This is a genomic window from Capnocytophaga sp. oral taxon 332 str. F0381 (assembly GCF_000318275.2).
In the GTDB taxonomy this organism is placed as follows: Bacteria; Bacteroidota; Bacteroidia; order Flavobacteriales; family Flavobacteriaceae; genus Capnocytophaga; species Capnocytophaga bilenii.
Window position 1 is genome coordinate 21,893 of sequence record NZ_KB291341.1, and the last position, 57,671, is coordinate 79,563.

General features: G+C 39.6%; 45 protein-coding genes, 1 tRNA gene, 1 pseudogene and 1 riboswitch (1 of these 48 cut by a window edge). Of the genes and pseudogenes, 31 read left to right on the plus strand and 16 right to left on the minus strand.

The genetic code is table 11. The features are described 5' to 3' along the window. Positions 1-190: 190 nt before the first annotated feature. Both hemA and HMPREF9075_RS10305 read right to left on the minus strand, forming a co-directional pair. The gene (gene hemA / locus HMPREF9075_RS10300) at positions 191-1,438 is read right to left on the minus strand and encodes a glutamyl-tRNA reductase (RefSeq protein WP_034557571.1); all 1,248 of its coding nucleotides are present in this window, start codon (positions 1,436-1,438) and stop codon (positions 191-193) included. Between the two features lie 158 nt (positions 1,439-1,596). Next, positions 1,597-2,511 carry a dimethylarginine dimethylaminohydrolase family protein gene (locus HMPREF9075_RS10305; RefSeq protein WP_009416535.1) on the minus strand — a complete coding sequence of 305 codons (915 nt, stop codon included), beginning with the start codon at positions 2,509-2,511 and terminating at the stop codon, positions 1,597-1,599. Between the two features lie 542 nt (positions 2,512-3,053). Between HMPREF9075_RS10305 and HMPREF9075_RS10315 the strand changes: the two genes are divergently transcribed. From HMPREF9075_RS10315 to HMPREF9075_RS10360, 10 genes and pseudogenes are all read left to right on the plus strand, one after another. Next, complete coding sequence (locus tag HMPREF9075_RS10315; RefSeq protein WP_009416537.1) at positions 3,054-4,613, plus strand: regulatory iron-sulfur-containing complex subunit RicT; 1,560 nt, start codon at positions 3,054-3,056, stop codon at positions 4,611-4,613. Beyond that, the gene (locus HMPREF9075_RS10320; RefSeq protein ID WP_009416538.1) at positions 4,610-5,089 is read left to right on the plus strand and encodes a gliding motility lipoprotein GldH; all 480 of its coding nucleotides are present in this window, start codon (positions 4,610-4,612) and stop codon (positions 5,087-5,089) included. Before HMPREF9075_RS10315 ends, HMPREF9075_RS10320 begins: the two co-directional genes overlap by 4 nt. Before the next feature lie 15 nt (positions 5,090-5,104). Continuing rightward, the gene (locus HMPREF9075_RS10325; RefSeq protein WP_009416539.1) at positions 5,105-7,414 is read left to right on the plus strand and encodes a penicillin-binding protein 1A; all 2,310 of its coding nucleotides are present in this window, start codon (positions 5,105-5,107) and stop codon (positions 7,412-7,414) included. Between the two features lie 143 nt (positions 7,415-7,557). Beyond that, positions 7,558-8,910, plus strand: a complete 1,353-nt coding sequence (locus HMPREF9075_RS10330) for a cytochrome ubiquinol oxidase subunit I (RefSeq protein ID WP_009416540.1) — start codon at positions 7,558-7,560, stop codon at positions 8,908-8,910. A gap of 12 nt (positions 8,911-8,922) precedes the next feature. Next, positions 8,923-9,960 (plus strand): cytochrome d ubiquinol oxidase subunit II, encoded by a 1,038-nt coding sequence (gene cydB / locus HMPREF9075_RS10335; protein WP_009416541.1) that lies wholly within the window; start codon positions 8,923-8,925, stop codon positions 9,958-9,960. A 94-nt stretch (positions 9,961-10,054) separates the two neighbouring features. Next, positions 10,055-10,360 (plus strand): annotated as a pseudogene (gene rplU, locus HMPREF9075_RS10340) (50S ribosomal protein L21); the annotation flags it as partial. Positions 10,361-10,394: 34 nt separating this feature from the next. Further along, a complete protein-coding gene (gene rpmA / locus HMPREF9075_RS10345; RefSeq protein WP_009416543.1) occupies positions 10,395-10,655 on the plus strand; it encodes a 50S ribosomal protein L27 in 261 nt (86 codons plus the stop codon). Between the two features lie 224 nt (positions 10,656-10,879). Beyond that, positions 10,880-11,422, plus strand: a complete 543-nt coding sequence (locus tag HMPREF9075_RS10350) for a DUF1599 domain-containing protein (RefSeq protein WP_034557574.1) — start codon at positions 10,880-10,882, stop codon at positions 11,420-11,422. 40 nt (positions 11,423-11,462) lie between these two features. Beyond that, a complete protein-coding gene (locus tag HMPREF9075_RS10355; protein ID WP_009416545.1) occupies positions 11,463-12,458 on the plus strand; it encodes an NAD(P)H-dependent glycerol-3-phosphate dehydrogenase in 996 nt (331 codons plus the stop codon). An 11-nt stretch (positions 12,459-12,469) separates the two neighbouring features. Next, positions 12,470-13,054, plus strand: a complete 585-nt coding sequence (locus HMPREF9075_RS10360) for a riboflavin synthase (RefSeq protein ID WP_009416546.1) — start codon at positions 12,470-12,472, stop codon at positions 13,052-13,054. Here the strand turns inward: HMPREF9075_RS10360 and HMPREF9075_RS10365 are convergent. From HMPREF9075_RS10365 to HMPREF9075_RS13300, 4 genes are all read right to left on the minus strand, one after another. After that, the gene (locus HMPREF9075_RS10365; protein WP_009416547.1) at positions 13,017-13,778 is read right to left on the minus strand and encodes a 1-acyl-sn-glycerol-3-phosphate acyltransferase; all 762 of its coding nucleotides are present in this window, start codon (positions 13,776-13,778) and stop codon (positions 13,017-13,019) included. The two genes, HMPREF9075_RS10360 and HMPREF9075_RS10365, sit on opposite strands and share 38 nt — an antisense overlap. Positions 13,779-13,782: 4 nt before the next feature. Next, a complete protein-coding gene (locus tag HMPREF9075_RS10370; RefSeq protein ID WP_009416548.1) occupies positions 13,783-14,226 on the minus strand; it encodes a hypothetical protein in 444 nt (147 codons plus the stop codon). A 119-nt stretch (positions 14,227-14,345) separates the two neighbouring features. Next, positions 14,346-16,559, minus strand: coding sequence for an NADP-dependent isocitrate dehydrogenase (locus tag HMPREF9075_RS10375; RefSeq protein ID WP_009416549.1), 2,214 nt, complete (start codon positions 16,557-16,559; stop codon positions 14,346-14,348). Positions 16,560-16,672: 113 nt separating this feature from the next. Continuing rightward, complete coding sequence (locus HMPREF9075_RS13300) at positions 16,673-16,837, minus strand: hypothetical protein (protein WP_009416550.1); 165 nt, start codon at positions 16,835-16,837, stop codon at positions 16,673-16,675. 66 nt (positions 16,838-16,903) lie between these two features. Further along, a riboswitch (TPP riboswitch) is annotated at positions 16,904-16,994 on the plus strand. Between the two features lie 96 nt (positions 16,995-17,090). Here HMPREF9075_RS13300 and HMPREF9075_RS10380 point away from each other — a divergent pair. Further along, on the plus strand, positions 17,091-19,268 hold the full coding sequence (locus HMPREF9075_RS10380) for a TonB-dependent receptor (protein WP_009416551.1): 2,178 nt from the start codon (positions 17,091-17,093) through the stop codon (positions 19,266-19,268). A gap of 149 nt (positions 19,269-19,417) precedes the next feature. Here HMPREF9075_RS10380 and HMPREF9075_RS10385 read toward each other — a convergent pair whose 3' ends face one another. Beyond that, positions 19,418-19,924, minus strand: a complete 507-nt coding sequence (locus tag HMPREF9075_RS10385) for a hypothetical protein (protein WP_009416552.1) — start codon at positions 19,922-19,924, stop codon at positions 19,418-19,420. Positions 19,925-20,229: 305 nt separating this feature from the next. Between HMPREF9075_RS10385 and HMPREF9075_RS10390 the strand changes: the two genes are divergently transcribed. The 8 genes from HMPREF9075_RS10390 (at position 20,230) to HMPREF9075_RS10425 (ending at position 35,140) form a co-directional block, all read left to right on the plus strand. After that, positions 20,230-22,860 (plus strand): DNA gyrase/topoisomerase IV subunit A, encoded by a 2,631-nt coding sequence (locus HMPREF9075_RS10390; protein WP_009416553.1) that lies wholly within the window; start codon positions 20,230-20,232, stop codon positions 22,858-22,860. Positions 22,861-22,887: 27 nt separating this feature from the next. Continuing rightward, positions 22,888-24,213, plus strand: a complete 1,326-nt coding sequence (locus tag HMPREF9075_RS10395) for an ATP-binding protein (RefSeq protein WP_009416554.1) — start codon at positions 22,888-22,890, stop codon at positions 24,211-24,213. Between the two features lie 152 nt (positions 24,214-24,365). Then, the gene (locus HMPREF9075_RS10400; protein WP_009416555.1) at positions 24,366-25,997 is read left to right on the plus strand and encodes a DUF6377 domain-containing protein; all 1,632 of its coding nucleotides are present in this window, start codon (positions 24,366-24,368) and stop codon (positions 25,995-25,997) included. Positions 25,998-26,151: 154 nt separating this feature from the next. Further along, a complete protein-coding gene (locus HMPREF9075_RS10405) occupies positions 26,152-29,133 on the plus strand; it encodes a TonB-dependent receptor (RefSeq protein WP_009416557.1) in 2,982 nt (993 codons plus the stop codon). Positions 29,134-29,144: 11 nt separating this feature from the next. Then, complete coding sequence (locus HMPREF9075_RS10410; protein WP_009416558.1) at positions 29,145-30,635, plus strand: RagB/SusD family nutrient uptake outer membrane protein; 1,491 nt, start codon at positions 29,145-29,147, stop codon at positions 30,633-30,635. 10 nt (positions 30,636-30,645) lie between these two features. Beyond that, complete coding sequence (locus HMPREF9075_RS10415; protein WP_009416559.1) at positions 30,646-32,118, plus strand: glycoside hydrolase family 30 beta sandwich domain-containing protein; 1,473 nt, start codon at positions 30,646-30,648, stop codon at positions 32,116-32,118. A 37-nt stretch (positions 32,119-32,155) separates the two neighbouring features. Further along, on the plus strand, positions 32,156-32,884 hold the full coding sequence (locus tag HMPREF9075_RS10420) for a GDSL-type esterase/lipase family protein (protein ID WP_009416560.1): 729 nt from the start codon (positions 32,156-32,158) through the stop codon (positions 32,882-32,884). Positions 32,885-32,944: 60 nt separating this feature from the next. Next, the gene (locus tag HMPREF9075_RS10425; RefSeq protein ID WP_009416561.1) at positions 32,945-35,140 is read left to right on the plus strand and encodes a glycoside hydrolase family 3 C-terminal domain-containing protein; all 2,196 of its coding nucleotides are present in this window, start codon (positions 32,945-32,947) and stop codon (positions 35,138-35,140) included. A 99-nt stretch (positions 35,141-35,239) separates the two neighbouring features. Here HMPREF9075_RS10425 and rpoN read toward each other — a convergent pair whose 3' ends face one another. The 7 genes from rpoN to HMPREF9075_RS10455 form a co-directional block, all read right to left on the minus strand. Next, positions 35,240-36,706, minus strand: coding sequence for an RNA polymerase factor sigma-54 (rpoN, locus tag HMPREF9075_RS10430; protein WP_009416562.1), 1,467 nt, complete (start codon positions 36,704-36,706; stop codon positions 35,240-35,242). Positions 36,707-36,738: 32 nt separating this feature from the next. Then, positions 36,739-37,878 carry a glycosyltransferase family 4 protein gene (locus HMPREF9075_RS10435; RefSeq protein ID WP_009416563.1) on the minus strand — a complete coding sequence of 380 codons (1,140 nt, stop codon included), beginning with the start codon at positions 37,876-37,878 and terminating at the stop codon, positions 36,739-36,741. Positions 37,879-37,954: 76 nt separating this feature from the next. Continuing rightward, a complete protein-coding gene (locus tag HMPREF9075_RS10440; RefSeq protein ID WP_009416564.1) occupies positions 37,955-38,926 on the minus strand; it encodes a cation diffusion facilitator family transporter in 972 nt (323 codons plus the stop codon). Between the two features lie 3 nt (positions 38,927-38,929). Beyond that, positions 38,930-40,339, minus strand: a complete 1,410-nt coding sequence (locus HMPREF9075_RS10445; RefSeq protein WP_009416565.1) for an alkaline phosphatase — start codon at positions 40,337-40,339, stop codon at positions 38,930-38,932. Between the two features lie 7 nt (positions 40,340-40,346). Continuing rightward, a complete protein-coding gene (locus HMPREF9075_RS13600) occupies positions 40,347-40,484 on the minus strand; it encodes a hypothetical protein (protein WP_009416566.1) in 138 nt (45 codons plus the stop codon). Between the two features lie 75 nt (positions 40,485-40,559). After that, on the minus strand, positions 40,560-41,612 hold the full coding sequence (gene thiL, locus HMPREF9075_RS10450) for a thiamine-phosphate kinase (RefSeq protein WP_009416567.1): 1,053 nt from the start codon (positions 41,610-41,612) through the stop codon (positions 40,560-40,562). Next, entirely contained in the window at positions 41,609-42,073 is a 465-nt protein-coding gene (locus HMPREF9075_RS10455; protein ID WP_009416568.1) for a DinB family protein, read from the minus strand. Before HMPREF9075_RS10455 ends, thiL begins: the two co-directional genes overlap by 4 nt. A gap of 665 nt (positions 42,074-42,738) precedes the next feature. On the opposite strand from HMPREF9075_RS10455, the gene HMPREF9075_RS10460 reads away from it, so the two are divergent. From HMPREF9075_RS10460 to HMPREF9075_RS10475, 4 genes are all read left to right on the plus strand, one after another. Beyond that, positions 42,739-43,347: a hypothetical protein gene (locus HMPREF9075_RS10460; protein ID WP_009416570.1), complete on the plus strand. Its 609-nt coding sequence runs from the start codon at positions 42,739-42,741 to the stop codon at positions 43,345-43,347. Positions 43,348-43,358: 11 nt separating this feature from the next. Beyond that, complete coding sequence (locus tag HMPREF9075_RS10465; protein WP_009416571.1) at positions 43,359-43,952, plus strand: hypothetical protein; 594 nt, start codon at positions 43,359-43,361, stop codon at positions 43,950-43,952. Between the two features lie 66 nt (positions 43,953-44,018). After that, the gene (locus tag HMPREF9075_RS10470) at positions 44,019-45,608 is read left to right on the plus strand and encodes a DUF3137 domain-containing protein (RefSeq protein ID WP_009416572.1); all 1,590 of its coding nucleotides are present in this window, start codon (positions 44,019-44,021) and stop codon (positions 45,606-45,608) included. Positions 45,609-45,619: 11 nt separating this feature from the next. Continuing rightward, the gene (locus HMPREF9075_RS10475; protein WP_009416573.1) at positions 45,620-46,177 is read left to right on the plus strand and encodes a LemA family protein; all 558 of its coding nucleotides are present in this window, start codon (positions 45,620-45,622) and stop codon (positions 46,175-46,177) included. A gap of 39 nt (positions 46,178-46,216) precedes the next feature. On the opposite strand, the gene trpA is transcribed toward HMPREF9075_RS10475, so the two are convergent. Beyond that, a complete protein-coding gene (gene trpA / locus HMPREF9075_RS10480) occupies positions 46,217-46,978 on the minus strand; it encodes a tryptophan synthase subunit alpha (protein ID WP_009416574.1) in 762 nt (253 codons plus the stop codon). Then, complete coding sequence (trpB, locus tag HMPREF9075_RS10485) at positions 46,971-48,173, minus strand: tryptophan synthase subunit beta (RefSeq protein WP_009416575.1); 1,203 nt, start codon at positions 48,171-48,173, stop codon at positions 46,971-46,973. The genes trpA and trpB overlap by 8 nt, the downstream gene beginning before the upstream one ends. A gap of 260 nt (positions 48,174-48,433) precedes the next feature. On the opposite strand from trpB, the gene HMPREF9075_RS10490 reads away from it, so the two are divergent. The 8 genes from HMPREF9075_RS10490 to HMPREF9075_RS10525 form a co-directional block, all read left to right on the plus strand. Beyond that, positions 48,434-51,475 carry a SusC/RagA family TonB-linked outer membrane protein gene (locus tag HMPREF9075_RS10490; protein WP_034557556.1) on the plus strand — a complete coding sequence of 1,014 codons (3,042 nt, stop codon included), beginning with the start codon at positions 48,434-48,436 and terminating at the stop codon, positions 51,473-51,475. A 12-nt stretch (positions 51,476-51,487) separates the two neighbouring features. Continuing rightward, a complete protein-coding gene (locus HMPREF9075_RS10495; protein WP_009416577.1) occupies positions 51,488-52,993 on the plus strand; it encodes a RagB/SusD family nutrient uptake outer membrane protein in 1,506 nt (501 codons plus the stop codon). A 67-nt stretch (positions 52,994-53,060) separates the two neighbouring features. Beyond that, the gene (locus tag HMPREF9075_RS10500; protein ID WP_009416578.1) at positions 53,061-54,275 is read left to right on the plus strand and encodes a DUF6051 family protein; all 1,215 of its coding nucleotides are present in this window, start codon (positions 53,061-53,063) and stop codon (positions 54,273-54,275) included. Between the two features lie 24 nt (positions 54,276-54,299). Next, positions 54,300-54,506: a DUF1016 N-terminal domain-containing protein gene (locus tag HMPREF9075_RS10505; RefSeq protein WP_009416579.1), complete on the plus strand. Its 207-nt coding sequence runs from the start codon at positions 54,300-54,302 to the stop codon at positions 54,504-54,506. Between the two features lie 72 nt (positions 54,507-54,578). Further along, positions 54,579-55,340: a TatD family hydrolase gene (locus HMPREF9075_RS10510; protein WP_009416580.1), complete on the plus strand. Its 762-nt coding sequence runs from the start codon at positions 54,579-54,581 to the stop codon at positions 55,338-55,340. 84 nt (positions 55,341-55,424) lie between these two features. Beyond that, on the plus strand, positions 55,425-56,552 hold the full coding sequence (locus HMPREF9075_RS10515; protein ID WP_009416581.1) for a 1-acyl-sn-glycerol-3-phosphate acyltransferase: 1,128 nt from the start codon (positions 55,425-55,427) through the stop codon (positions 56,550-56,552). Beyond that, positions 56,542-57,573: an asparaginase gene (locus HMPREF9075_RS10520; protein WP_009416582.1), complete on the plus strand. Its 1,032-nt coding sequence runs from the start codon at positions 56,542-56,544 to the stop codon at positions 57,571-57,573. Before HMPREF9075_RS10515 ends, HMPREF9075_RS10520 begins: the two co-directional genes overlap by 11 nt. 60 nt (positions 57,574-57,633) lie before the next feature. Further along, positions 57,634-57,671 (plus strand) — tRNA-Ser (locus HMPREF9075_RS10525) (it continues 49 nt past the right edge of the window).

The following is a 57,671-nucleotide window of genomic DNA, read 5'->3' on the forward strand; positions in this document are numbered from 1 at the left end:
TTACTAATTTTCGGGAACTTTTACTTTATTATAGGAAAAAGTTTAAACAGCTTCATAATCAAGTAGTATGGTTTCACTTGGCAAAGATACATCATTTTTTGTAAATCACAAAGTTTTACTACAAAGGCTGTCCAAAAAAGTCTAAACAAAAACTTTCCTGAACAGCCTTTTATATAACAATTCCAGCTTTTTAGCTCGCTACTTCCAGCTGAAAAACCTCTTGTAACCAACTGATACTCTCGTCTAGCGAATTGGTATCTTTTAGGTGATTTACAAACTGTGTCGTTATCTTTTGTATAATGCGGTTGGCTATTTGTTCCGCTTGCTCTTCGTTGAAGTTAGCCAACTTTTTTCGTTGAAAATCTAATTCATTATCTTTTAAGTGTTCCAACTTCGTTTTAAGTGCTTTGATAGTAGGAGCAAACTTCCTATTGTCTAGCCATTGTAAAAACTCCTCTTTTACTTCTTTAATAATTTGCAATGCCTGTGGGATAGCCTCTTTGCGGCGCTCTAAGGCTTCGTCTTTTCGTTTTGAAAGCTCGTCCATATGAACAACCGTAACGTTAGGCAGTGCTTTCACTGCTTCAGATACGTTTTTAGGGATAGATAAATCAAGAATAAGCAAAGGATTACTGCCTATGTGTTCTGGGTGTATAGTAGGAGTTGCTGCCCCTGTAGCTACAATAAGCACATCAGTATGAGCAAGCTCGGCAGTAAGCGTTTCAAAATCTTTTACAATTACGTTGAATTTTCCTGCTACCTCTTCCGCCTTTTGCTTAGTGCGGTTGATGAGGGTTATATGGTCGTTTTGGGTATGCTTAATCAGGTTTTCGCAGGTATTGCGCCCTATTTCGCCTATCCCAAAAAGTAGAATATTTTTGTTAGAAACATCAGCAATATGTTGCATAATATACTGCACTGCCGTAAAAGACACTGAGGCAGCCCCTGATGATAGCACCGTTTCGTTTTTAATGCGCTTGCTGGCATTGATAACGCTGTTCATCAGTCGCTCAAGGAAAGCATTAGCCAACCCCTTTTCACGAGAGAGAGCAAAGGCTTGTTTTATCTGCCCTATAATTTCAAAATCACCCAATATCTGGCTGTTGAGCCCTGTGCCTACCTCAAAAAGATGTTGCAATGCCTCTTTGCTTTTATACACATAACCCACTTTCTGGAACTCGTCAATAGTACCGTTAGAATAACTACACAACAATTGTATCAGCTGAAAAGGATTCTCAGCATAGCCATACAGCTCAGTGCGGTTGCAAGTAGAGATAAGCAATAACTCTTCAAACTGCAGCTCTTTAGCCCTTTGTAGCAATAATTCTTTATTTTCGGCAGATATACTGAAAATACCGCGTATGGTAGCATCAGCTTTCAGGTAGCTGAGCCCTATGCAATAAAAATTCTTGTTTTTGGTATTTGTATGGGGAGTCATAACGTTTTTTTGATTGTTATTCAATTCAAGCTGCAAAGTTAAAAAGTTCATTGCAAATAACAGATATTTACAACAAACTTTTATGGCAAAAATAAAAATATATACCTAATCTAAATAGAATAATCCTTCACAAAGCTTTTGCCCCACTACCTTTGCTATCAGTCCCTTATCAAAGGAAGGGTAGAGCAACGCAGCAAGCCTTCTTGTTTGGCAATCTCCGCATAAGGCACTTTTTCCACCGTAAAACCTTGTGCTTGTAACCACTCATTTAGGCGCGTAAAGTGCGCCTCCGATACTACTACTTCTGGCGAGATAGAAAATACATTACTGCACATTTGGTACATTTCATCACGTGTGATATGAAACAAGTTTTCAGTTCCAAAAAGAGCTGCCAAATACTCGTAATCAGCAGGATTGCGGAACCCCTCTTTATAAATAATACCCTTATTGGTGCCTACAGGCTGAAAGCAACAATCTAAGTGCAAGGCATTATCACGAGCTTCGCTGCTCGATTTTACAAGGTCAAATTCCTTTACTATCTTGTTAGGAAACAGTTGTTTAATAAAAGCTACCCCTGCCATATTAGTACGGGCAGTAATTTGTTGTGAGTAATCCTCACCTTTGTACGTACCTATAAAAATATAGTCGTTATAAGGCATTACATCACCGCCCTCAATATGCACTTCCTTAGGTGGAGTGATTACTTTTTCAGGCGAAATTTGATTGATAATGTACTCTATCGCTTGCAGTTCTTCCTGTCGGTTAGGCAATATATTTGCCCTGATGAATGTATCTTCAATCACAAAGCCAATGTCGCGACTAAATATTTGGTTACAATCATTGATAATTTCTGGGCGATATACCGTTACGTTATGTTTTTTGAGTACCGCATCAAAAGCCTCCATTTCGCTTACCATATCAGCTTCTACAGGGTAAGTACCCGCTTTGATATGCTCTGCCGACTTAGGGTCGTAAGCATCCTTCAACTTGGGAGTTGCGCCATTGCTTTGAGCAGTACCTAAAATGACTGCCCGTAACTTGTTGGTTTCATTGGTGATATGTAATTTTATCATAAAATGTTTAGTTATTATCTGTTAGTTATTTCAAGGCAAATTTATGAAAAAAAATGAAATAAACAAATGCGCCACACACTTTGTCAAACTTTCAGAGTTTGACAAAGTTTTTTTTGCCTCACTCCCAATGCCACACACTTTAGCAAACTTTCAAAGTTTGACAAAGTTAATTGCTCTGATAATCAATCATTTTTATTTATATTGTAGGGGCGATTGGCAAATCGCCCTCACAAACAAAACTTTTCGGACAACCTCTTTTTTTGCTTCACTCCCAATAGTCCCATCAATTCAAAATTCAGAATTACTCCCCCCTCTCGTCGCCGAAGCTTCACCGAAGGAAAGTCGGCGAGCTGGCGCAGCCGAGTATGTGACGAAGGTTGAGCGAAGGATAAAAGCTTGTACGGCTCGCACCGAGCTGGCGCAACCGAGTATGTAACAAATATATTGCTCATTCAAAAAAATATACTATCTTTGCACATTCATACAGCGCACTTATAGCGCTATTCCTTAATTTTATAATTAATTAATTTATCCATTTTACAATGAGTTGCAATAATTGCACCTATAATAATAACCCCAATAATCCTTATTCAGATTGTACCAATAATGGTATTCATAGCTTTGGGAGTGTAAAACTCTCAGTATTCGATTGGCTTTCCAATACCCAACTACCTGGCGGTCAGGAGTATTTTGATTGTGTAGAGGTTCGTTTTAAAAATAGCCGAAAAGAATATTTTCGCAATACCAATAAATTACCACTACAAATAGGTGATGTTGTAGCTACAGCAGCACCTTCAGGGCACGATGTTGGGGTAGTAAGCCTTACAGGAGAATTGGTAAGGCTGCAAATGAAAAAACGCCGCATCGCTTGGGAAAATGCCGACCTGCCCATTGTCTATCGTAAAGCCAACCAGCACGATATAGATGTGTGGCAAGAGTCCCGTGCCAAAGAAGTAGAAGTACAAAAACGTTCTCGTGAGTTGGCTATCGCTTTAGGATTAGAAATGAAAATCTCCGATGTTGAGTTCCAAGGAGATGGCTCTAAAGCTACCTTCTATTATACCGCCGAAGGTCGTGTAGATTTCAGGCAACTGATAAAAGATATGGCAAAAGCTTTTTCAGTACGTATCGAAATGCGACAAATAGGATTCAGGCAAGAAGCTGCCCGTTTAGGAGGCGTAGGCTCTTGCGGAAGAGAACTCTGTTGCGCTACGTGGCTTACCGATTTTAGAAGTGTCTCTACTTCAGCTGCCCGATACCAACAACTCTCGCTGAACCCTCAAAAGTTAGCAGGACAATGCGGCAAACTAAAATGCTGCCTGAACTTTGAGCTCGACACCTACTTAGATGCCTTGCAAGACTTCCCTAAAACAGACACTAAAATACATACCGAACGCGGTACTGCTTCTTGCCAAAAGGTAGATATCTTTAAACGCCTGATGTGGTTTACCTACGACGAAAACCCAATGACTTGGTATAAACTATCAGTAGATAGCGTGAAAGAAATTATTGCCCTCAACAAGAACAATGAACGTATAGAAGAACTAGAAGAATACGCCATAGTAAGCGATTTGCCTTCACATCGTAGTAGTGCCAATAGCGATATGGAACTTTTGCCTGTTGAAGAAGACAGCATTACCCGTTTTGATACCCCTAAACGCCGCAAAAACAAACGAAAAAAATCAAATAAAGAGGCACAACCTAAAGAAATGCAGGCTAAAGAGGTGAAAAATGCAAATGCAGAGCCTAAAGATGAGCAAAAAGCCGAGAATAAAAGCGAAAGCAACAATAAAAACAACAAAAAACAACCTAAAAATGTAAATAAAGCTGCCGAACTGAAACGTACAGGCGAAGAGGTATTAAAAGCAAATAAAGAATTGAAGTTGCCTATAGAGCAGCCCACACAGCCCCCTATAAATACCAATCAGCCTCCTAAGAAAAATCCAGCTCCAGAGGCAAATACCAATAGTAAAAAATTACAACAAAAACAAAAAATAGCCAACACGAAGCGACAACAAAATCCAAATGTGCGCCGCAACCTCGACCCTTTTGCTAACAAGGTAAATAAAACTAAATCATCTAATAACGATAAACAAGAATGAGAACGCTAATAAGTTTGTTATCTATAATATTGCTAACAGCTTGCAACAGTAAAGTAGAATACAGCCAATATGTATCATTGCCCAATGGCTGGGATGCTCACAAGCCCATAGTGTTTCAGTTTGATGAAAATGATACTCTCACTGCTCGCAATTTGTTTATAATGTTGCGCAATGATGAGCGTTATCCTTTTAGCAACTTGTTTTTAATTACCAAATTAGAACTGCCTAATAGCGATAATATGGTGGTTGATACCTTAGAATATGAAATGGCTACCCCCGAAGGCAAATGGCTGGGCGAAGGCTTTTCGGCAGTGAAAGAAAGCAAGTTGTGGTACAAAGAAAATTACCAATTCCCCGCAAAAGGCAAGTATGTACTGAAAATAGAACAAGCAATGCGAAAAATAGGCGATAATGAAGGCGTTATAACCTTACAAGGCATTACCGAAGTGGGCGTCAGAATTGAAAAAGTAAAATAGCAACACAAATATACAATGAATAAAACGGCAAATAAAAAAACAAAAAAACAGACCTTCAGCCCCATTGTAAAATGGTTCTGGGGGCTGTTTGCAGCAGGAGTAGTAAGCATTATATTGCTATTCTTGTCAGCTTCGTGGGGACTGTTAGGCGATATGCCCGATTTTCAACACTTAGAAAACCCCGAAACAAATTTGGCTACCGAAATTGTTACTGCCGATGGCAAATCGTTAGGAAAGTTTTATTTAGATGAAAACCGTACCCCTATCAAGTTTAAAGATTTACCAAAACACTTAGTAGATGCTCTTATCGCTACCGAAGACGAACGTTTTTACGAACATTCAGGTATCGATTTGCGCGGTACAATTCGCGCAATGGCTTATTTGGGTAAAAAAGGAGGTGCTTCTACCATCTCACAACAGCTCGCCAAGCAACTTTTTCATAAAGAAAAAACACGTGGCATAGAGCGTTACACCCAAAAAATAAAAGAATGGGTTATCGCTACAAGGCTTGAAAAACAGTACACCAAAGAGGAAATTTTGGCAATGTACTTCAATATTTACGACTTCAACAACAACGCCGATGGGATTCGCTCGGCAGCCAAAATATACTTTGACAAAGACCCTAAACAACTCAAAATAGAAGAAGGGGCAATGCTCGTAGGTATGTTTAAAAACTCGGCACTTTACAACCCTATTCGCAACCCTCAAGGCGAAATCAATAGGCGTAATGTGGTGCTTGCACAAATGCTAAAAAACAACTACATTACCCAAGAGCAAAAAGACTCACTGCAACAACTGCCACTAAAGATTAAATTTACCCCCGAAAGTTACAACGATGGGATTGCTACTTATTTCCGTGAGTATCTGCGCTCGTATATGAAAAACTGGATAGCCCAAAACCCTAAAGCAGATGGTACAAAGCATAATTTGTACTTAGACGGCTTGAAAGTATATACTACCATAGATTCAAAAATGCAAACTTATGCCGAAACAGCCGTAAAAATGCATATGCGAGAGCTGCAACGCGCTTTTGATGCCGAAAATAACCGCAAAAAGAATAGTACCTATCCTTTTGTGAAAGTAACCAAAGAGGAGTATAAAAACCTGATAGAAAAAGCGATGAAAAACTCCAACCGCTGGACGCATATGAAGTATTTAGGCTATTCTGAAGCCGAAATACGAGCATCTTTTGATAAAAAAATAGAAATGCGTGTGTTTAGCTGGCGCGGAGAGCGCGATACTATAATGTCTCCTCGCGATTCTATATTGTACTACAAGTCGTTTTTGCGTACAGGAATGATGTCTATGGAGCCTCAAACAGGGCATATAAAAGCTTGGGTGGGAGGTATCAACTACAAGCACTTCCAGTATGACCAAGTAATACAAGGCGCACGCCAAACAGGTTCTACCTTCAAGCCTTTTGTGTATGCTACAGCCATAGACCAGCTGCATTACTCGCCTTGTATGGAATTGCCCGATATACAAACTTGTATAGAAGCAGGCAAATACGACAATATCCAGCCTTGGTGCCCCCGAAACTCTACGGGTACATTTACTGGCAAACTGATGACACTAAAGGCAGCTTTGGCAAACTCTGTCAACTCTATTACAGTAAATTTGATGGATAAGGTAGGACCTATACCTGTCATCAATTTAGTGAAAAAATTAGGTATCACTAGTGAGCTTCCCGAACTGCCCTCCATTGCCTTAGGAACCGCCGATGCTACCGTCTTTGAAATGGTTGCCGCTTATGGTACGTTTGCTAATGAAGGAGTGTATGTAAAACCCGTATTGGTAACCCGTATAGAAGACAAAAACGGTACCGTACTATTTGAAAACACTCCCGAAACCCACGATGTAGTAAATGCCGAAGTAGCTCGCGCTGTAGTAAATTTAATGGAAGGGGTAACCCGTTATGGTTCAGGCGCACGATTGCGCTCAAAAGGAGCTGATACCTACAACGCTGTATATAAAAATGTAATGACAGGCTATCCGTACCAATTTACAAACCCTATAGCAGGCAAAACAGGTACTACCCAAAACAACAGCGATGGTTGGTTTATAGCAATGGTGCCCAATTTGGTTACAGGAGTATGGGTAGGCGGTGAAGATCGCACTATTCACTTCCGCACAACAGCCTATGGACAAGGAGCTACAATGGCGTTGCCCACTTGGGGATATTATATGAAAAAATGTTATGCCGATAAAGATTTAGCAGTTTCTAAATCTCCATTCCCAGCACCCCAAAACATACAAATACAGATAGACTGTAGCAAAGAAAAAGCTGATAACCAAATAGAAGACGAAGAAAAATTTGATTTTTAGCAGTTGGTTGTAATGTAGGACTAATTACAACTATAATTTAGAATCTTTATAAAATTAACGATTTTTTAACTTTTGCTTTTTTATTTTAGCATTATGTTGTATCTTTGTCGTGTAAAAAAATAATAACTAAATCACTCATTCGTATGGAAACAGAAATTTTAGCAAGAATTCAGTTCGCACTGACGATTGCGTTCCATTACATTTATCCACCGCTAAGCATCGGTTTAGGACTATTAATGTCTGTTTTTAAAGGTATTTACCTTTTTACGGGCAAAAAAGAGTACGATACGCTTGCCCGCTTCTGGACGCGTATATTCTCACTTACCTTTGGTATAGGCGTGGCTACGGGTATTGTAATGGAATTTGAATTTGGTACCAACTGGGCTACTTATTCGCGCTATGTAGGCGATATTTTTGGTAGTGCATTGGCTGCTGAAGGAGTATTTGCTTTTGCGCTAGAAAGTACCTGCCTAGGTATTGTACTTTTTGGCTGGAACAAGGTAAAACCTGTGTGGCACTTTTTGGCTACTGTAGGTGTTTTCTTGGGCTCTATGTGTTCGGCTATCTGGATTGTCATTGCCAATAGCTGGCAACAAACCCCTGCAGGCTACGTGGTAGCTGGTGAAGGTATGCAAGCTAAAGCTGTAATTACCGACTTTTGGGCGATGGTCTTCAACCCCTCAAGTATAGATCGTATATGGCACGTATGGCAAGGAGCTTTCCTTGCAGGTATCTTCTTAGTACTTAGTGTGCACGCTTGGTATCTGCTAAAAGGACGACACGTGGCTATCTCTAAAAAAGCATTCAGCACTACGCTGCTTATTGGTACTGCTTTTTGCTTGCTACAATTACTTTCAGGACACAGCTCTGCCGATGGAGTAGCTAAAAATCAACCCGAAAAATTGGCAGCTATGGAAGGACACTTCAAAACCGAAGCTGCCGACTTGTACCTCTTTGGTTGGGTAGATAAACAAAGTGAGGTGACTCACGGGCTGAAAATACCTGGTGGATTGTCGTTTATGCTTCATAACGACTTCGAAACACCTGTTACAGGTCTTGACCAATACGCTATGGATGACCGCCCAGGGCAGGTGAATGCTGTATTTCAATTCTATCATATGATGGTGGCTATAGGCGGCTTTCTCATTTTGCTCACACTTTATGCTTCTTTCTTGCTATGGCGTGGCAAATTGTACGAAAAACGTTGGCTACTGCACGTATTTGTGTGGGCGGTACTTTTACCACAAATAGGGAACCAAGTGGGCTGGTTTGCTGCCGAAATGGGTAGACAACCTTGGATAGTGTATAAACTCTTGCGCACTAGCGATGCACTCTCTAAAGCAGTTACCGCTAACCAAATACTCTTCGCTATTATTTTATTCTCCGTAATTTATACGATACTTTTTGCCCTATTTATCTACTTGCTTAATAAGAAGATTGTGCACGGAATAGATGAGCACGAGGGCGAAAATCAACCTCAATTACAAACAGCATAACAATTAGTTTATATGGAAACATTTTTAGGAATTGACTACCCTACGTGGTGGTTTATCGTGATAGGTTTTTTGATTACAGGCTATGCTATCTTAGACGGCTTCGACTTTGGAGCGGGGGCGTGGCACTTGTTTTTTGATAAAAAAGAGGAACGCCGTGTAGCGCTGAATGCTATAGGTCCTGTATGGGATGGTAACGAGGCGTGGCTGGTAATTGGTGGGGCTTCTATCTTTGCTGGCTTCCCCTTAATGTACGCTTCGCTGTTCTCAGCTATGAATACTCCTTTTATGCTTTTCTTAGCTTTTATCATTTTCCGTGCAGTGTCTATTGAGTTTCGCGGTAAAGAGGATAACCAAACGTGGCGTAACACTTGGGATATAGTGTATAGCGTGTGCAGTATCGTCTTGCCTCTGCTCTTAGGGGTGGTAATAGGCAACTTGCTACAGGGGCTCCCTTTAGATGCCGATTTTGAATATCAAGGAGGGGCACTTTTCACTTTCCTTACGCCTTATCCACTATTGGTAGGCTTGATGACGGTAATGCTATTTGTAGTACACGGAGGCTTGTTCTTGATGATAAAAACACACGGGGTTATGCAGGAGCGTATTGCTAAACGTATCAATGTGGCTTATTTACTTTTCTTGGTGCTATTTGTAGCTGTGGCAGTATATACGTTCTTAACTCCTCATTTGATAGAAAATATTACCAATAGTACAGGGCTGAAAGTTATGCCTATTTTCTTGCTATTGAGTATTGTGGCTATACCAGTATTCATTAAGCAAAAGAACTACAAATGGGGCTTTGTGGGGAGTATACTCACCATAGCTTTCTTTATGGTGCTCGTAGCTTTGCAATTGCACGATACTGCATTTTTGCGCACTACTTTAGAGGGTGGTAATAGTATTACTATATATAACGCTGCAGCAAGCCCTAAATCATTGGAAATAATGCTAACGATAGTGGCTATAGGCGCGCCGTTATTGCTGTTGTACACTTATTTTGCTTACAAAGTATTCTGGGGCAAAGTAACGATAGATGAGCACAGTTATTAAAAAAAATACTTTTTTTGTAAAAGATACTTGTTAATTAAAAAATAATTAGTACCTTTGCAGCCAATTTAAACAATTAATTTAAAACAGTAAAGCTATGTATGCAATTGTAGAGATAGCAGGGCAACAATTTAAAGTGAGTAAAGACCAAAAGTTGTTTGTACACCGTTTGCCAAACGAAGAAGGTGAAAAAGTAACGTTTGACCGCGTACTTCTTGTGGATAATAACGGAGCAATCACAGTAGGCGCCCCAGCTATAAGCGGAGCTTCAGTAGAAGCAAAAGTTTTAAAACACTTAAAAGGAGACAAGGTACTTGTTTTCAAAAAGAAAAGACGTAAAGGTTACAAAGTGAAGAACGGACACCGTCAGTATCTTACACAAGTAGTAATTGAAAACGTGGTTGTAAAATAATTGTTAAACTTAAAAATGTAAGAAAATGGCTCACAAAAAAGGTGTCGGTAGTTCAAAGAACGGTAGAGAGTCTCACTCAAAACGATTAGGAGTGAAGATATTTGGTGGTCAGGCTGCAATTGCAGGTAATATTATCGTGCGCCAACGTGGTACACAACACAATGCTGGCGAAAACGTATATATAGGTAAAGACCATACGCTACATGCTAAAGTGGATGGTATCGTAAAATTTGAAAAAAAGAAAAATAACAAATCTTACGTATCTGTAATAGCTGTAGAGGTATAAATTTAAAAAGTTAAACGACAAAAAAGGGGTAGGTTTTTGGATAAAAATCTATCCCTTTTTTTGATTTTATAAATTATGGATTTTGCTGTTTATCGTATATAATAATGTTTTTCAATGTATTATACACTCTATTTTTATTTTATGTGTAAGTGGAAATTTTAACAGAGTAATATGCTCAGGAATTAAAAAATGTTTTGTATATTTGTACCCTGATAATGGTAGAAATGGATAAAACAATAGAACAATATAACGGGGTGATAGAGCAGTGTAGGAATTTGTTTATCAATAAGATGAAAGACTACGGCTGTGCGTGGCGCATACTGCGATTGCCTTCCCTTACTGACCAGATTTTTATAAAAGCACAACGCATACGAGGACTACAAGAAAACGCTGTGCATAAAATAGATGAGGGTGAAGAACCTGAATTTATTGGGATTATTAATTATGCCCTAATGGCACTTATTCAGATAGAAAAAGGGGTAGCACCCCAACCTGATTTGGATACTGAGGAGGCTGTTTTGCTTTACAACCAAAAAGTAACTACTACTCGCAACCTGATGGAGGCAAAAAATCACGATTATGGTGAGGCGTGGCGCGATATGCGCGTGAGTTCTCTTACTGATCTTATACTACAAAAGCTGTTGCGTATCAAACAAATAGAGGATAACAATGGTAAGACTTTGGTGAGTGAGGGGATAGTGGCTAACTATCAGGATATTGTGAATTATGCGGTGTTTGCATTGATACATTTGCAGAATAAGCCGTAATAAAAATAAGAAAATCAAAATTTATAAATTAAGAATAGGTTTGGAAACAAGAATATCGGTAATAGGAGGGGGAAGCTGGGCTACTGCCTTGGTAAAAATCCTCACTGCCAACATTGATAAAGTGTGTTGGTATATGCGTAATGAGCAGGCTATAGAACATATTAGAGCTACAAAACACAATCCTAACTACTTGAGTGATGTGCATTTGAACATTGCTAAATTACACCTTACAAATAGTTTGGACGAAGCGGTGGCTTTTAGTGATTATATCATTCTTTGTATTCCATCAGCTTTCTTGAATGATGAGCTTGAGAAATTAACATTACCACTTTCTGATAAGAATATATTTTCGGCTATTAAGGGTATTGAACCTAAAAGTGGTATGATAGTAGGCGAATACTTACAGAAGGTACATTGCGTTCCTGATAACCAAATAGGGGTAGTAGCGGGACCGTGCCACGCCGAAGAGGTAGCATTAGAACGCTTGTCATACCTTACTATTGCTTGTACTGATGAAGAAAAGGCGCGCTTTGTAGCTGATGCAATGACACGCCCGTTTGTGAAAACAAAGATATCGGATGATGTGATTGGAATAGAATATGGTGCTATGCTGAAGAATATTTATGCTTTAGCGGCTGGGATTGCTCACGGTTTGGGGTATGGTGATAACTTCCAGAGTGTACTGATGAGTAATGCTATTCGCGAGATGGAGCGTTATATTAAGCATATATATAAAATAAAGCGCAATATCAACCATTCGGCTTATTTGGGCGATTTGCTGGTTACGGCTTACTCTCTTTTTAGTAGGAATCGTACTTTTGGTACTATGATAGGCAAAGGCTATACGGTGAAAAGTACGATGGCTGAAATGAATATGGTGGCAGAGGGGTATTACGCTACAAAAAGTGCGTATAACATCAACTTAAATCAGGAAAAACCGAGTAGAACGCCTATATTGAATGCGGTGTATAAGGTGCTTTATGAGAATAAGCGTGCTAAAACAGTATTTGCTGAATTGACAAATGAGCTTAATTAATATATAGAATTATGTTTACAGGGATTGTAGAAGAAATAGGTGAAGTGGTGCGTTTGGAGCGCGAGAATGCTAATTTGCATCTTTATATAAGAAGTTCGTTTGCAAATGAACTAAAAATAGACCAAAGTGTGGCACATAATGGGGTATGCCTTACGGTAGTGGCTATTGAAGGAGATACTTACAAAGTAACAGCGATTGCCGAGACGCTTGCCAAGACACATTTGGGCAGTTTGAAGGTAGGTGATGCAGTGAATTTGGAACGCGGTATGCTATTAAATACTCGCTTGGATGGGCATATAGTGCAGGGGCATATAGACCAAACGGCTACTTGTGTACGCATACAAGAAGAGGCAGGAAGTACTCGTTTTAGTTTTGAATATGATGCATCATCTGGGAATGTAGTGATAGAAAAAGGCTCTATCACGGTGAATGGTGTGAGCCTTACTGTAGTGGATGCTGCTATAGATGGTTTTGGTGTGGCGGTAATTCCTTATACTTTGGCACATACTAACTTGCATTTGCTAAAAGTAGGTAGTGTTGTGAATGTAGAATTTGATGTTATTGGTAAATATGTGGCTCGCTTGCTACAGCGGTAAGCTTCTGTAGGATAAGAGACCGCACTTCTTCACGGAGGGAATCTTTATCTTCTAATGTTTTTCCTTGCGTGGTAATAGGGGTAAGTATATCTACGCGCATACGCCCTATGCTTCCTGCAAAAAATCGGAAAGGGAAACGTTTTTTGGTATCGTGAAATACCATTGGGATAATGGGGATTTGACACTCTATTGCGATACGGAAAGCTCCATCTTTGAAGTTATCTAATACGATGCTTTCATCATCTGGGACGCCTCCTTCGGGGAAAATGCAGATACTTTGCCCATCGTTGATGCGTTGCAAGGCTTGTATATAAACTTCTTTTCGGCTTTGAGGACTTTTTCTATCTACTAAAATAGCTACTTTTTTATAGAAATAACCAAATATAGGTAATTTAGCGAGCTCTGCTTTGCCTACAAATACAAAGGGCTGCTTGCTACAGTAGAACATCAGCATAATATCGGTCATACTATAATGATTGGCTACAAGCATTGCGCTGCCTATGTGTTGTACTTTATGCCCATACTTGATACTTGGAAAGAACCCCATACCATATAGTACTGGGGTAGCCCACAGGTGCCGTGCTACCCAATAGAAAGCGTTGTACCACTGCTTGTTGGCAGTGAGTAGTAGCAGAAAGGGTAGCAACATAATAAGTAGTATGAGATTTAGGATATAAAACCAGCTCTTCCAGAATATCCAAAAGATATATTTGATGATAATCATAATTTTAGAAGTTCCACCAAAGTCGCCAAGGAATCATAGATAGTAAACAAACAAGGGCGATAGTGTAGAAGATAGCTATTTTACCAAACTTACCACGATTGGTAGTTTGTTTTTTGTGTTTTACCCAGCCTATGGTGATAAGCGTTACAGCAATGATATTCATCAAGGGGTGTTCTACTAAAAGCTGTCGCAAAAGGCTGTCTTTCATTACTATTTTAGCTCCCATTTGCCAAGCCATTAGGCGAGGTGTTACGGCATAAAGCAATAAACCTAACAATAATTGTATATGCGAAAAAATGAGTGTAAAGAGGCTTAGGCGTAAGTCTTTCACGGTGAATTCTTTTTTGGTAAAGAAGCCTGCTAAAGCATTGATGGTTGATAGAAATAGTACTATTAATACTACATAAGCACATAATGAATGTACTGAATTGATGTACTGATACAACATAGTGTTTAAATTATTTAATTAGTTTGAGGAGGCAAAGGTACAAATTAATTTTAATATAAAAAAATTGCCAAAGTCCTACATTAGACTTTGGCAAAGTGAGGGACATCTTGTCTCTTTTTTTATAAACCTAAAATATTCTTCAAGGTAGGGCTAGGCTGCATCACTTTATAAACAGTTTCCTCATTGGGGTGATAGTAGCCTTGTAAATTGACGGGGGTACCTTGCACTTGGTTTAGCTCATTTACAATCACTTGCTCGCTGTGGCGCAGTGCTTGAGCTATAGGCTTGAACTCATTGGCAAGGGTAGTATCATCGGTTTGTGCGGCTAAGGCTTCTGCCCAATATAGTGCCAAATAGAAATGACTTCCTCTGTTATCTAATGTGCCTACTGCTGATTGTGGAGATTTGTTTTCCTCTAACACTTTAGCTGTTGCCTCATCGAGGGTTTGTGATAGCACCAATGCTTTGCGGTTGTTATTGGTGTTAGCAAAGTGCTCTAACGAAGCCCCCAATGCAAGAAACTCACCCAATGAATCCCAACGCAAGTGATTTTCGTTTAACAATTGTTCTACTAACTTAGGAGCTGAACCACCTGCACCTGTCTCGAACAATCCGCCGCCATTCATAAGAGGCACTATAGATAGCACTTTGGCACTGGTACCAAGTTCGAGGATAGGGAATAGGTCGGTGAGGTAGTCGCGCAATACGTTGCCTGTAACGGAAATAGTATCTTCACCATTTTTAGCGCGTTGCAACGATAGCAAAGTAGCAGCTTCAGGACTCAGTATACGTATGTCTAAACCTTCAGTATCGTAGTTTTTCAGGTATTTATTCACCTTTTTTATGAGTTCGGCATCGTGGCTTCGGTGCTCATCGAGCCAAAAGATAGCGGGTGCTAGGGTAGCTTTGGCGCGCGTAACCGCTAATTTTACCCAATCTTGTACTGGTGCATCTTTTACTTGGCACATACGCCATATATCGCCAGCTTCTACTTGGTGTGAAAGATAGACAGTTCCGTTTTCGCCAATCACTTGCACTGTGCCCTCTTCTGCAATTTCAAAAGTTTTATCGTGTGAGCCGTATTCTTCTGCTTTTTGTGCCATTAGTCCTACATTGGGTACAGAGCCCATTGTAGAGGGATTGAAAGCTCCATTTTCGCGACAGAAATCAATTACTACTTGGTAGACACCTGCATAGCTGCTGTCGGGGAGTACGGCAAGTGTATCTTGAGTTTTGCCTTCTGCATTCCACATTTTGCCTGAATTGCGTATCATTGCGGGCATTGAAGCATCGACAATTATATCGTTGGGGAAGTGCAGGTTGGTAATTCCTTTGTCGGAATTTACCATTGCGATGCTGGCAGCTTCGCTAAAAGCTGTATCTATGTCGTTTTTGATAGTTTGTTGTACCCCAGCAGGTAAAGCCGTGATTTTGGCTAATACATCTGAAAAACCATTGCGGGTATTAACTCCTACTTGAGCAAAGTGTTGTGCGTGTTTTTCAAATACTGAAACAAAGAAGGTTTCGACAGCATAGCCAAAGAGAATAGGGTCGGAGACTTTCATCATTGTAGCTTTTAGGTGCAATGAGAGGAGCAATCCTTTATCTTTAGCTTTGGCAAATTGTTCTTTGTAGAATGCCAACAGTGCTTTTTTGCTCATTACGGTAGCATCTATAATTTCTTCGGCTTGTAGCGGGAAAAAGTCTTTGAGTACTTCGGTTTTGCCATTATTACCTGTCCAAACAATACGTACTTTATCGGGGTGGGTGAGGGTTACAGATTTTTCGTTGTGATAAAAGTCGCCTGCTTGCATAGTAGCTACGGCAGTTTTGGAGTCGCGGCTCCAAGCTCCCATACTATGGGGGTGTTTTCGGGCGTAGTTCTTGACAGCTTTAGGGGCGCGGCGGTCGGAATTTCCTTCGCGCAGTACAGGGTTTACGGCACTACCTTTCACCTTGTCGTAACGTGCCTTGATAGCTTTTTCGCTATCGTTGGTAGGGGTTTCGGGGTAGGGGGGGAGTGCATAACCTTGTGCTTGCAGTTCGGCAATAGCAGCTTTCATTTGGGGTACTGAAGCACTGATATTTGGCAATTTGATAATGTTGGCTTCGGGCAGCAAAGCAAGTGCTCCTAATTCGGCAAGGGCATCGGTAGTGCGCTGATTTTCGTTGAGAAAATCGGGGAAAGCAGCAAGGATACGCCCCGCTAAGGAGATGTCTTTCAGCTCAAAATGCACGCCTGAAGAGCTGCAAAAGCGCTTGATAATGGGTAGTAATGAATGCGTAGCCAAGAAAGGGGCTTCATCAGTAAGGGTGTAAATGATGTTTTTCATAATGAATATCTGTTAATTTGTTGATAATTAAAGAAAGAAAAGCAAACTTTGGTGCAAAGATAAGAAATTAAAACGAAAAAACAAAATAAAATTTAAAGGTTAGTCTTTAGTTTTTAGTCGTTAGTCGTTAGATTGCGCCACACAAGGATAAGCGAAGGAAAGTCGGCGAGCTGGCGCAGCCGAGTATGTGACGAATGATAAGCGAAGGATAAGCGAAGGATAAGCGAAGGATAAGCGAATGATAAAAGAAAACAATAACCATAAGAGAAATATTCCAATCGTGAATTTTATAAAAAATAATTCATAAAAAACTTGTAATTTATAATTTTTTTGTACCTTTGCCGCCGTCTCATAAGGGGTGCTGTTACAAGCTGAGATCATACCCATTGAACTTGAGCGGGCAATGCCGCTGAAGGAATGAAACTTAATCTATCGGCTTGTGTTTGCTTTTGGGTAGCAAAAACAAGCTTTTATTTTTTAATAACCATACCAAATAATTGCCTCTTTTATTTGTGAAATACTTTCAAAAAAATGAAAAATGTACTTATGTACAGTGCTATTTGCCTTACAACTACGGCTGTAGCACAAACTCAATCACCTACACTACAGGTGACAGACACAATTCACAAAACTATTCAATTGGACGAGGTGCTCGTTTCGGCAGTTAGGGCTACTGAAAAGCATCCTGTAGCTTTTTCTAACCTCTCTAAAAACGAGATTAGAAATAAAAACAACGGGCAACAGCTCTCTATGTTGCTCAATCACCTCCCCAGCGTGGTTACTTATTCTGAAGATGGTTCGGGCATTGGAATGACTAAAATGTACGTGCGTGGTACCGACCTTGAACGTACTAACGTTACTATCAATGGTATTCCGCTAAACGATTCGGAATCGCAAGGGGTGTTCTTCTACAATCTTTCGGACTTTGCTTCTTCGGCTGAAAATATTCAATTACAACGTGGCGTAGGGACATCGTCTAACGGGGCAGGTGCTTTTGGTGCTAGCCTCAATATCCTTACCGATGCGGTGCAGGAAAAAGCAACGGGCGAGCTGGCTAACTACTACGGTAGCTACAACACTCACAAGCACAGCTTGAAAATTTCGACAGGCAAAATGAATGATCGCTTTGAGCTAAACGGGCGTTTTTCGGTAATAAAATCGGATGGATACCGCGACCGCGCTTCGTCTGACCTTAAATCTTACTTCTTGCAAGGGGCGTATGCTTATGGCAATACGCTCATCAAAGCACTCGTTTTTGGCGGGAAGCAAAAAGTATATCTTACTTATCAAGGACTTGACAAGCAGACTTTGGAGCGCGACAGGCGCTACAACCCTGTAGGTGCTTATACCGATGATGCGGGTAACAAACGTTTTTACGATGACGAAACTGATAACTATCAACAAGACCACGCTCAGCTGCATTGGACACAACGCTGGTCGCCTAATTGGAAAACTCAGCTTTCATTTCACTACACCAAAGGAAAAGGTTATTGGCAGGAATATAAAAGAAATAAGAAGGTCAATGAGTACTTTGGGTTACCCAAAGTATTGGACGGCAGCGGCAAAGAAAAGAAGACTGATGGGATAAGAATATCTGGTTTAGACAACGACTTTTGGGGAACTACTTTTTCAGCTAACTACAACAAAGAGAATATACATATTTTATTAGGAGGCGCCCTAAACCGCTATGAGGGACGACACTTTAAAGAACTGCCTTGGACACGCAGTGTGAATGCGCCGCTAAACTATCGTTATAGTTATGAAGGTATCAATACTAAAAACGAGATGGCTGCCTATGCTAAGCTAAATTACGATCTCAATTCGCAATGGGATATTTTTGTAGATGTACAATTCCGCCGTGCTCATTATCATTCGGTAAAACAAAAAGTAGATGAAGGTATTAACGCTTTCAACCCTAAAGTGGGGGTTACTTATCATTTGAACGACTATAGCCACCTTTATTTATCATATGGCAAGGCTACTAAAGAGCCTAATCGTTCTGACTATAAGGATTATAACGAAGCACTAAGAAAAGACCCTAATGCTAAACGTCCGCTACCCGAAAAATTGAACGATTTGGAATTGGGTTGGCGTTTTGCTTGTGAGCGTATGAGCTTTAATTTGAACGCTTACTATATGAGTTATATAGACCAATTGGTGCTTACTGGCAAACTAAATGACACAGGTTACCCTATTCGTGAGAATGTGGACAACAGCCACCGCGCTGGGATAGAACTTGATGGACAACTAAAACTATCTGACAAATGGCAATGGCAGCCTACTATAACACTTAGCAGTAACAAAATTAAAAAATACCAAAACATCAGAAAAGATAACGCGGGAAATACTATAGTAGTAAATTTAGAAAATGTGCAATTATCGTATTCGCCTAGTCTGATTGCAGGTAATAGACTTACTTTTGCGCCTATCAAAGGTTTTGCGGCAAGCTGGGAAGCTAAATATGTTGGCAGTCAATATGTGGATAACACAGAACGCGATGAAGCTAAATTGGACGCTTACTTTGTGAATAACCTGCAACTGCAATATGAGTTAACCCCGCGCAAATGGTGCCGTTCGGTATTGTTTTCGGTAGCAGCGAATAACTTCTTGAATGCTAAATATGCGCCTTATGGTGATAATACTTACGGAATGGTATATATACCTGCTGCTGAAGCTAACTTTTTGGGAGGGATAACCATAGGTTTTTAAGGTTGTAACACAATAGGTAATAAGTTTTAAGGCTGTCCGAAAAGTTTTGTTTTGTGAAGACGATTTGCCAATCTTTCTTACAAAAAAACTTTTTGGACAGCCTTAGCTATTAAGCCTAATCCTCATAGTTAATGGCTTTTTTATAGGCTTTATTTTTTCCACTCAAATAAGGTGGTTCTATTAAACATTGTTGTATCAATACATTGAAAATTAAAGCATTTTGATTCTGAATTTTTTGATTTTATTGTATAAATATACTTGTCATATTCTCTAAAAATTTTATCTTTTTTCAATACAAAATCATTCTCTTTGAAATCATTATTCCAACAACAACTTGTGCTTACCACTAATTCGACTTTTTGAAGTAAACTATCCTTAAATAGAAATCTTTTTTGAGATAATATTTTTATAAAACCTTCTTTTTCTTCAATTTCAGTAATATAAAGGCTATCATTATTTGGGAAAATTTCTAAGTCTTTGTAAATATTGAATTTTTTCTGAATATCTTTAATTGTAGATTCTCCTAATACAAACGATTTTTCATTGATAAATCCCTTACATAAATCTTTATGATATATTTTTATGTGCGATAAAAATATAAATGGAATAATCAATATACATATGAATATAATTATCTTTATATTTGAAATTTTCATTTTACGTTTTTTCTGGGTTGTACAACAATTTTAATAAGCCTATCCTTCGGAGCTCTTTTTCTAATACCGAATTCAGGAACTTTAGGCAAAGATACAATAAATAATCGGATTATTCTCTTTATAAATATGCAGCGTTTTTTATTTACGGAAACTCTCTCGCATTTGATGATTTGGTGCAAAGAATGATAGAGCTACAGCAACGTGTGAGGGATATAGTATAAGATAAATGGCAAAATAATTAACCATTAATCATTACCAATTAATAATTGTTTATTACCTTTGCAGCCTAAAAAATACTAATCCCAATGGAAGATAATGAGCTTAAGGATGACCTAATTCCTACAAACGAGGCTGCTCCTCATAACGATAATACTCACAACGATACCATTATAAAAATTACAGGAATGTACCAAGACTGGTTCTTAGATTACGCTTCATACGTAATCTTAGAACGGGCTGTGCCTGCTATAGAAGATGGTTTTAAACCTGTACAACGCCGCATTATGCACTCGCTAAAAGAGTTGGATGACGGGCGCTACAACAAAGTAGCTAACGTAGTGGGTAATACAATGCAATACCACCCTCACGGCGATGCGAGTATAGCCGATGCGATAGTGCAAATAGGACAAAAAGAACTACTGATAGATACGCAAGGTAACTGGGGAAACACCCTCACAGGAGCTGATGCTGCAGCAGCGCGTTATATAGAGGCTCGTCTTTCTAAGTTTGCATTGGATGTAGTTTTTAGTCCGAAAGTAACCGAATGGCAATCCAGCTATGACGGGCGTAAGCACGAGCCTATCAGCTTGCCTGTGAAGTTTCCGCTGCTCTTGGCACAAGGTACGGAGGGGATAGCGGTAGGGCTTTCTACCAAAATATTACCTCATAACTTTATAGAGCTTATAGATGCTTCGGTAGCTTACTTGCAAGGAAAACCTTTTGAGCTTTACCCCGATTTTCCTACGGCAGGTATCATTGATGTGAGTAATTACAACGATGGTGCAAGAGGCGGGCGCGTGAGAGTGCGTGCTAAGATTTCTCAAATAGATAAAACAACTCTCGCTATTACCGAAATTCCTTACACCACAACTACCAAGTCGCTCATTGAGTCGATACTTAAAGCCAATGATAAAGGTAGTATAAAAATCAAAAAAATAGATGATAATACGGCTGCCAATGTGGAAATATTGGTATATCTGCCCAATGGTACTTCGCCCGATAAAACAATAGATGCACTTTATGCTTTTACGGCTTGCGAGACGGCTATTTCGCCTATTACTTGTGTGATTGAGGATAATAAGCCGCATTTTCTTACCATATCGGAGGTATTGCGCCGCAATACCGACCGCACTATGGAGATACTTAAACAAGAATTGGAGGTACAATTAGAAGAACTCCATATGCAATGGCATAATGCTTCGTTAGAAAAAATCTTCATCAGGGAAGAAATGTATATCAACTTCAAGGATTACAAGAATAAAGAATCGCTATATGTTTATCTGTATAAGCGTTTTGAACCTTTTAAAAATGATTTGCTACGCGAAATTACCGATGATGATTTGGAACGCCTTACCAAAATACCAATGATTCGTATCACTAATTTTGATACTTATCGCGCCGAAGAACAAATGTTAAAAACAGAAGCGGATATTAAGAAGGTGCAGAACCACTTGGCTCATTTGGTAGATTATACTATTGCTCATTTTGAATATCTTAAGAAGACTTACAGCAAGGGGCGTGAGCGCAAAACCGAAATACGAGTGTTTGACAGTATTGAAGCTACCAAAGTAGTAGTACGCAATACTAAATTGTATGTGAATAGGGCTGAGGGCTTTGTGGGTACGGGCTTGCGCAAAGATGAGTACGTAGATGACTGTAGCGACATTGATGATGTAATAGTATTTACAGAAAGTGGCTCGATGTACGTAACGAAAGTAACTGACAAACAGTATATAGAAAAAAATATCATACACGCTGCGGTATTTAAAAAAGACGACAAACGCACCATCTACAATATGATATACAAAGATGGGCAAACGGGCTTTTCGTACATCAAGCGTTTTAACGTAACGGGGATTACTCGCGACAAAAAATACGAATTGATACCTGTGCATAAAGATTCACGGGTGCTTTACTTTACAGCTAACCCTAACGGCGAAGCCGAAGTGGTAACAGTGAATTTACGTCAGTTAGGTGCCTTGCGAAAATTACGCTGGGATATAGACTTTGCCGATACTCTCATTAAAGGGCGTGGCGTGAGGGGTAACCTCGTGAGTAAATATGCTATCAAGCGTATTGAGCTGAAAGAGAAGGGGGTATCAACTCTTAAGCCGCGCAAAATATGGTTTGACGACATAGTTAAACGCCTTAATACCGAAGAAAGGGGTACGCTCTTGGGGGCTTTTAAAGGAGATGACCGCCTGCTACTCATCACCAAAGAGGGTATGGTGAAAACTATTATCCCCGACCTGAACTTGCATTTTGACAACAATATCCTGCTAATGGAAAAATGGGTGCCTGAAAAGCCTATTTCGGTGATTTACTACGATGGTGAGAAAGAACGTGTATTTGTAAAACGCTTTGTAATAGAGAACGAAAATCGCGAAGAGCTTGTGATTACTGAGCACCCTAAATCGCAATTGCTATTCGTTTCTGCCGACTGGCGACCTATGGCTGAGGTGGTATTTACCAAAGAAAAAGGCAAGGAGAAAGAAAACCTTACTGTTAATTTAGAAGAGTTTATCAGCGTAAAAGGTATTAAAGCTCTTGGAAACCAACTCACTACCGATAAGGTGAAAAACATCAACACTCTTGAGTCTCTTCCTTATGAAGCCCCTCAAGAAGAGGAAGCGGTAGAGGATTTAGGCGATGAAGAGATAATAACCCCCTCTGCAGAGAACGGAAGCGATGGGACGCAAACAGAGCTGGAGTTTTAATTAGCTGAGAGATAAAGAAGTAAGAAAATGATACAAGAATCTCATAACATAGAATACAAATCTTCTTGGCGTGATGAATACCTAAAATGGATTTGTGGTTTTGCCAATGCACAAGGAGGAAAGCTCTATATAGGCAAAGATGATAATGGAAAAGTAATTGGAGAGCCTGATGCTAAACGCCTAATGGAAGATATTCCTAATAAAATCACTAATGTATTAGGAATAGTAGCAGATGTGAACTTACTCGAAACCTCCGAAGGTAATTGTATAGAAATTAGTGTAAGTCCGCAATCTAATCCGGTGAACTATAAAGGAGAATATCATTATCGTAGTGGTAGTACTAAGCAAGAACTCAAAGGCGCAGCCTTAGATAAATTCTTGTTAGGTAAGCAAGGAAAACATTGGGATAGTGTGCTTTATCCTAATGTTTCTGTTGCTGAACTGAAAGTAGATACTTTTAACTTCTTTCGTAAAAGAGGTATAAAAGCAAGACGTTTAGATGATGATACCCTTTCAGATAGTAACGAATTGTTATTAAACAACTTAAAACTTACACAAAACGGACAACTAAAACGAGCTGCTCTTTTGCTTTTTCACCCCGACCCTGAAAAGTATGTAACTAATGCTTATGTAAAAATAGGCTATTTTAGCGATGACGATAGTGATTTGCTATTTCAAGATGAGGTACACGGCAATTTGTTTGAGCAAGTAGAAAAGACAATGGAATTACTCTTTACTAAGTATATCAAGGCTATAATTAGCTATGAGGGTATTTACCGAGTAGAGACCTATGAGTATCCACAAGAAGCCGTTCGCGAAGCTGTTCATAATGCTATTGCTCATAAAGATTACAGTGGTGCGACTCCAATACAAATCAGTGTCTATAAAAATAAAATAATGATTTGGAACTATGGTCAATTGCCTGAAAATTGGACGATAGATACTTTGCAAGAAAAACATTCATCTGTACCCTATAATCCAGATATTTCTAATGCGTTCTTTCGTATAGGTTATATAGAAGCTTGGGGACGTGGCATCAGAAAAATGAATGAGCAGTGTGCTAAAGCAGGATTACCTAACCCATTGTATTATTACGCTTCTTCAGGATTTTGGGTAGTATTCCACAAAGATATTTATAATGAAACTGATTTACGAGAAAAAGGACTTAATGAAAGACAGATAAAAGCAATATTATATCTCAAAGAGAGAGGAAAAATAACAAATAGCGAATACCAAGAACTAAATAATATTTCTAAGAGAACCACAAGTAATGATTTAACTGATTTAGTAGAGAAATATAATTTGCTTAGACAACTTGGAGCAAGTGTAAGCACTTATTATGAACTAAAATAAAAGCGGGCAAAAAGCGGGCAATGCGGGCAAAAAGCGGGCAATGTGAGCAAAAAGCGGGGAATATATTAGAAATTTATTATAGTAATTGAGCAATACCTTTGCGGCTTGTCCCCCTTCGGGGGTTCGGGGGCTTTAATATAAAAACAAACCTTATGAAAAACTATATCACACTCTTTATCATATTGTTGTTGGGAAGGAATGTAGCGGTGGCACAAGAGAACAAAGAAGCTGTACTCCACCAACTCAACCAAACCATTGAGCAGAGTGCTACTTATATACAAGCCAAAGAACAACGTATCGCTTCTTTGGAAAAGGCTCTTAAAAAAGCCTCTCAACCAGCAGAAAAATACGATTTACACAAGCAATTGTATGACGAATATCAAAAGTTTAAAGTAGATTCGGCAGTGAGCTATTTGCTAAAGAACGAACAAATAGCTCTTATGCTGAACGATATCGCAAAACAAGACGAAACACATATATCCTTATCAAAACTATACTCGGCTAAAGGGATGTATGTTGAGTCGTTGCAATTATTATTATCTGTTGATAAGCAGCGTTTGAGCAATACCTTACTATGTGATTATTACGATACTTATCATTCTTTTTATAGTAGATACGGGCAAAGTACTAATAATTTGCATTATTTTAAACTATCAGATAGCTATCGCGATTCACTATTACAATGTTTAGCTACTGATAGTATGCTTTTTAAAATAAACGATGCTATTAGAGAATTTTATTTAGCAGATAAAGAGCAAGCTACCCAAAAATTTCTTCAATTACTCAATCAAACTCCTATTACAGACCCTAAGCGCGCTGTTATAGCTTATTATTTGGGGCTTTCTGAGCAAGAAAAAGGAAATACCCAACAACAAGAGTATTATTTTGCTCTTTCAGCAATTGCCGATATACAGAATGCTATTAAAGATAACGCCTCTTTACAAAGTTTAGCCCTTACGTATTACAAAAGAGGGGATATAAGCAAAGCATACGAATTTATAAAATTAGCCATTGATGACGCTAATTTCTGCAATATTCGCCATCGCGCTGAGGAAGGAGCTACATTTTATTCTATTATCAATACTTCCTACCAGCAAAAAGAAGCAAAACAAAAAAGAGAATTGCAATACTATTTAGCACTTATCAGTGTGTTATCGGTAGCACTTATTATAGCGTTGGTGTATGTTTATAAGCAAATACAACGCCTTGTGAAAGCTCGTAAGCAATTATCGTACAGCAATGAGCAATTAGAAAAACTCAATACCGACCTACAAATAATGAATCAGCATCTTGAAGAGGCAAACCTCAACCTTGAAGAAGCAAATCTTATCAAAGAAGAATATATAGCTCATTTTTTTAACCTATGCTCTGCCTATATAGATAAAATAGAAAATTATAGGAAACTGCTTTATAAGAAGGCAACCCAAAACGACTACGCTACCCTTACCAAGATACTCAAATCTACTACGGTAGTGGAAGAAGAACTTGAAGAGCTATACAAGAATTTTGATACAATTTTCCTAAATATATATCCTAATTTTGTAACTCACTTCAATGCACTCTTAGAAGAAGACGAGCCTATACGCCCCAAGAAAGGTGAGCTTCTTAATACAGAGCTACGCATATTTGCACTTATTCGTTTGGGAATTACAGATAGCAATAAGATAGCTGAGTTTTTGCGTTATTCTTTGCGTACAGTTTATAACTATCGTACTAAAGTGCGTAACAAAGCGAAAGGAGAACGAGATACTTTTGAGGAAAAAGTGAAACAAATACGTAACTAAAAGACGAAAAATAAGTACTTTTTTTGAGGGGAATATTTGTGTAATAATTTGTTAATCAGTGTTGTATGTTTTGAACTTACTACTTTTGTAATACCTGTTATAGCATACTTGTTTTTTTGTAATACATTTGCTGCAGTCAAACAAAAAAACGTTTATGAAAGTTCTAAAAAAACAATTAATGCTGACAGTTACCTTATTATGTTATAGCCTTATTGGCTGGGCTCAAAGCCAGTTTGGTAATCTATCAGGTACTGTAACCGATGAAAGCGGAATGCCACTTGTAGGCGTTTCGGTAGTGATTAAAGGCACTAATAAAGGAGTAGCTACTGATTTTGACGGTAAATACTCCCTTACAGATGTCCCTAAAGGGGCAGTTTTGCAATTTTCATCAGTAGGATATCAAACTACGGATGTAAAAGCTAATAATTCTCAGCTAAATATAAAGTTAGCTGAAGCTACTCAAAACCTTGATGAAGTAGTAGTGGTGGGGTATGGAACACAGAAGAAAGGCGATGTAACTACCGCAATCACTTCAGTAAAGACGAAAGATCTTGAGCAACGTCCTGTTATTTCGGCAGCACAAGCCATACAGGGGCGAGCAGCGGGTATTCAGGTGGTACAACCCAACGGAGCCCCTGGTGCAGGATTAGCGGTACGCATTCGTGGTAATACTTCTATTAGTGCTTCTAACGACCCATTGTATGTAATAGATGGTATTCCGGTGCAAGACATCAGCAGTATAGCACCTAACGATATTGAATCTATGCAAGTGCTAAAAGATGCTTCTTCTGCAGCTATCTATGGTTCTCGTGCTGCTAATGGTGTAGTGCTTATCACCACTAAACAAGGTAAGCGCAACGAACCTAAAGTTTCGGTAAACACCTACATAGGAGTTTCAGAAATAGCTAAAAAAATACCTTCGCTAAATACGCAGCAATATTATGAGCTGATGAACGAAACAAAAGCAGTAGCAACAGCTACTTTGGTAGGGCTTACTGATAAAACAGATTGGTATAAAGAAACCTTCCGTGCTGGATTTACTCAAAACACTCAGCTATCAGTATCTAATGCAAGTGATAATACCAAGTATTACCTTTCGGCAGGACATACCAAAGAAGATGGTATTATTCGTAGCTCATTCTTTGAACGTTATAATGTTCGTTTGAACTTAGAAGCCAAAATGCGACAATGGCTTACTTTTGAAACTAACTTGTCTTATGCCGACTATGAGTCTAATGGTATTATTTCAGGTTTGGGAGCTAATCGCGCAGGGGTAGTACTTTCAGTAATCAATACACCTCACTATGCGCCTATTTGGAGCGAGAAAACAGGCGAAGAAGGTTGGTATTATTATGATTTCAAAGGAGCGAACCTTTCACACCCTGTAGAGAACATCTCTCGCCGTGCTGATAACCTTTTGAAAAACAATCGTTTTGTAGGTAGTGGTTCGGCTATTGTACAGCTAATGAAAGGCTTGCGTTACAAATCAACATTAGCTATCGACCGCTTATCAAGCAAAGAAAACCGCTTTACCGACCCTAAACTTACTTCTTATGGGCGTAGAAACTACGGAGAAGCTGCCGATATACGCAAGAATAACACTCTTCTTACTTTTGATAACATTCTTACTTTTGACAAGACTTTCAGCAAACACAATCTTTCATTATTGGGAGGTACTTCTTTCACCAATGCAAAGATGGATGCAAGTGAAATGTATGCAACACACTTTTTGACTTCGGATATTAAAACCCTCAATGCAGCCAATAAAATAGGGCAAGGAAGTATCACTAATGCTGAAGAATGGAGTATGATGTCCTACTTAGGTCGCCTTTCGTACAATTACGACAGCAAATACCTGCTTACTGCGAACTTTCGTGCCGATGGTTCTTCTAAATTAGCACCAGGAAAGCGTTGGGGATATTTTCCTTCAGTATCTGTAGGCTGGCGATTGTCACGCGAAAGTTTCCTCAGCAATATAGAATGGCTTAGCGAACTTAAATTGCGTGGAGGCTGGGGACAAACAGGTAACCAAGCGGGTATTTCATCTTACGCCTACTTGCAACGCTATAAGATAGCACGCCAAAACTGGTGGGGCAATGGGGCTAATGCTAATGCAATGATTACCCTTACTCCCAACTCATTTTCTAACCCAAATCTTACTTGGGAAACTACAACCCAATCTAATATAGGGCTTGATGTAGCACTTTTCAAAAACCGCTTGGCTTTTGCAATAGATGCTTATATTAAAAACACCACTAATTTGCTAATGGAAGTACCACTACCAGCTACTTCGCCTGTTCCTTCTATCTATCGCAATGAAGGCGAAATGACTAATAAAGGGATAGAGTTTTCAGTAGATAGTCGCAATCTTACAGGAGAATTGGAGTGGAATACTAACTTCAATATCTCATTGAACCGCAACAAACTCAATAAGCTTAGCTTGCAAAAAGTTTATTACTATGCCAGCACTTCCGAAGCTACTTCTGAACAAGTAGTGCGCATTACTGAAGGACAGCCTTTAGGTAAGTTCTGGGGCTTAATTAGCGAAGGAGTAGACCCACAAACAGGTGATATAAAATACAAAGACCTCAATGGCGATGGTAGAATTACGGTATCTGATAAGACCTATATAGGCGACCCCAATCCTGATTTTACCTTTGGATTTACCAACGACTTCTCTTATAAGAATTTTACCCTAAGTGTCTTCTTTCAAGGATCTTATGGCAATGACATTTACAATGCTTCTCGTATAGAAACAGAAGGTATGTACGATGGTAAAAACCAATCTACTGCAGTACTAAACCGCTGGAAGAAAAGAGGTGATATTACCGATATACCACGTGCTGTTAAAGGTACTGACAATATCAAAGCATCATCGCGATGGGTAGAAGACGGCTCTTACTTACGTCTTAAAACACTTACTTTAGCCTACAATCTACCTACACAAGCCCTACAACAATACGGTATTCGCAAAGTACAACCTTACCTGACAGCTCAAAACCTTTGGACACTTACCAACTACAAAGGATTTGACCCCGAAGTAAACGAAGGGCTATCAGGTCCTACTATGGGAATTGACTGGGGTACTTACCCACAAACCAAGTCATTCATATTTGGCTTAAATATTGAATTTTAATAGCTATAGAAATGAAAAAATACATATACCTTGCACTCTCGTTGGCTACGCTAACGGCTTGCAACTTAGATAAAGACCCTATCTCGGATTTCAGCGAGAAGAATATGAACCAAAAAGGTGGTACAGCTATCGAAACCAAAGCACAAATGAAAGCCCGCTACGAAGCTATCTACACCTTTATACAAGGTAGCGCGCAAGAGTTTTGGACGCTCGACCTGCTGATGAATACCGAAGTGCGCGCCGACAATGCCTACGCAGGAGGTATTGATGCTCCTATCACAGCTATTGAGCAAAATAGCCAAGATTCCTCCAACAAAAACATCACTCGCGACTGGCAAAAATATTTAGAAGGTATCAGCCTTGCCAATATAGTTATCTCTAATGTTGATAAAGTGACTGACCCTACACTTACTCCTGCTGAAAGAAAGCAGTGGAAAGCTGAAGCTCGCATATTTAAAGCTTGGTTACTTTTTGATATGACACGCCTTTGGGGAGAAGCACCTATTGCTTCAGAAGAAATTCCAGTGATAACATCTGATAATATTGAGCAAACTTATGCCAAACTATTTCCTCCACGAAGCTCGGTGCTTGATGTTTATAACACCATTAAGGAAAACTTAGAAGCAGCACTTCCTGATGCTCCTGAAGTAAATACAGTCAATAAGTTTGTACTTAGCAAAGCCGTAGCCAATGCACTTTTGGCTCACGTATATGCCGAAAAACCTATACGCGACTATAATAAAACAGTGCAATATGCCGATGCGGTAATAAATGCAGGATTTTCATTAGTACCTAATTACGCCGATTTGTTTCAGCTAAACACAGCAGGTACTGATGCCAAATTGCGCAATTCATCTGAATCTATCTTTGAAATTACCTATTCAACAGGAGGGCAAACTTGGCTTAGTATAATGTTTGGTAAGAACCATATCAACCCTAATAGCAAGTACGATTGGCGCAAATGGTGTACCCCTTCGCGCGACCTTATTGCAGCCTACGATGCTGAGGGAGACAATATTCGCAAAGATCAAGCTATTGTATGGGGGCAACCCTCTTGGAGCAATTACTACCCTTCAAATCATTACGCTTTTATGTACAAAATACGTTCAGGTGCCAATAGCATCATCAAATTGCGTTTAGCCGATATTCTTCTGCTAAAAGCTGAAGCACTTGCAGCTTTAGGTCAAACTGCACAAGCAGCACCCCTCGTTAACCAAGTGCGTGCGCGAGTAGGGCTTACACCAATTGCTACTTCGCTTTCACAAGAGCAAATGAAAGAAGCCGTACTAAAAGAACGCCGTTTAGAGTTAGCCTTTGAAGGATTCCGCTGGTTCGACCTTGTGCGCAACGACAAAGCTATCTCTACAATGAATACCCTCAATACTCGTGATAGTGGAAGATTAACCCAAACATATCCTTTTACCGACAATACACTTCGCTATCCAGTACCACAAACTGAAATAGAAAAAAATGCCAAGCTAACTCAAAATACAGGATATTAATAAGAAAGCAATGACAAAAAAACTAATTTCATCTCTTTTAACATTAAGTTTGCTATGGGCAGTAACCTCGTGTACTGCCCAAAAGCAAACACATCAAAATACCGTGAAAGTACTCACTACTACAGGCGATCGCCTTTACGACCTGAGTACCTACACCACTACTTTACAAAAGAACAACAAAAACAACAATACCCCCGATATCACTTTGATGCCCAATGAAAAGTATCAAACTATTTATGGTTTTGGAGCAGCCATTACAGGGGCTACTTGTTACAACCTAATGCAAATGGCTCCAGCCGACCGAAAAGCTTTTCTTACAACAACTTTTTCAGAAACCGAAGGATTTGGACAAAACTACGTGCGAGTATCTATCGGCTGTTCCGATTTTTCACTTAGCGAATATACCCTTTGTGATACCCAAGGAATACAGAATTTTGCTCTTACCAACGAAGAAAAGAACTACCTAATCCCGATACTACAAGAAATACTTGCCATCAACCCGAAAGTTCAAATTATAGGGTCGCCTTGGACAGCCCCACGATGGATGAAAGTAAACAACCTCACCGACCTACAACCTTATAACGAATGGACAAGCGGACAGCTCAATCCTGCATATTACCACGATTATGCTCTCTATTTTGCTAAATGGTTACAAGCAATGAAAGATAACCAAATAAATGTAGGGGCTATCACTATACAAAACGAACCACTCAACCGACAAAACTCGGCATCTATGTATATGGGATGGGACGAACAACTCGCCTTTATTAAAAATGAATTAGGAAAAACCCTACGTGACAAAGGATTTCCCAACGTTAAAATTTATCTATTCGACCATAATTACAATTACGACAATATAGAATCTCAAAAACAATACCCCATACACATTTATAAAGACCCACAAGCGAGCCAATATGTAGCGGGAACAGCTTTTCACAACTACGGAGGAACAACAAGTGAGTTAAGTAACATTCATAGCCAATACCCCAACAAAGAACTTATTTTCACAGAATCTTCTATAGGGAAATGGAATGATGGAAGAAACCTCAAACGCCGTCTTACCGAAGATATGGAAGAACTCGGCATCAAAACCCTCAACAATCACTGCAAAGCAGTTATTGTATGGAACTTGCTACTCGATGAACACGGAGCACCTAACCGCGACAAAGGCTGCAAAACTTGTTTCGGAGCTGTAGATATACAAACAAGCAACTACAAAACAATGCAACGCAACTCACATTACTACGTTATAAGCCATTTAGCAGCTGTCATTAAGCAAGGTGCTACTCGCATAGGTATACAAAATAACACCAACAACCAAATCTTATCTACCGCCTTTCAAAACCCCGACAATACGCTAGCACTGATAGTAGTAAACAAAAAACAACAACCAACCCCACTTACAGTAAAACATACCAACACTTATTTCACTTACCAACTACCTCCCAATAGCGTAGTATCTTTTTTGATACCACAAAATTAAAAAAACACAAATTACGAATTAATTAAACAAATAAAAAATGAAAAGAATAGTATTATTAGTAGCATTTATTACAACAACACTCATACAAGCACAAAATACTACCCCTACAACCACTATCAAAAGCACCATTCCGTTTCAGCACACTGATGAAACATCTTGGATATTGCGATATCAAAACGACATCAACAAATATCAAAAAGAAAACAAACGCCTCAGCAATCGCTCCTGCGATGTTCTCTTCTTGGGAAGTTCTTCTATCAATTTATGGGACACCATTTACGAAGATTTTGCACCACTCAAGCTCATACGCCGTTCCTATGGAGGTGCTACCTTACGCGATATGATATACAACTACGCTACCATTGCAAAAGGATATAAGCCGAAAGCCATAGTACTATATGTGGAAAACGACCTTGGAAGCCATAAAGAAGGCGTAAATGCCGTTAAATGCTTTGATCTCTTTCGCATATTCATAGCTAAGCTCAAAAAAGAATATCCCAATACCCCGCTATTTGTAGTGTCATTAAAACCCTCACAACACAAAGCCGACCAGCTAAAAGACCAACTAATTGTAAATACCCTTTTACAACAGAACGCTACCGAACAGCAATACACCTATATAGACATCACCAAAGTAATGTACGATGAAGAGGGTAACTTACGTACCGACATCTTCAAAGAAGATAACCTACATATGAATGCCGAAGGTTACAAACTCTGGACAGCTATTATTAAACCATTACTAACCCAATCGGTACAAAATTAGCAAACAATACCCCACATTATTCTACCCCACAACAACATTTACAATAAAAAGATAACAGATATGAAAAATCTAACAACTTTACTACTTTGCTGTGCAGTAGCGACACTTTCAGCTCAGCAGATGCCTATTTATTTAGATGCTTCACAACCTATTGAAAAGCGGATAGAAGATGCTTTATCACAAATGACCTTAGAAGAAAAGGTAGCAATGTGCCACGCCCAATCTAAATTTAGCTCGCCAGGAGTACCCCGACTTGGTATCCCTGAAAACTGGATGACTGATGGGCCTCACGGAATACGCCCTGAGGTGCTATGGGACGAATGGATACAAGCAGGATGGACAAACGATAAATGTACCGCTTTTCCAGCCCTCACCTGCCTTGCAGCAACTTGGAATCCAGCCCTCAGCAAAGAATACGGAAAAGCAATAGGAGAAGAAGCACGCTATCGCAATAAGAACGTACTTTTAGGTCCTGGAGTAAATATCTATCGTACTCCACTCAACGGACGAAACTTTGAATATATGGGTGAAGACCCTTATTTGGCTTCTAAAATGGTAGTTCCCTACGTACAAGGAGTACAAAGTAATGGTGTAGCAGCTTGCGTAAAACACTATGCACTCAACAACCAAGAAATCAATCGCCATACTGTTAATGTAGTAGTAGATGACAGAGCTTTATACGAAATATACTTACCCGCTTTTAAAGCAGCTGTGCAAGAAGGAAAAGCTTGGAGTATAATGGGAGCTTACAATAAATATAAAAACCAATGGGCTTGCCAAAACCAATATTTACTGCAAGATATCTTACGCAAAGAATGGAATTTTGACGGAGCTGTAATATCCGATTGGGGAGGCGTAAACAATACCGATGGTGCAGCCCTAAATGGGCTTGATATGGAATTTGGAACTTGGACAGATGGGATGACCCAAAACCGCGCCGATGCTTACGACCATTACTTCTTGGCAAAACCTTTCCTGAACAAGCTTAAATCGGGAGAAATAAAAGAAGAAATCCTAAATCAGAAGGTACGCAATATCTTGCGCCTCATATTCCGAACTAATATGGCTGCCAACCGACCCTATGGCTCATTTGCCTCACCACAACATTTTGCCATAGCCCGAAAAATAGGACAAGAAGGCATCGTATTTCTCAAAAACGACAAAAACCTATTGCCTATCGATACTCAAAAAATGAAAACAATAGCAGTAATAGGTGAAAATGCTATTAAAATGATGACCGTAGGAGGAGGAAGTTCCTCACTAAAAGCTATACACGAAATACTACCATTAGATGGACTTAAAAACCGTATAGGCAACACTGCCAAAGTGATATACGCACGAGGCTATGCTAGCAACGATTATAAAGACCAAGATGGGCTTAGCGCCAACGACATCACCGATAAGCGTTCCCCTCAAGAGCTCATCGATGAAGCCCTTTCAGTAGCTAAACAAGCCGACATAGTAATTTTTATAGGAGGATTGAACAAACACGATGGACAAGATTGTGAAGGCAACGACCGCAAAGAGTACAATTTGCCTTATGGGCAAGATGCCGTGATTGAAGCTTTGGCTAAAGCCAATAAAAATTTGGCTGTAGTTCTCATATCAGGCAATGCAATGGCAATGCCTTGGGTACATAAAGTACCTGCTATTGTTCAAGATTGGTATTTAGGTTCTGAAGCTGGTAATTCACTTGCCGATGTTCTATTAGGCGATGTAAACCCCTCAGGCAAATTGCCTTTCACTTTTCCAGTTCGTTTGGAAGATAATGCAGCAGCAGCTTTAGGTGAATACCCAGGAGATAAAAATGTTACCTATGGCGAAAGTATTTTAGTAGGTTACCGCTATGCCGATACTAAAGGAGTAAAACCACTATTTCCTTTTGGTCACGGACTTTCTTATACAACATTCAAATATGGCAAGCTCACTGCCGACAAGAAAACTACCAACGGCAACATTACCTTTTCTATTACCATTCAAAATACAGGTAAGCGAGACGGAGCCGAAGTAGTGCAACTCTATCTGCACGATGAAGAAGCCTCTGTATTACGTCCTTACAAAGAACTAAAAGGGTTTGAGAAAGTATTCTTGAAGGCAGGCGAAACCAAAACGGTAACTTTTCACATCACCAAACAAGATCTTTCTTTTTTTGATGCCAACCAGCACGATTGGGTAGCCGAAAAAGGTACTTTCAAAGCTTTAGTAGGTACCTCTTCAGGCGACATTAAAAGCACTGTAGATTTTATCTTAGAATAAACATTTTTACTTTTCATATTCTAATAGAAAAGAGGCTGTCCATTTTTTTGGACAGCCTCCTTTTTTAATTCTCTTTTAAACTATCTTTAAAAGATGTATTTATAACTCTTTCCTAAGCCGTGCTACAGGTATATCCATTTGTTCACGGTATTTAGCAATGGTGCGGCGTGCGATGGGATAGCCTTTTTCTTTAAGAATTTGTGCTAATTCGTCATCAGGTAGTGGCTTGCTCTTATCTTCTTTAGCGATAATATGCTGTAATATTTGCTTAATCTCGCGTGTAGATACATCTTCACCTTGGTCATTTTTCATAGATTCTGAAAAGAAATCTTTAATGAGCTTGGTACCATAAGGAGTAGTAACATATTTGCTACTTGCTACACGCGATACGGTAGATATATCCATACCCACCTTGTCGGCAATATCTTTGAGGATAAGCGGTTTAATCTTTAGTTCATCGCCTGTAAGGAAATACTCACGTTGGTGTTCCATAATAGCCTGCATTGTTACCAAAAGCGTTTGTTGTCGCTGCCTAATTGCATCAATAAACCATTTAGCAGAATCTAATTTTTGCTTGATAAAGAAAACCGCCTCTTTTTGTGAATTGCTCTTTTCTTTACTTTTTTTATAAGTATCAAGCATTGTGCTATACTCTTTTGATACGTGCAGCTCTGGAGCGTTACGTCCATTGAGGGAGAGTTCTAAATCATTATCAACTACTTTTACGGTAAAATCGGGGATAATTTGCTCTATATGGGCGTTACTATTAGAGTAGGTACTACCAGGTTTTGGGTTTAGGCGTTCTACTTCTTGCACTGCCTCTTTTAGTTCTTCATCGCTTACCATAAAGCGTTGTTGCAGTTTGGCGTAGTGTTTTTTAGTAAAGGCTTCAAAAGCTTCAGTAATTATATTGATAGCCAGCGTTATAGTAGGGGTTTGTTTTTTTCGTTTTAGTTGTATGAGTAAGCATTCTTGCAAGCTAAAAGCACCCACACCAGGGGGGTCTAACTGAAAGATAATTTGCTGGCGAATTTCCTCTACGTGTTCATCAGTGGTATAGATGTTTTGCGTAAAGGCGAGGTCATCGGTAAGGTCTTGTATAGAGCGGCGTATATAGCCTGTATCGTCTATACTACCCACCAAAAATTCGGCTATAAGATAGTCTTCATCATTTAGGGTAAAAGTATTCAGCTGATTGATAAGTGATTGGTGGAAAGAGATTTCGGCACTAAAAGGCAAGTCAAAATCGTCATCATCATCGCTATAGTTATTAGCGTGCAATCTATAGTCGGGTATTTCGTCATCACTCAAGTACTCATCGATGTTGATATCATTCATATCAATAACATCGTTGTCGTTATATTCATCGGCAGAATTGTCAAATTCCTCGTGAAATTCATCATAAGGTGTTTCTTCGCGTCCTGCTTCCAATGCAGGGTTTTCTTCCATTTCTTGCTTTATACGTTGTTCAAAAGCAAGTGTAGGCAGTTGCACCAGCTTCATCAGCTGGATTTGTTGTGGTGATAATTTCTGTGAGAGTTTAAGTTGTAAATTCTGTTTTAGCATTTTCTATAGAATAAGGCGCAAAGATACGTTTTTTATTTTTTTTTAGTAATGGTATTGATAATATGTCGTATTTTTTGTTTGTTTTTACGAGCGTAATAGCCTCTATTTACATAAAAAAGCAATATTACCAATGCTCCAAATATACAGCCAAATACAACCCCCAGCCATAATGATGAAAGAAACGTATTCAGCCATAAAATAATGATAAAAACAACCAAATTAATGGTAGCCAATAATATACTCGCCTGTGGGTGTGATAGTTTCAGGTAATCAATGATTACGTGGTGTATGTGATTGCGGTCGGCTTTAAAGGGCTTCCCATCACGTATTACGCGGGTAGTGAATACCCGTGTGGTATCAAAAAAAGGAATAAAAATAATAGATAATAGCACCCACACTTTGTTGGCAGGAGTAATGATAGCATTCTCTAAAGAAGCAGTGTTTAAGGCAAAAAATTTAATAGCCAATACTGCTATTAAAAAACCTACTATCATAGAGCCCGTGTCCCCCATAAAAACTCGCATTTTTGCCGATAAGTTATAACGTAAAAAAGCCAACAAAAATCCAATACAAGTTATTGATAGCAAGAAGTAATAATGCATTTCGGCATCGTAAAACACATAGGCAAAAATACCAAAAATTACCATTCCTACCATAGAGGCAGATCCATTGATACCATCAATAAGATTATACGAATTTACGATAGCCATTACAATAGCACAACTGATAAATACTGAAAACCAATAAGGAATATCCGTAATACCCAAGAAGTTATCAAAGCTTATAATTTTCAGATTAGTACCAAAAAAAAGAATAAGGGTAGCTACTACTTGCCCCATAATTTTAGTACTTGGGTTTACTCCCACAAGGTCATCTTTTAAACCCACAAAAAAGAGGGCTCCTGCCCCTGATAAAATATTAATTCCTACTAAATCTTCGTCAAAAGAGCGAAACATAAATAGAGTAAAAACCAAACTTACAAAAAACGAGATACCACCCAAGGTTGGCGTCTTTTCGCTATGAGAACTGCGCTCATTGGGCTTATCCATCAAGTTTTTCTGTTTTACTACAAAAATAACACTCGGCAACGTAAAATACGCTACTACAAATGAAAATAAAAACACTAATAGTGCCGTAATACGTAAATTTTCTAAGAAAAAATGGGTTATCATAATGACTAAAATTAAAAGTAGTATTTGTGGTGCAAAGATAATCAAAAAAGTTGAAAGCACAAGCAAAAATTGTTTATTAATCTAGCTTGTGCTTACTTACGCTTGCCATATTCTTCTCATTCCATATAATAGTTTTTACAAAAGGTTTTCCTCTAAAAGCACAATCAAGAGCGCATATTTCGCATGAAAAATCTTTGCAATAATCCATATGGAAGTTAAATTCTATAGTTCTATCTACTTTCTGGGCTAAAAGTTTTATCACTTTTTCCATTTCTTGGTGTGCTTCTTTCAGCGAATAGTAATAAGGCAAGGTAATATGTGCATCTATGTGCAGGTGTGCCCCAAACTGCTGTATGCGCATATTGTGTATGTCAATCCACTCAGTATGCCGGTGTTCTTGCAGTATCTGTACTATTTTGGCAAAGAGTGCTTCATCTTGTTCGTCCATAATACCACCTAAGGCTTTTCGTACTATTTGGTAACCTACTACAATAATGTAACTTCCAAAGAAGATAGCAATCAGAGGGTCTAACCATTTCCAACCCGTAAAATGCACTAAAAGAAGCCCAAAAACAATGCTTATGGTAGCAAAAGTATCCGATTGCAAGTGTTTTCCAGCACTCATTAGTACCAAAGAGTTTTCTTTCTTACCTTTTTGGTACGAAATATACCCCATAATGTAGTTTACTACTGCTGTAGAAGCAAAAAGAGCTATTCCCCAGTCTAGTTTATCTAAGTTGATGCCAAAAATAATAGCCGAAATAGCTTCTATAAGTATCAATATACCTGCTAAAACAATCAAGATGCCCTCAATTCCTGAGGTTACGAACTCTACTTTGCCGTGCCCATAGGGGTGGTCGGTGTCGCGTGGTTTAGCACACAAGTGCAGCGAATACCACCCCATAAAGGCAGCTACAATATTCACTGTACTTTCCATAGTATCTGAGAAGATAGCATTAGAGCCCGTAATGCGCCACGCTATTAGTTTTATCCCAAAAAGTACCACCCCTAAGAGGGTTACCAACTTCTGAAACTGCAAACTCTTCATCTACTAACGACTTACTTCAGCTACTTCCAACAAAAACGTATGCAGTTCGGTATTGCGCATAAAAGGTTTCAGTTTTTCGCTACCAGGTCCGTACATTCCCAGTTCGGTATAGTCTGATGAGTGATCCATACTTATCCAACCCACCGAAGTGTGTGCTTTTTGTATTTCGGCAAAAAGGCGATAAGGCAAATGCTTGTAGTTATACAATCCGTCTTCTTTTCTTTCAGTTTTAGCGTAATATCCCAATAATTCTTTAGCCTGTTCCTCAGTGATAGTCATACCACCACAATGCTGAGCCACGTGTTCTTTTACTTTGGCTACCGAATCGTTAGCGTTTATTTGTTGTAATATCCAGTCGTTAGAATGAGTGAAATTTTGGAGTCTATCAAAATTGTCGTTACACTCTTTACCATAGATAAGTCCGGGGTTGGCATTACCGTGGTCTGAAGTAATAACAACCAAAGTGTTACCATCAGCTTTGGCAAAGTCTAAAGCTACTTTTACAGCCTCATCAAAAGCTACTTGGTCGTAAAGTAGTGCGCCAATGTCGTTGCCGTGAGCAGCCCAATCTACCTTACCGCCTTCCACTTGTATTACAAAGCCATTAGGGTGGCTTTTAAGCTGGTCTATAGCCTTAGCTGTCATCTCGGCAAGGGTAGGGATAGAAGCTTGTTCTTCAGCACTTTGTGCGCGGTCTATAGAATAAGGAAGTGCTTCCTCAGCAAATACGCCATACAAAGGCTTGTTGGCAGGAGCTTTTAGCATTTCGTTGCGCGTGCGAGCTATGGTATAGCCTTTCTTTTTCAGCATCTCAAAAACATCTTTTTTGTCTTTGCGTTGTGCAGCATCAAAGTAATTACTACCCCCTCCTAGCATCACGTCCAAGCCTAATTCGGTGTAGTTGAGGGCAATTTCATCCATTGCATTGCGGCTTTTGCTCCAAGTACAGAAACCAGCAGGAGTAGCGTGGGTAATCATTACGGTTGTTACACAACCTACTTTTTTGCCAGCATTCTTAAACTTCTGTAAAATAGGCATATTCTCCTTGCCATTAGGACTTATATTCAAGCTACCATTATTTACTCGTACACCTCCGCCCCACGATGAACTTGCTGCTGAAGAATCAGTTACTACCGAGCTTGCTGAAGCCATATCCATCAAGGCGCGTTGCCCAAGGTTACTTTCGTATAAATCCATCCAGCTTGAAGGGCGACCATATTTGCGTTTCAGATACAAATCAGCCATTACCATAGTGCCAGTGCTCATACCATCGCTCACCAAAAAAATAATATTTTTAGTACGTTTGTTGCGGTGAGCTTCGCCCATTGTTTGCGCTTTTAGGTCGAATGAAGGTAGTATCAGTCCGCCTAAAGCTGCTAATGTTCCGTTTTTAAAAAATGTTCTTCTTTTCATAATCTTGTTATAAGATGTTTAATTTCTCCTTTAATTCTGCAGGAAATTTGGCACGTTGCAAGAGTTCTTCTGCAAGTGCTAATTTCTTAGGAAAAAGAACTTTTCCTTTAAACTTATCAAGTTTTTTATCTATTTTTATATTCATATACAAATAAAGGGTTAAACCTATATGGTATTAAAATGAGTTTTTGTAACTAATTGAATATAAACGTGGTGCTAATTAATTGTTATTACTTAAAGCGTTCCACCCTCTTGCTATTATAGGGATAAACTGTCCTGCACGGGTTACCAAGTTTACGCCATCGTCTTTAGGGGTGATATGACCAATCACGCTAAAGTGCGGATTGCCCTTTATCTTGTCGTAATCTGCTTGAGCAATGGTAAAAAGCAATTCGTAATCTTCGCCTCCACTGAGGGCAATGGTAGTACTATCTAAATTAAACTCCTCACAGGTACTAATCACTTGAGGGTCAAGAGGTATTTTGTCTTCGTAAAGCCTACAACCTACGCCCGATTGGGTACAAATATGCAGTATTTCGGACGAAAGCCCATCGCTTACATCCATCATAGCGGTAGGTTTTACCCCCAATGCCTTTAGCAAAGGCGGAATATCCTTGCGGGCTTCGGGTTTCAGCTGTCGTTCCAAGATATAAGTATACATATCAAGGTCGGGTTGTGAATGCGGATTAACTTGAAATACAGCTTTTTCGCGTTCTAATATCTGCAGTCCCATATAAGCCCCTCCGATGTCGCCTGTCAGGACGATAAGGTCGTTTTCTTTAGCTCCATTGCGGTATACAAGTTCATCTTCTTGCGCTTCACCTATCGCTGTAACCGAGATGATAAGTCCGCGAGTAGAAGAAGTTGTATCTCCTCCTACCAAATCAACCTGATAGCGCTCGCAAGCCAAGTAGATACCAGCATAAAGCTCTTCTAAAGCCTCCAACGGGAAACGATTAGAAACTGCAATTGATACGGTTATTTGGGTAGCACGAGCGTTCATTGCGTAAATATCGGATACATTTACAGAAACTGCTTTATAGCCCAAGTGTTTCAGTGGCACATAGCTAAGGTCAAAATGGACGCCCTCAATGAGCAGGTCGGTTGATACGACTATTTTTTTATCATCAAAACTCATTACCGCAGCATCATCTCCTATTCCTTTTAGGGTTGAAGGCTGCTTTGTTTTGAAGTCGGCAGTTAAGTGAGCAATCAGTCCGAACTCACCTAAGTCGCTCAGTTGGGTGCGATGTGGAGTTTTATCTTCTATCATTTAGCAAAATAATTTAAAGCAATCACCACCCCAAGGTGCATTCCTTCGTGAGTATTATTAAAGTTGATAGCATCTTCAATACAAGTGAGCGTATAGCCATAGCTGGTGGTATAAGGGGTAAAGTTGCTGAATACCCCACGCTCATAGTCAGCTTGCAGTTGTTTTTGAGTACTGATAAGCAAGGCGCGTAGCGATTGTATTTCTTCGGCTGTAGGCACGTGCCCATCGGGGTGAGTACCTTTTTTGTAAGTTTCTATAAACTCATCGACAACTACGGGTTTCACCCCTGATAGTTTATAACAAAGAATTTGCTGAGTTGCTACACAATGAGCAATATTCCAAAGAATACTATTGTGAAAACCAGCAGGTATCTGTGCTAATTTTTCAGGTGATACATTTTCTAAATAGGTAAGTAGGTTGTTGCGAGTAGCCAAGTGTAAGGCAAATACTTGTTCTGTCATATTATTTAGTTATTAGTATAAAGTTGTTAGGTGCGAGCTGCATAGGCAGTTTCTATCGGCAAAGGTACGAAATAATGTTTAATTGTCAATGATTGATGATTAATTTTTCTCACTAATTTTGTTGCCAATCTTAAACGAATGGTAAGGGGAAGATAAGGGGAAGATAAGGGGAAGATAAGGGGTGAGTGGGGGAGAATTATGAAATTTGAATTATGAATTTTGAATTGGGCACAAGCTGCAAGCTTGCGCCAGCAGAGGGCGAACCTTGAGCGAAGGAAAGTCGGCGAGCTGGCGCAGCCGAGTATGTGACGAAGGTTGAACAACTTTGTCAAACTCTGAAAGTTTGACAAAGTGTGTGGCGCATAGTAAGCGAAGGATAAGCGAAGGATAAGCGAAGGAAAGTCGGCGAGCTGGCACAGCCGAGTATGTGACGAAGGTTGAGCGAAGGTTGAGCGAAGGTTGAACAACTTTGTCAAACTCTGAAAGTTTGACAAAGTGGGAGTGCGAGTTGCATTATAAATATAATCTATATTATAGCTATAATTTATTGAAAATCAGTGTTAAAAAATGTTAATAAAAAAAAACGATTTAAACATCAATTTTTTTGATAGTTTATTGGAAAAAAGTTGTATCTTTGCCGCAGAAAATTTTAAAAACATTTCAGAATGAAAAAAGTGACTTTTTTGGCTGGGCTTATCATCGCCCTTGTACTTACCGCTTGTGGTAAAAAAAACACACCATTTGGTGAGGAACTCCTTAGCGAAGTTTCTATCAACAACGCTAAACAAATCCTTACCAACCCTCCTTTTGCTGATAAGCAATTCCGTTGGATAGAAATCAGAACCAATGGTGCGCTTAACTCAGACTTCCACGAATTGGAAGCAAAATACGAAGATCCTGCTGCTGGTGGGAAACTCGTAGTGCAAAAACACGACAGCTCTTCAGGCTTGGGCGACCCTAGCGTTAGCAATATTCCTGAAATAAACAAAAACTTTGAACTTTTCAAAGTTTCTGAACTTGACTTTACTAAAGTATTGAGCCAAGCTAAAGGGGCTATTGAGTTCCTTAGCCGTATGCAAGATGCCAAAGATTACGAAAACTTCAACGTAAACAAGATTAGTATTGAAAAGTTGGACGGTAAAATCGTTACTACTTACGGAATTGATATGACTAAAAAAGGTGAAGGTACTCAACGCCAAGGTAGAAAACGCGTTACTAACTACTACACGCTTACTATAAAACTTGTAGACGGTGGCGAATATGAAATAGACTAATTAGTAGAACGATGAAAAAAGTATTATCAGCTTTATTTGCATTGGCTTTGGCAAGCTGTGTGCCCAGCACTGGCAGCACTAATGCGAGCCTTACTTCTCCTGAAGGGCTAAAAGATGCTCAGGCTCTTTTGGCAGATAACTTTGCTAAATATGACGGGAAGATAGTGGCTGTAGGCTTTAGTGTAGATGCTGACGACCATATAGATATGGTGGATGTAACCTATAAAGAAGGCAGTAAAGCTACTGCAGCTTCTTATGTAGTATATACCAAGCAAGTGATAGAATCTAACCCTTATGCAGGTTTGGAAGCAGAAAAGGGTTTAAAGGTAAGCGATTTTAAGGTTACTGAACTTACTTCTTTGGTAGAAAAAGCAAAAGCTCTTATTGCTGAAAAAGATAAGAACTTTACTGATTTCCGCGCTCATAAGTTGGAATACGAAGTACAAGCTGATGGCAGCTTGCTTACGCGCTTTGTGGTATATGCCAACAATGCTAATACTTCTTATTTTGGCAAACGCGTAGATGCAGGAAAACCTGTATTTGCCTTCTCATTTGAAGCTGATACAGCGGGTAACGTAAAAGCAGTTTCGGGATTAGAACTATAATCATAGTTGAGGCTGTCTGAAAAACTTTTTTGGGCAGCCTCAATTTTTTAAAACAAACATTTAATAATGAATATTACAGAAGCTAAAGCACTCGTACTACAAGAGTGCCAACGTGAAAAGAAAATTACCATCCGCAACCTTGTAGTGGTTGCGGTTTTGGTTCTAATAGTAGTGGTTTTGGTGGTACTTTACGCACTGCCTTTTGTAACCCAATTTGCTAGCAACCTTGCCAGCTCTGCCAACGAAAATCAGCCTTTTTATTACAAACTTATTATCCCATTGGTGATAGTAATGTCGTTATACTATCCTGTGATGCGCACTTGGACTGTATTCAATAGAAGGAAAAAGGTAGATGAGTTTTTTGCACAATTGGAACAAGGTGCTGAAGCGCGTATCCATAACGAAATTGAAAGTTACCTTACTGTAATTCCTTTAGGAAAAATAAAATTTCAAATGGATGCTGTAACGCTCTTGCAGGTATCTATAGGCAGCAAAAACTACGAATTGCCTATCTATAAATACGCAGCAGCTGATGTGAAACGCGCTTTGAGCGCACCACAAGGTAGCGAAACTTACGACCAAGTGATGAAAGAGCTCTTCAATAAAGAAGCGACCACGGCTACCAGTGCCGCAACTACAACTAATGAGCCTCCTATTACCTTGAAACCTGTAGAGGAATTTAGGCATTATGCCCAAGAGCATCTTGCTACTGACCTTACCGCTATGGAACAAGGGCGCAGCACTAGCAAAAATATGTTGTACATACAGATGGCTTTTGCCATAGGGATAGTGGCTTTGGTGTTCTTTTTGTTTTCATCGGGGGTGTTCTCTGCAGGCAATTCTACTGGCGTATTTATACTGATAGGGGGCTTTGTAGGGGTAACATTCTTGTGGAGTATGTTCTCTAAACGCTATGCTCAAAACAAAATGGCGGGTACTGGGGATTATACCCAAGTAAAAAGCAAAGTGTTTGGCAAGTTGGTACATTACATCAGCGATAATTTTCAATACTTTGAAAAGGGACACGTGAATATAGGCGAATTCTTGTCGTCATACCTCTTTAAAGTGGAGCGTTACAACATCACAGGGGGCGACCAAATAGTGGGTAGATACAACGGCGTGCCTTTCCAATCGTGTAACCTTTCGGTTACTTATCGCCCGAACTTTCGCAACGAAAAAGAAGGCGATGATGTGGCTTTCTACGGCAATTTCTTTATGGCTCGTTCGCCTAAAACCTTTGAGCACCCTATTGTTATTCACCCTAAAAAGAGTTTTTGGGGCGATATGAAGGACAACGAAATAAGTACTTATTTGAATATTGGAGGTGAAAAAATACGCCTTGAAGACCCTGAGTTTCAAAAGTTATTTGAAGTGTATTGCGATGACCAAATAACAGCGCGCTATGTGCTTACTCCTGCCTTTATGGAACGCCTCAAAAAGCTGAACGAAAAGCACAAAGGCGAGGTGTATATAGGTATTAATAATGACAATATAGTTATAGCTACCAATCGTGGCAATGCTCTTATGAAAGCTGACTACTCGCCTACGGCTATGCTTTTCCAAAAGATAGATTTGGCAATGGTGGAAGATGTATATAGCGAGCTGATAGCTCAATTGCAAATGATTGATACTTTGAAATTAGCAGATAACAAATAAACGTAAGAAAAATGATAGCAATAATTGTAGCGATTGCTATTGTTGTACTGCCACTATTATACATAGTAGTACAATACAATAGCATCACCCGTAGGCGTAACCAGATAGAGAATGCGATCTCGTCATTAGATTCGCTATTTATACAGCGTGCTGACTTGATACCTAACTTGGTAGAGACGGTAAAACAATACGCTAATTTTGAGAAGGAAACACTCACTAAGATAGCCGAGCTTCGCCGTCCTAAAACTATAGGGGATATTACGGAGAATGATAACCCTTATGTGCAGGCTGATGAGGCTACGGTATCGCTAAAATCGTTTATGTTGCAGGCAGAGGCTTATCCTGACTTGAAGAGTAGTACGCAATTTACCTACTTGCAACGCCAGCTTACTGATTGTGAAGAACAAATAGCAGCAGGACGCCGATATTTGAGTGCCTCTATTACGGATTATAACGATAAAATAGTGGTGTTCCCGTCTAATCTTATCGCTTCTCTTTTTGGGCTGAAGAAATACCAATGGCAATATGCTACTAAAGAGCAACGCGAAGCTGTGAAAGTAAAGTTTTAAGTTAAAAAAGAGGCTATCCGATAAAAGATAGCCTCTTTTTTAATTTTTAAATAGTGTATTGATAGTTTCTATAGTTTCTTTTACGCTATGCTGTGCTGTGAGTGCTACGATGCTGGTGCCTACAATTACGGCATCGGCATATTGGCGCATCAGTGCTACATCGGCTTGTGTTTTGATTCCAAAACCTAAAGCTATAGGTAGGTGGGTTTGCTGCCTAATATCTTCTACAAAGGAGGCTAATCGGGGTAGGGCTACTTGCTGGCTGCCCGTAACGCCCAATGAACCTACCGCATAAATAAAACCATCACCTAAACGGGCTATCTTCTTTATTCTCTCACCCGAAGTAACGCTCACTAAAGGAATAAAGGCTAATTGTTTTGCCCTGAGGAGGCTTACTACTTCATCGGCTTCTTCGTAAGGCAAATCGGGAATGATAAGTCCGCTGATACCTACCGCTGCGCATTTATTAATGAAAGCCGCTACCCCATAAGCTAATACGAGATTGTAATAGACCAAGAAGACGAGCGTTTTTTGTACTTCTCCTTTTACTTCGGCTAATAGATTAAAAACGGTATCGGTAGTAACGCCAGCTTGTGAGGCTGTGAAAGAGGCTTGCGAAATGAGTTTGCCATCGGCTAGAGGGTCGGAGTAGGGGATACCTATTTCTAAAATATCAATAGCTGAATGGTTGAGATTTTGCAAGAACTCTTTGGTGAAGGCTACGCTGGGGTATCCTGCTACGATGTAGCCGATGTTTACTTTTTTTTGTTGAGCGAAGATACTTTGTATATTATTAGTCATAATGTTCGTTTTTTAGGATTGAAAATACGGTGTGCATATCTTTGTCGCCTCTTCCTGAAACGTTTACTACGATATTTTGAGGCTGCCCAGCAGGTAGGGTGGGGCATAGTTTGCTGAGGTAGGCTAAGGCGTGCGCACTTTCTATGGCAGGGATGATGCCTTCTTGTCGGGTAGTGAGCAAGAGGGCTTCCATAGCCTCGTCATCGGTGATGGGGGCATAGGTTACTCGCCCTGATTGAAACAGATGGGCGTGCTGAGGTCCTACCCCAGGGTAATCTAATCCTGCCGAAATGGAGTGTACGGGGCTTATTTGTCCGTATTTATCTTGTAGGACATAGGTTTTCATACCGTGTATAATTCCTTCTTTGCCCAAAGTGAGAGTAGCGGCGTGCTCATTGGTATTGATACCTTTGCCACCAGCCTCTACGCCATAGAGTTTTACGGAGGGGTCATTGAGGAAAGCAGAGAAGATGCCAATGGCGTTGCTGCCCCCACCTACGCAGGCAATAATGTGTTGCGGCTGGATGCCGAGTGTAGCGAGTTGTTGCTGGGTTTCGTTGCCAATCACCGATTGGAAGTCGCGGACGATAGCAGGGTAGGGGTGAGGTCCTACAGCCGAGCCGATAACGTAAAATACTTCTTCTATTTGTGCTACCCAAGCTTGTATAGCAGCGGTGGTGGCTTCTTTGAGCGTTTGTAGTCCGTCAGTAATAGCTACTACTTTAGTGCCGAGTAGTTCCATACGGAAAACGTTTAGTTTTTGTCGTTCTATATCGGTAGCGCCCATATAGATGTTGCATTCTAATCCTAAAAGGGCAGCTGCGGTGGCAGTGGCTACGCCGTGTTGCCCAGCACCAGTTTCGGCAATGACTTTCTTTTTGCCCATACGCTTGGCGAGAAGTACTTGCCCTAATGCATTGTTGATTTTGTGTGCGCCTGTATGGTTGAGGTCTTCGCGCTTTAGGTAGATATGGTGTTGGTAGTGTTGGCTTAGGTTTTTGGCATAGTAGAGCGGTGTAGGTCGCCCTACGTAGTTTTTGAGTAGGTCGTTGAGTTGCTCAGAAAAAGAGGGGTCTTTTTTAGCTTCGTTATAGGCGTTTTCTAGTGAAGTGAGTGCAAACATAGCGGTTTCGGGGACGAACTGCCCGCCGAAGTTGCCGTAATAAGCCTTGTTGTTTTTGTGATTATTGTTCATTGTTCTTAAATTTGCGACAAAGATACGAAAGATATGTTAATGTGGGCTTGTTACTTGTAAATTATTTTATACCTTTGCGGCTGTTTTTAAAAAATTAGCAAATTAGCAAATTAGGGAATTAGAAAATTAGAAAATTAGCAAATTTGAGAATTTGATAGAAATTAATTAATAAATAACTGATTAATAATAAATAATTAATAAATAAATAACTATAACTAATTAATAAATAAATAACTAATTAATAAACAATCATAATAGCGATGAACATTTTGAAGCGATTTTGCTTATGGACATTGTGCTTATTGCCGCTACTAGCGGGGGCACAAAGCGTAGATTTACAGGGGACTGTAAAGGATACGAAAGGTGAGCCCTTATTGGGGGTTTTTATTTTGGTGAAGGGTACCCAACGAGGTGCTACTACCGATTTTGATGGTAACTACAGTTTGCAAGCAAATGTAGGGGATGTACTTAAGTTTTCGTTTTTGGGGCTTAAGACGGTAGAAAAGAAAGTAGCGGCAGGGGTTACTCATATAAATATTACAATGGAAGACGATGTGCAAGAGCTGGAAGGTACTGTAGTAACGGGCTACGGGGGCAAGAAGATAGCTAGCCGTACGGTAGCATCGGTAGCCACAGTGCAGGGAAAAGAATTTGCACAAACGCCTAACGCTAATGCCATTGACGCACTACAAGGGAAAGTAGCGGGGATGGTGGTTACTACTGAATCTGGAAGACCAGGGGCTGGCTCTTCGGTATTGATACACGGGCTGAATACTTATTTTTCGGTATTTGACCCTAAAATAGTGTCAGAACCTTTATACGTAGTGGATGGAGCTACTGTAAGTGGTGATATAATGACGATGTATAACCCTAATGATATAGAGAGTGTAACGGTACTAAAAGACGCTGCTTCTACTTCTATTTACGGGGCACGTGCTGCCAATGGGGTAATACTCATCACCACCAAAAAAGGAAAACGCAACGAGCGTACTAATGTTACTATCAGTCACCAATTAGGTTTCTCTATCCCTACCAATGTGATGAATAAGTTTTTTGACAATATGGTTACGCCCCGCGAATATATGGACTTTTGGATCAAAAAAGAACCAAGAGCAATTACTTCATTGGGCAGACGCTTGGGGTATACCGAGACGACACCAGAAGCTATTACTGATAGAATATTGGCAGAAAACCCACACAATACCCGTTGGGATAAGGTTTTCTTTCACGGGTATGCACCAGTTTCGCGTACCGATATATCTTTATCGGGTGGGAGTTTAAACACTTCGTATTACTTATCGTTTGGCTATTTAGACCAACAGGGGATGAAAACGCGTTCTGCTTACCAGCGTTATACACTCAATGCGAATATAGATACCCAAGTGGCAGAATGGCTAAAGGCGGGAATTTCAGTTTCGTTAGGGCATAGTAGTGCAGAGAGTGTAGCAGGCGATGCTTCTACCGATATTTTATCATTGCCTATTTATTCGCCTACCGATAACAAAGGCAAACGAAAAGATTATATTTTTTCAATCTTGGGAGTAGAACAAGGTTTTTACCACCCCGATTATTTGGCTGAAAAACGTCCTGGTGATAGTTATGGAGAGAATATTATGCCTATAGGTTATTTGCAAATAGAACCAATTAAAAACCTGACTTTTAAAACACAATTGGGGATACAATACAATATAGGTGAGGGATACAACCGAAATTTGCCTTCTTTTGTGGAATATCGCGGGACAGGTGAAACAGTATCAAGCGCCTCTCGTAATATCAATAAGAACTTGCAACGTACCTATACTAACTTATTGGAATACAAATGGAATATAGCGAATTTGCACAATTTTGATTTTCTTTTAGGACAAGAGTCGTTGGAATCAGTAGGACGTTCGTTTAGCGGAAGGTCATTAGGACAGCCATCGGACGGGCTAATGATGCTAAGTCTCGGAACCCAACAATTGGAATTGAAAGATAGCCAAGAGGAAAGTGGTTTTAACTCTTATTTTGGACGAGTGGAATATTCGTATAAAAACCGTTACTTTTTAGACCTATCGGCACGCCGTGATGGCTCATCGGCATTTGGGGCTAATAACCGGTATGCCAACTTTTGGGCGTTTGGAGCGATGTGGAAGCTAAAAGAAGAGGCATTTTTGAAACAAGTAGACTGGCTTACCAGCTTAGACTTGCGCTTTAGTACTGGACTTTCGGGTAACTCATCTATAGGGCAATATAACAACAGAACTCTTATAAGCCCGTCTAACAATTACAGAGAGCGTCCTGGTTATTTTCTTTCATCACTTGGCAACCCCGATATTATGTGGGAGGAACAACAAAAAACAACTTTGGGGCTGAATGTTTCTATAATGAAAGGAACCAACCTGAATGTAGAAGTGTATGAACGTAATACTTATAAAACGCTTGGAAGAGGTTATATAAATTCGGCTTCGGGCTTTACCTTTATTTCTGACAATATAGGCAATATGCAGAACCGAGGGATAGATATTACCTTCTCTACCATTGCTTATAGAAGCCAAAACAACGACTGGAATATACGTCCGTATTTCAATATGAACTACAATCAACAAAAAGTAAAGTCGTTGCACCTAAACAAGGAGTTTTTTGCGAATAGTTTTAATTATGCGGGTTATAAGCTAAATGAGGAATTGCAATGGGCAATGCCTATATTTAAAGGTTTAGACAAGAATGGTTATGCACAATGGTATTTGCCTAAAGAGAACTATATGGAGCAACAAACAGATGATAGCAAGGTTACCTATCAATACGATTCGAAAAAATTGATGCAAACTACTAATAAGAAAATGTTTGCCCCAGTGAATGGAGGCTTTGGGCTTACCGCTACATACCGCAATGTATCGTTAGATTTGGCATTTTCTTATTCGTTGGGCAAATGGATGATAAATGAAGATAGGTATTATACCCTTAATCCAGGTGTTTTTGGTACGAAAAACTTTAGCCGAGAATTGCTAAACTATTGGAAACAAGAGGGCGATGATACCGAAATACCAGCACTAAATAGCTCACGCTTTATGGAGAAGGATACGCGCTTATTGGAGAATGCTTCGTATATGCGATTGAAGAGTTTGGGTTTGAGCTATTCGTTGCCACAACAGGCTATTGAAGATATGCGTTTCTTTACAGGAGTACGTTTGTACGCTTCGGCACGTAACCTCTTTACTATTACCAAATATACAGGAGCAGATCCTGAATTTGCAAATACAATATCACGCGGGGGTTACCCACCTACTCGTCAGTTTACTATAGGTGTAGAACTTAAATTTTAAAAAGAAAAGCAAATGAAAAAAATACTATATATAACATCTTTACTGTTGGTTATTAGTGTGTTGCCAACGGCTTGTGCCCGTTTAGATTTAGAACCTTATAACGAGGTAGATGAGAGCAAAACCTTTAACAGTAAGCGCGATGCTGAGCTGTGGGTGAATGGAATGTACAACGCCTTGCGCGATGCTAACCAAGGAAAACAGATGTACGCTTCGGACGTGCAAGCTGATTACCTAAATGCTGCACAGGGGATGGAAAAAGCGCCTAATATGCACCGCTGGTCGCTTTTTAATACTTCAGAAGAAACAACAGCTACCATTTGGAAAGAACGTTTTTTGATTATTCAGGATATAAATATTGCCCTTAAAGGCTTTCCTAAAATACCTGAACAAAATGAAATAAAAGGACTTACGGGAGCGTTGTACTTAGGGCGTGCTTATTGTTATACCTATTTGGTTACTCACTTTTGTAAGCCTTACAAAGCTGCTACAGCTGCTACCGATTTAGGGTTGCCCATTCTTACTGATACTACGCTTAAGAACTTTCCTCCTCGTAGTAGTGTGAAAGATACTTATGCCTTTATCTTGAGTGATATTGCCCAAGCGGAAACCTTATTGGCTTCTGAAACTGGTGAGGAGGGAGCTGATACTTTTACCATAGATGCGGTAAAAGCCCTAAAAGCACGTGTATTACTTTACCAAAATGATTGGGCACAAGCATACCAAGTGGCAGAACAGCTTATTGCTACAGGACATTACCCCTTAGCAAGCTCGGCAACGGCTTTTGGGAAAATATGGACAGAAGATAGTAATACCGAAAATATCACTCAACTATATGCTGCTATTAGTGCTGGAGTATCGGAAGTTTCAAATAATACGAATGACCTTTACTTATCAGAACAAGAAAGTTTCTTTATACCAGGACAAATAGAGGCGAGCCCTAATGTGCTACCTACACAAGATTTTGTAGATTTATTTGAGGCTGACGACTGGCGCAAAGATGTGTTTTTAAAATCGGTAGATATAGGTTTCTTTAGTCTTTATGCAGTAAATAAATACCCTAGGAATGAAAAATTGGAGCTTGCTAATAGTGTTTTCTTTTACTACGGACATAAGGCAAAACTCTTCCGTATAGCCGAAACCTACCTCATAGCTGCTGAAGCAGCTTTTAAGAATAATGACGAAACGAATGCTAAGCGCTATTTGAATTTATTGCGTGCAGCACGTGGACTAGCAGCGGTAACTACTACAGGTAACGACCTTTTTACCGATATACAAAACGAACGCAGTCGTGAGCTTTGTTTTGAAGACTTTAGGCTGTATGACCTTAGTCGTTGGGGACTGCCTGTAAAGCGTGGTACTCCTCAGGACTTGAGCTCTATCAGAAGTACCCCAGCCGAAGACTACAATGAGCTCAATATACAAGTGGGCAGTGCTTACTATCACAAAATAGTATGGCCTATTCCTGCTGATGATATAGACTACGAACGAGGTAAATGGAAACAGAACCCAGGTTGGTAACCCTATAATTAGCAAATTAGCAAATGTGAAAATTTGCTAATTTGCTAATTATCTAATTTATAAAAATATGGAATACTATCAATTACACAACAAACTAAAAGAAGCGTTTGATACAAACAACAATGTGGCATTGCCTGATTTGGGGGTGCGTATCACTCATAACAATTTCTTCTCGGAAGGGGCTAAAAATTACTTGCCCGGTAGTGAACATTTATTTTGCAAAGAGCACAACCTTGCTTTTACCTCGCAAAGTGCTCGTACCCAAGACGATTTGGACTGGGTGGACTATGAAGTGGAGTGCAATATCAGCTTTCAGTATCACATAGTGCAACCTATAAATGATACCCAAGCGAATGGGGTGATTATTGTATTTCACGGGCTGAATGAAAAGAAATGGGACAAGTATTTGCCTTGGGCATACGCCCTTAGTAAGCATACGGGTAAGGCGGTTATCCTTTTTCCGATAGCCTTTCATATGAGTCGTGCGCCTGAACGCTGGAGTTCACGCCAAGAGATGTATGTTATTGCCCAAAAACGTATGGAAGAACATCTTGACAACAGCGAAACTTCCTATGTGAATGCTGCTACAAGTACTCGCTTAGACGCATATCCGCAAAGGCTATTCTGGTCGGGATTGCAAACGTATAACGATATTGTACAGCTCATTACCGACCTAAGAGCAGGGGTATTGCCTACTATAGCTTCTACGGCTACAGTAGACCTTTTTGGTTACTCTATAGGTTCGTTTCTCTCGGTAATACTAATGATGGCAAACCCCAAGGGCTATTTTACTAACGCTAAGCTTTTTTGTTTTTGCGGCGGTATGACCATAGACCGTATGTTTCCTATTTCCAAATATATAATGGACGGGCGTGCAGCTATTACGATGCAGAAAACTTTTGCGGAGCTACTGAGTACTAACTTCAAAACTGACCCACGCTTAAAACATTATCAGGATAGTAATTTGCATTTTGAAGAAGGTTGGTTTAAAACGATGTTGCGATATAACTACTACCAAAAGGAGCGAGAAAAACGCTTTTCGCAGTTGGAAAATCAGATAAAAGCTTTGGTATTGGAACAAGACGAAGTAACGCCTCCTATAGAGGCACTCAACACGCTGAAAGGCGGTTATCGGAATATCAATATAGAGGTAGAAATAGATGATTTTCAGTATCCTTATACTCATATGAATCCGTTTGCACTCACTACGAAGAATGCTGCTGAAGTAACGGAGGCATTTGAGCGGTTTGTAAAATCGGCAACAGAGTTTTATAATAGGTAATAAACGACTAAAAATTAATAATTTATGAATGATATTATTAATACTACCGACTATAAAGATTGGCTACAATCCTTAAAAAATAGGATACAACAAAGCCAAATAAAAGCCGCTATACAAGTAAATAGTGAGTTGCTGCGCCTTTATTGGCAAATGGGAAAAGATATCGTTGAGAAACAAGAGCAAGCTAAATGGGAAACAACTTGTTTCCCATTTAGAAATTTCATCTTATAAATTATTTGATGAATATAAATCATCTTTGCCAAGTATAGAAGAAATTGAAAGGCAATTAAATACAAATAACAAATGATAGATACCCATACACATTTATATTCAGAAGAGTTTGATAAAGATCGTGCTGAGATGATAGCGCGGGCAAAAGCTGCGGGGGTAACGCGTTGCTTTATTCCTGCTATTGATAGCAGTTATACAGAGCGGATGTTTCAACTAAAAAACGAATATCCTGATTATGTGTTTCTGATGAACGGCTTACACCCTTGCAACGTGAAAGAAAACTATAAAGAGGAGCTCACCCACGTAGAAAACTTGATGCCGACACACTCTTTTTGTGCTATTGGCGAAATAGGGATTGACCTTTATTGGGATAAAACTTTTCTCAAAGAACAACAGGAGGCTTTTGCGTGGCAAATACAGCTGGCTAAAAAACATCAGTTGCCTATAGTGATACACTGTAGGGAGGCTTTTGACGAAGTGTTTGAGGTGTTGGAAAGTGAGAAAGGAGATGACCTCTTTGGTATTTTTCACTGTTTTAGTGGTACGGAAGCTCAAGCGTATAGGGCAATTGACTATGGACTGCACTTAGGGATAGGAGGTGTGGTGACTTTTAAGAATGGAAATATAGATAAGTTTTTGAGAAATATAGATTTGCAGCATATTGTTTTAGAAACTGATAGTCCGTATTTAGCCCCTATACCTTATAGAGGCAAACGCAACGAAAGTGCTTATATAGTGCAAGTTGCAGATAAGCTGTCGGATATATATGAGTTGCCCGTAGATGAAATAAAAAGAATTACGACAGAGAACGCTACAAAAATATTTAAGATTTAATTAGGTATTTTCAAAATTATTTTGTTATTTTGCACTTGTTATAGGATTGATTTTAGTGAAAACAATAGAGCGAAACTTTTGAAAATGGAAGATTATTTTAAGTCTATACGTCCGTATTACGACCACGAGGTACCACAGGCATTACAGCGAATAAAGAAGAATTCATTGATAGCTGCGATGCTTGCATATGCCTTTCCTAATGATACAGAGGAGGAAAGGATAGCACGGCTCCTTAGTTGCCAAACGGTAGCTGATTTTCAGGTATCTATAATGGTACAAGTGGTGGAAAAAGCAATAGAGAAAAGTATGTCGGGTTTTACCTACGAGGGGTTTGAGCATTTAGACCCTTCGAAGGCTTATGTGTTTATCTCAAATCATCGGGATATTATTCTGGATACTTCGCTGCTAAATGTGGCATTACATAGGAATGGACTTGGAATGACAGCTTCGGCAATGGGTGATAACTTGTTGCGCAAGAGGCATCTAAAAACTTTGGCAATGCTCAATAGGAATATTATCATCTATAGGAGTTTGCCACCACGTGAGGCGCTTGAACATTCGCACTTGGTATCGGAATATATACACGATTGCATTACGCATCATAGAAATGTGTGGTTGGCACAGCGTGAAGGGCGTACTAAAAACGGTGATGACCGCACGCAACAAGGGGTGCTGAAGATGCTTTCGCTGAGTGCACCTGATGATATAACCCCTTTGCAATACCTAAAACAATTGCACTTAGTACCAATGGCTATATCGTATGAATTTGACCCTACGGATGTGCTGAAACTGCCTGCATTGGTAGCTCAACATCAAGGGGTAGCCTATGTAAAATCACAAAAAGAAGATTTTGAGAACATCATACAAGGACTTTTGGGGCAGAAAGGGCGCGTACATATTTCGGTAGGGAAACCACTTAATGAAGCATTGGATGTGATAGAGCAAGAACACAAGCACCTGAATAAACAACTGCAAGCTGTAGCAGAGCGTTTGGATAAGGAAATACATCAGCAATACAAATTATTTCCTGCCAATTATATAGCGTATGACCTGCTTCACCAGACTTCAGCCTATAAGGATTGTTACAACGAAAAAGAATTTAGGCAATTTGAACGTAGAATGAACAATAGGAGCAAATCGGGGGATATTTCGCAAGAAAAGTTCTTGGAGATGTATGCAAACCCTGTAAAAAATAAAACAAATGGAAACTAATAATTCTAAAGTACTACTGATTTATACAGGAGGTACCATTGGAATGATCAAGGATTACGAAACAGGGGTACTTCGCGCCTTTGAATTTGATAATTTGTACAAGCGTATTCCTGAGCTTTCTCATTTAGATTGTGAGATTTCGGTACATTCGTTTGAAAAGGTAATAGATTCATCGGATATGAATCCGAGGCACTGGATAACAATGGCTGAGGTAATAGAACGTGAATACGAACACTACGATGGTTTTGTGGTGCTGCACGGGAGTGATACGATGAGCTATTCGGCATCGGCATTGAGCTTTATGCTGCAGGGGCTTACCAAACCTGTAATATTTACAGGCTCACAACTACCTATAGGTGATTTGCGCACGGATGCTAAGGAAAATCTTATAACATCCATACAATTGGCAGCCCTAAAGGAAAACGGAGTATCGGTAATACAAGAAGTGGGATTGTACTTTGAATATAAACTATATAGGGGTAATCGCACTACGAAGATTAATGCAGAGCAGTTTCGGGCTTTTGCTTCGCCTAATTATCCTATATTGGTGGAGAGTGGAGTGCATCTGAAAGTAATGAAGGAGAATTTGTTGCCACACCCAGTGGGGGAAAAATTGGAAGTGTGGAAAGAATTTGATACTAATGTAGCTATTATAAAGATGTTTCCGGGGATTACGTCTCAATTTTTGGAAGGAGTGTTTGCCATAGAGGGTTTGAAGGCGGTAGTACTTGAGACTTATGGTTCGGGGAATGCGCCTACCAATGAGGATTTTTTGAAGGCATTGGAAGGAGCTATAGGGAGAGGGATACACATAGTAAATGTTACACAATGCTCTGGCGGTAGTGTGATAATGGGCAAGTATGAGGCGAGTGAAGGGTTGCGAAAGATGGGAATCATAGATGGGAAAGACATCACGAGCGAGTCGGCAATTACAAAATTAATGATTTTATTATCAAAAAATATTTCTTCTAAAACACTAAAAATCAAGTTTGAAGAAAGTATGGTAGGAGAAATTTCATAAAAAAAACAGAAAAAAATTTGCGAGGTACAAAAAAATTTTGTTACTTTGGCATTTGGAAATAGAGAGGTGTCCGAGTGGTTGAAGGAGTACGCCTGGAA

Coding starts and splice junctions, on each gene's coding strand:
- HMPREF9075_RS10390 (WP_009416553.1), top strand. CDS start 20,230: ATGGAAGATAATGAGCTTAAGGATGACCTAATTCCTACAAACGAGGCT.
- HMPREF9075_RS10445 (WP_009416565.1), bottom strand. CDS start 40,339: ATGAAAAGAAGAACATTTTTTAAAAACGGAACATTAGCAGCTTTAGGC.
- HMPREF9075_RS10470 (WP_009416572.1), top strand. CDS start 44,019: ATGAATATTACAGAAGCTAAAGCACTCGTACTACAAGAGTGCCAACGT.
- trpA (WP_009416574.1), bottom strand. CDS start 46,978: ATGACTAATAATATACAAAGTATCTTCGCTCAACAAAAAAAAGTAAAC.
- HMPREF9075_RS10385 (WP_009416552.1), bottom strand. CDS start 19,924: ATGAAAATTTCAAATATAAAGATAATTATATTCATATGTATATTGATT.
- HMPREF9075_RS10495 (WP_009416577.1), top strand. CDS start 51,488: ATGAAAAAAATACTATATATAACATCTTTACTGTTGGTTATTAGTGTG.
- trpB (WP_009416575.1), bottom strand. CDS start 48,173: ATGAACAATAATCACAAAAACAACAAGGCTTATTACGGCAACTTCGGC.
- HMPREF9075_RS10400 (WP_009416555.1), top strand. CDS start 24,366: ATGAAAAACTATATCACACTCTTTATCATATTGTTGTTGGGAAGGAAT.
- HMPREF9075_RS10380 (WP_009416551.1), top strand. CDS start 17,091: ATGAAAAATGTACTTATGTACAGTGCTATTTGCCTTACAACTACGGCT.
- HMPREF9075_RS10460 (WP_009416570.1), top strand. CDS start 42,739: ATGAAAAAAGTGACTTTTTTGGCTGGGCTTATCATCGCCCTTGTACTT.
- rpmA (WP_009416543.1), top strand. CDS start 10,395: ATGGCTCACAAAAAAGGTGTCGGTAGTTCAAAGAACGGTAGAGAGTCT.
- HMPREF9075_RS10455 (WP_009416568.1), bottom strand. CDS start 42,073: ATGACAGAACAAGTATTTGCCTTACACTTGGCTACTCGCAACAACCTA.
- HMPREF9075_RS10395 (WP_009416554.1), top strand. CDS start 22,888: ATGATACAAGAATCTCATAACATAGAATACAAATCTTCTTGGCGTGAT.
- HMPREF9075_RS10360 (WP_009416546.1), top strand. CDS start 12,470: ATGTTTACAGGGATTGTAGAAGAAATAGGTGAAGTGGTGCGTTTGGAG.
- HMPREF9075_RS10305 (WP_009416535.1), bottom strand. CDS start 2,511: ATGATAAAATTACATATCACCAATGAAACCAACAAGTTACGGGCAGTC.
- HMPREF9075_RS10490 (WP_034557556.1), top strand. CDS start 48,434: ATGAACATTTTGAAGCGATTTTGCTTATGGACATTGTGCTTATTGCCG.
- HMPREF9075_RS10475 (WP_009416573.1), top strand. CDS start 45,620: ATGATAGCAATAATTGTAGCGATTGCTATTGTTGTACTGCCACTATTA.
- HMPREF9075_RS10365 (WP_009416547.1), bottom strand. CDS start 13,778: ATGATTATCATCAAATATATCTTTTGGATATTCTGGAAGAGCTGGTTT.
- hemA (WP_034557571.1), bottom strand. CDS start 1,438: ATGACTCCCCATACAAATACCAAAAACAAGAATTTTTATTGCATAGGG.
- HMPREF9075_RS10320 (WP_009416538.1), top strand. CDS start 4,610: ATGAGAACGCTAATAAGTTTGTTATCTATAATATTGCTAACAGCTTGC.
- HMPREF9075_RS13600 (WP_009416566.1), bottom strand. CDS start 40,484: ATGAATATAAAAATAGATAAAAAACTTGATAAGTTTAAAGGAAAAGTT.
- HMPREF9075_RS10435 (WP_009416563.1), bottom strand. CDS start 37,878: ATGATAACCCATTTTTTCTTAGAAAATTTACGTATTACGGCACTATTA.
- HMPREF9075_RS10425 (WP_009416561.1), top strand. CDS start 32,945: ATGAAAAATCTAACAACTTTACTACTTTGCTGTGCAGTAGCGACACTT.
- HMPREF9075_RS10465 (WP_009416571.1), top strand. CDS start 43,359: ATGAAAAAAGTATTATCAGCTTTATTTGCATTGGCTTTGGCAAGCTGT.
- HMPREF9075_RS10315 (WP_009416537.1), top strand. CDS start 3,054: ATGAGTTGCAATAATTGCACCTATAATAATAACCCCAATAATCCTTAT.
- HMPREF9075_RS10520 (WP_009416582.1), top strand. CDS start 56,542: ATGGAAACTAATAATTCTAAAGTACTACTGATTTATACAGGAGGTACC.
- cydB (WP_009416541.1), top strand. CDS start 8,923: ATGGAAACATTTTTAGGAATTGACTACCCTACGTGGTGGTTTATCGTG.
- HMPREF9075_RS10415 (WP_009416559.1), top strand. CDS start 30,646: ATGACAAAAAAACTAATTTCATCTCTTTTAACATTAAGTTTGCTATGG.
- HMPREF9075_RS10440 (WP_009416564.1), bottom strand. CDS start 38,926: ATGAAGAGTTTGCAGTTTCAGAAGTTGGTAACCCTCTTAGGGGTGGTA.
- thiL (WP_009416567.1), bottom strand. CDS start 41,612: ATGATAGAAGATAAAACTCCACATCGCACCCAACTGAGCGACTTAGGT.
- HMPREF9075_RS10325 (WP_009416539.1), top strand. CDS start 5,105: ATGAATAAAACGGCAAATAAAAAAACAAAAAAACAGACCTTCAGCCCC.
- HMPREF9075_RS10515 (WP_009416581.1), top strand. CDS start 55,425: ATGGAAGATTATTTTAAGTCTATACGTCCGTATTACGACCACGAGGTA.
- HMPREF9075_RS10500 (WP_009416578.1), top strand. CDS start 53,061: ATGGAATACTATCAATTACACAACAAACTAAAAGAAGCGTTTGATACA.
- HMPREF9075_RS10330 (WP_009416540.1), top strand. CDS start 7,558: ATGGAAACAGAAATTTTAGCAAGAATTCAGTTCGCACTGACGATTGCG.
- HMPREF9075_RS10410 (WP_009416558.1), top strand. CDS start 29,145: ATGAAAAAATACATATACCTTGCACTCTCGTTGGCTACGCTAACGGCT.
- HMPREF9075_RS10350 (WP_034557574.1), top strand. CDS start 10,880: ATGGATAAAACAATAGAACAATATAACGGGGTGATAGAGCAGTGTAGG.
- rpoN (WP_009416562.1), bottom strand. CDS start 36,706: ATGCTAAAACAGAATTTACAACTTAAACTCTCACAGAAATTATCACCA.
- HMPREF9075_RS10420 (WP_009416560.1), top strand. CDS start 32,156: ATGAAAAGAATAGTATTATTAGTAGCATTTATTACAACAACACTCATA.
- HMPREF9075_RS10375 (WP_009416549.1), bottom strand. CDS start 16,559: ATGAAAAACATCATTTACACCCTTACTGATGAAGCCCCTTTCTTGGCT.
- HMPREF9075_RS10505 (WP_009416579.1), top strand. CDS start 54,300: ATGAATGATATTATTAATACTACCGACTATAAAGATTGGCTACAATCC.
- HMPREF9075_RS10510 (WP_009416580.1), top strand. CDS start 54,579: ATGATAGATACCCATACACATTTATATTCAGAAGAGTTTGATAAAGAT.
- HMPREF9075_RS10370 (WP_009416548.1), bottom strand. CDS start 14,226: ATGTTGTATCAGTACATCAATTCAGTACATTCATTATGTGCTTATGTA.
- HMPREF9075_RS10405 (WP_009416557.1), top strand. CDS start 26,152: ATGAAAGTTCTAAAAAAACAATTAATGCTGACAGTTACCTTATTATGT.